The 45,427-nt window shown below is 60.1% G+C and carries 45 protein-coding genes and 1 pseudogene; 24 read left to right on the plus strand and 22 right to left on the minus strand.

Annotation, left to right across the window (positions count from 1 at the left end; all coding sequences use genetic code 11):
- Nucleotides 1-262 (plus strand): DUF488 domain-containing protein (locus FFS37_RS32980; RefSeq protein WP_137935114.1); only part of this gene is annotated, 262 nt, incomplete at its 5' end.
- 5 nt (nucleotides 263-267) lie between these two features.
- Here FFS37_RS32980 and FFS37_RS32985 read toward each other — a convergent pair.
- The 4 genes from FFS37_RS32985 to FFS37_RS33000 form a co-directional block, all read right to left on the minus strand.
- Entirely contained in the window at nucleotides 268-480 is a 213-nt protein-coding gene (locus FFS37_RS32985) for a hypothetical protein (RefSeq protein ID WP_137935115.1), read from the minus strand.
- A gap of 42 nt (nucleotides 481-522) precedes the next feature.
- Nucleotides 523-930 (minus strand): c-type cytochrome, encoded by a 408-nt coding sequence (locus tag FFS37_RS32990; protein WP_137935116.1) that lies wholly within the window; start codon nucleotides 928-930, stop codon nucleotides 523-525.
- A gap of 117 nt (nucleotides 931-1,047) precedes the next feature.
- Nucleotides 1,048-2,817 carry a GMC family oxidoreductase gene (locus FFS37_RS32995; protein ID WP_137935117.1) on the minus strand — a complete coding sequence of 590 codons (1,770 nt, stop codon included), beginning with the start codon at nucleotides 2,815-2,817 and terminating at the stop codon, nucleotides 1,048-1,050.
- Between the two features lie 23 nt (nucleotides 2,818-2,840).
- Nucleotides 2,841-3,584: a gluconate 2-dehydrogenase subunit 3 family protein gene (locus tag FFS37_RS33000; protein ID WP_171026519.1), complete on the minus strand. Its 744-nt coding sequence runs from the start codon at nucleotides 3,582-3,584 to the stop codon at nucleotides 2,841-2,843.
- A gap of 339 nt (nucleotides 3,585-3,923) precedes the next feature.
- On the opposite strand from FFS37_RS33000, the gene FFS37_RS33005 reads away from it, so the two are divergent.
- The 7 genes from FFS37_RS33005 to FFS37_RS33035 all read left to right on the plus strand — a co-directional run bounded on the left by FFS37_RS33005 (nucleotide 3,924) and on the right by FFS37_RS33035 (nucleotide 8,764).
- The gene (locus FFS37_RS33005; protein ID WP_137935119.1) at nucleotides 3,924-4,778 is read left to right on the plus strand and encodes a LysR family transcriptional regulator; all 855 of its coding nucleotides are present in this window, start codon (nucleotides 3,924-3,926) and stop codon (nucleotides 4,776-4,778) included.
- 463 nt (nucleotides 4,779-5,241) lie between these two features.
- Nucleotides 5,242-5,895, plus strand: a complete 654-nt coding sequence (locus tag FFS37_RS33010) for a BON domain-containing protein (RefSeq protein WP_137935120.1) — start codon at nucleotides 5,242-5,244, stop codon at nucleotides 5,893-5,895.
- 453 nt (nucleotides 5,896-6,348) lie between these two features.
- Nucleotides 6,349-6,639: a DUF6522 family protein gene (locus FFS37_RS33015; RefSeq protein WP_137935149.1), complete on the plus strand. Its 291-nt coding sequence runs from the start codon at nucleotides 6,349-6,351 to the stop codon at nucleotides 6,637-6,639.
- 62 nt (nucleotides 6,640-6,701) lie between these two features.
- Nucleotides 6,702-7,502, plus strand: a complete 801-nt coding sequence (locus FFS37_RS33020) for a succinate dehydrogenase iron-sulfur subunit (protein WP_408631467.1) — start codon at nucleotides 6,702-6,704, stop codon at nucleotides 7,500-7,502.
- A gap of 10 nt (nucleotides 7,503-7,512) precedes the next feature.
- Nucleotides 7,513-7,911 (plus strand): succinate dehydrogenase, cytochrome b556 subunit, encoded by a 399-nt coding sequence (sdhC, locus tag FFS37_RS33025; protein WP_210240507.1) that lies wholly within the window; start codon nucleotides 7,513-7,515, stop codon nucleotides 7,909-7,911.
- Nucleotides 7,912-7,915: 4 nt separating this feature from the next.
- On the plus strand, nucleotides 7,916-8,302 hold the full coding sequence (gene sdhD / locus FFS37_RS33030) for a succinate dehydrogenase, hydrophobic membrane anchor protein (RefSeq protein ID WP_137935122.1): 387 nt from the start codon (nucleotides 7,916-7,918) through the stop codon (nucleotides 8,300-8,302).
- Nucleotides 8,303-8,323: 21 nt separating this feature from the next.
- A complete protein-coding gene (locus FFS37_RS33035; RefSeq protein ID WP_137935123.1) occupies nucleotides 8,324-8,764 on the plus strand; it encodes a CBS domain-containing protein in 441 nt (146 codons plus the stop codon).
- A gap of 852 nt (nucleotides 8,765-9,616) precedes the next feature.
- On the opposite strand, the gene FFS37_RS33040 is transcribed toward FFS37_RS33035, so the two are convergent.
- Complete coding sequence (locus FFS37_RS33040) at nucleotides 9,617-9,916, minus strand: DUF1127 domain-containing protein (protein ID WP_137935124.1); 300 nt, start codon at nucleotides 9,914-9,916, stop codon at nucleotides 9,617-9,619.
- 528 nt (nucleotides 9,917-10,444) lie between these two features.
- Between FFS37_RS33040 and FFS37_RS33045 the strand changes: the two genes are divergently transcribed.
- Nucleotides 10,445-11,563 (plus strand): baeRF11 domain-containing protein, encoded by a 1,119-nt coding sequence (locus tag FFS37_RS33045; protein WP_137935125.1) that lies wholly within the window; start codon nucleotides 10,445-10,447, stop codon nucleotides 11,561-11,563.
- 246 nt (nucleotides 11,564-11,809) lie between these two features.
- On the plus strand, nucleotides 11,810-12,328 hold the full coding sequence (locus FFS37_RS33050) for a hypothetical protein (protein WP_137935126.1): 519 nt from the start codon (nucleotides 11,810-11,812) through the stop codon (nucleotides 12,326-12,328).
- Nucleotides 12,329-12,510: 182 nt separating this feature from the next.
- On the opposite strand, the gene FFS37_RS36315 is transcribed toward FFS37_RS33050, so the two are convergent.
- The 5 genes from FFS37_RS36315 to FFS37_RS33070 all read right to left on the minus strand — a co-directional run bounded on the left by FFS37_RS36315 (nucleotide 12,511) and on the right by FFS37_RS33070 (nucleotide 23,638).
- Complete coding sequence (locus FFS37_RS36315; protein WP_232375866.1) at nucleotides 12,511-16,461, minus strand: GH36-type glycosyl hydrolase domain-containing protein; 3,951 nt, start codon at nucleotides 16,459-16,461, stop codon at nucleotides 12,511-12,513.
- Between the two features lie 7 nt (nucleotides 16,462-16,468).
- Complete coding sequence (locus tag FFS37_RS36320) at nucleotides 16,469-20,464, minus strand: hypothetical protein (protein WP_232375867.1); 3,996 nt, start codon at nucleotides 20,462-20,464, stop codon at nucleotides 16,469-16,471.
- Nucleotides 20,465-20,604: 140 nt separating this feature from the next.
- Nucleotides 20,605-21,219, minus strand: coding sequence for a Tim44/TimA family putative adaptor protein (locus FFS37_RS33060; protein ID WP_137935127.1), 615 nt, complete (start codon nucleotides 21,217-21,219; stop codon nucleotides 20,605-20,607).
- 61 nt (nucleotides 21,220-21,280) lie between these two features.
- On the minus strand, nucleotides 21,281-22,873 hold the full coding sequence (gene ctaD / locus FFS37_RS33065) for a cytochrome c oxidase subunit I (RefSeq protein WP_137935128.1): 1,593 nt from the start codon (nucleotides 22,871-22,873) through the stop codon (nucleotides 21,281-21,283).
- Between the two features lie 102 nt (nucleotides 22,874-22,975).
- Nucleotides 22,976-23,638, minus strand: coding sequence for a 5-formyltetrahydrofolate cyclo-ligase (locus FFS37_RS33070; RefSeq protein WP_137935129.1), 663 nt, complete (start codon nucleotides 23,636-23,638; stop codon nucleotides 22,976-22,978).
- 131 nt (nucleotides 23,639-23,769) lie between these two features.
- Between FFS37_RS33070 and FFS37_RS33075 the strand changes: the two genes are divergently transcribed.
- Nucleotides 23,770-24,615, plus strand: a complete 846-nt coding sequence (locus FFS37_RS33075) for a LysR family transcriptional regulator (RefSeq protein WP_137935130.1) — start codon at nucleotides 23,770-23,772, stop codon at nucleotides 24,613-24,615.
- A gap of 87 nt (nucleotides 24,616-24,702) precedes the next feature.
- On the opposite strand, the gene FFS37_RS36540 is transcribed toward FFS37_RS33075, so the two are convergent.
- The 3 genes from FFS37_RS36540 to rnk form a co-directional block, all read right to left on the minus strand.
- Complete coding sequence (locus FFS37_RS36540; protein ID WP_269750973.1) at nucleotides 24,703-24,831, minus strand: hypothetical protein; 129 nt, start codon at nucleotides 24,829-24,831, stop codon at nucleotides 24,703-24,705.
- A 95-nt stretch (nucleotides 24,832-24,926) separates the two neighbouring features.
- Nucleotides 24,927-25,490 carry a nucleoside-diphosphate kinase gene (locus FFS37_RS33080; RefSeq protein WP_137935131.1) on the minus strand — a complete coding sequence of 188 codons (564 nt, stop codon included), beginning with the start codon at nucleotides 25,488-25,490 and terminating at the stop codon, nucleotides 24,927-24,929.
- Between the two features lie 161 nt (nucleotides 25,491-25,651).
- Nucleotides 25,652-26,128 carry a nucleoside diphosphate kinase regulator gene (rnk, locus tag FFS37_RS33085; protein WP_232375868.1) on the minus strand — a complete coding sequence of 159 codons (477 nt, stop codon included), beginning with the start codon at nucleotides 26,126-26,128 and terminating at the stop codon, nucleotides 25,652-25,654.
- Nucleotides 26,129-26,587: 459 nt separating this feature from the next.
- On the opposite strand from rnk, the gene FFS37_RS33090 reads away from it, so the two are divergent.
- Nucleotides 26,588-27,445, plus strand: coding sequence for a universal stress protein (locus FFS37_RS33090; RefSeq protein ID WP_137935132.1), 858 nt, complete (start codon nucleotides 26,588-26,590; stop codon nucleotides 27,443-27,445).
- 7 nt (nucleotides 27,446-27,452) lie between these two features.
- Here the strand turns inward: FFS37_RS33090 and mnhG are convergent, their stop codons facing one another.
- From mnhG to FFS37_RS33130, 9 genes are all read right to left on the minus strand, one after another.
- Nucleotides 27,453-27,842, minus strand: a complete 390-nt coding sequence (mnhG, locus tag FFS37_RS33095; protein ID WP_137935133.1) for a monovalent cation/H(+) antiporter subunit G — start codon at nucleotides 27,840-27,842, stop codon at nucleotides 27,453-27,455.
- The gene (locus tag FFS37_RS33100) at nucleotides 27,839-28,120 is read right to left on the minus strand and encodes a K+/H+ antiporter subunit F (protein WP_137935134.1); all 282 of its coding nucleotides are present in this window, start codon (nucleotides 28,118-28,120) and stop codon (nucleotides 27,839-27,841) included. The genes mnhG and FFS37_RS33100 overlap by 4 nt, the downstream gene beginning before the upstream one ends.
- Complete coding sequence (locus FFS37_RS33105; RefSeq protein WP_137935135.1) at nucleotides 28,117-28,602, minus strand: Na+/H+ antiporter subunit E; 486 nt, start codon at nucleotides 28,600-28,602, stop codon at nucleotides 28,117-28,119. Before FFS37_RS33105 ends, FFS37_RS33100 begins: the two co-directional genes overlap by 4 nt.
- Entirely contained in the window at nucleotides 28,599-30,239 is a 1,641-nt protein-coding gene (locus tag FFS37_RS33110; protein WP_137935136.1) for a monovalent cation/H+ antiporter subunit D, read from the minus strand. The genes FFS37_RS33105 and FFS37_RS33110 overlap by 4 nt, the downstream gene beginning before the upstream one ends.
- Nucleotides 30,239-30,580: a Na+/H+ antiporter subunit C gene (locus tag FFS37_RS33115; protein WP_137935137.1), complete on the minus strand. Its 342-nt coding sequence runs from the start codon at nucleotides 30,578-30,580 to the stop codon at nucleotides 30,239-30,241. The genes FFS37_RS33110 and FFS37_RS33115 overlap by 1 nt, the downstream gene beginning before the upstream one ends.
- A complete protein-coding gene (locus FFS37_RS33120) occupies nucleotides 30,580-33,498 on the minus strand; it encodes a monovalent cation/H+ antiporter subunit A (RefSeq protein ID WP_137935138.1) in 2,919 nt (972 codons plus the stop codon). The genes FFS37_RS33115 and FFS37_RS33120 overlap by 1 nt, the downstream gene beginning before the upstream one ends.
- Before the next feature lie 49 nt (nucleotides 33,499-33,547).
- Nucleotides 33,548-33,688: a hypothetical protein gene (locus FFS37_RS35915; RefSeq protein WP_171026520.1), complete on the minus strand. Its 141-nt coding sequence runs from the start codon at nucleotides 33,686-33,688 to the stop codon at nucleotides 33,548-33,550.
- Between the two features lie 128 nt (nucleotides 33,689-33,816).
- A complete protein-coding gene (locus tag FFS37_RS33125; protein WP_137935139.1) occupies nucleotides 33,817-34,023 on the minus strand; it encodes a hypothetical protein in 207 nt (68 codons plus the stop codon).
- Between the two features lie 91 nt (nucleotides 34,024-34,114).
- Entirely contained in the window at nucleotides 34,115-34,543 is a 429-nt protein-coding gene (locus FFS37_RS33130) for an XRE family transcriptional regulator (RefSeq protein WP_232375869.1), read from the minus strand.
- A gap of 194 nt (nucleotides 34,544-34,737) precedes the next feature.
- Between FFS37_RS33130 and FFS37_RS33135 the strand changes: the two genes are divergently transcribed.
- The 12 genes and pseudogenes from FFS37_RS33135 to FFS37_RS33190 form a co-directional block, all read left to right on the plus strand.
- Nucleotides 34,738-35,274: a hypothetical protein gene (locus tag FFS37_RS33135; protein ID WP_137935140.1), complete on the plus strand. Its 537-nt coding sequence runs from the start codon at nucleotides 34,738-34,740 to the stop codon at nucleotides 35,272-35,274.
- Entirely contained in the window at nucleotides 35,268-35,966 is a 699-nt protein-coding gene (locus FFS37_RS33140) for a CBS domain-containing protein (protein WP_232375870.1), read from the plus strand. Before FFS37_RS33135 ends, FFS37_RS33140 begins: the two co-directional genes overlap by 7 nt.
- Nucleotides 35,967-35,993: 27 nt before the next feature.
- Nucleotides 35,994-36,398 (plus strand): group III truncated hemoglobin, encoded by a 405-nt coding sequence (locus FFS37_RS33145; protein WP_171026521.1) that lies wholly within the window; start codon nucleotides 35,994-35,996, stop codon nucleotides 36,396-36,398.
- On the plus strand, nucleotides 36,395-36,733 hold the full coding sequence (gene fdxA, locus FFS37_RS33150) for a ferredoxin FdxA (protein WP_137935142.1): 339 nt from the start codon (nucleotides 36,395-36,397) through the stop codon (nucleotides 36,731-36,733). The genes FFS37_RS33145 and fdxA overlap by 4 nt, the downstream gene beginning before the upstream one ends.
- Nucleotides 36,734-36,738: 5 nt before the next feature.
- A complete protein-coding gene (locus FFS37_RS33155) occupies nucleotides 36,739-38,757 on the plus strand; it encodes a hydantoinase/oxoprolinase N-terminal domain-containing protein (RefSeq protein WP_137935143.1) in 2,019 nt (672 codons plus the stop codon).
- 553 nt (nucleotides 38,758-39,310) lie between these two features.
- Nucleotides 39,311-39,898: a GTP cyclohydrolase I FolE gene (folE, locus tag FFS37_RS33160; protein ID WP_210240509.1), complete on the plus strand. Its 588-nt coding sequence runs from the start codon at nucleotides 39,311-39,313 to the stop codon at nucleotides 39,896-39,898.
- Between the two features lie 61 nt (nucleotides 39,899-39,959).
- Nucleotides 39,960-40,640, plus strand: a complete 681-nt coding sequence (locus FFS37_RS33165; protein ID WP_137935144.1) for an RNA polymerase sigma factor — start codon at nucleotides 39,960-39,962, stop codon at nucleotides 40,638-40,640.
- Between the two features lie 116 nt (nucleotides 40,641-40,756).
- Nucleotides 40,757-41,281 carry a DUF4142 domain-containing protein gene (locus FFS37_RS33170; protein WP_137935145.1) on the plus strand — a complete coding sequence of 175 codons (525 nt, stop codon included), beginning with the start codon at nucleotides 40,757-40,759 and terminating at the stop codon, nucleotides 41,279-41,281.
- 11 nt (nucleotides 41,282-41,292) lie between these two features.
- On the plus strand, nucleotides 41,293-41,604 hold the full coding sequence (locus FFS37_RS33175; protein WP_137935146.1) for a cupredoxin domain-containing protein: 312 nt from the start codon (nucleotides 41,293-41,295) through the stop codon (nucleotides 41,602-41,604).
- 129 nt (nucleotides 41,605-41,733) lie between these two features.
- Complete coding sequence (locus tag FFS37_RS33180; protein ID WP_232375871.1) at nucleotides 41,734-42,405, plus strand: patatin-like phospholipase family protein; 672 nt, start codon at nucleotides 41,734-41,736, stop codon at nucleotides 42,403-42,405.
- 425 nt (nucleotides 42,406-42,830) lie between these two features.
- Nucleotides 42,831-44,678, plus strand: coding sequence for an assimilatory sulfite reductase (NADPH) flavoprotein subunit (locus FFS37_RS33185; protein ID WP_137935147.1), 1,848 nt, complete (start codon nucleotides 42,831-42,833; stop codon nucleotides 44,676-44,678).
- A 9-nt stretch (nucleotides 44,679-44,687) separates the two neighbouring features.
- Nucleotides 44,688-45,320: pseudogene (locus tag FFS37_RS33190) on the plus strand (sulfite reductase); the annotation flags it as partial.
- Between the last annotated feature and the right edge of the window lie 107 nt (nucleotides 45,321-45,427).

Below are 45,427 nucleotides of genomic sequence, written 5' to 3' on the forward strand. Positions count from 1 at the left end.
CAAGAAGACCGAAGCAGCGATCGACCATTGGATGAAGGAACTTGCGCCAAGCACCGAGCTTCGGAAATGGTTCGGACACGATCCAGCCCGATGGGAGGAATTTCGCCGGCGGTACGCAGCAGAAATTCACGAGCATCGCGATGACCTCGACCGCTTGCGTGGCCTGATACGGGAAGGCACGGTCACACTCGTCTACTCGGCTCACGACGAGGCGCACAACGATGCCATCGTTCTCAGGGAGATCTTGCTGACACATCGATAGACAGGTCATGTCCGGCCCGTCTCTGCGTCGCCGACAGCATCGAGAAGGTCGGAGAATTCGTTTCTAAGGATTGCCTCGTCGGCTGCGTCGGACACGAACACGAAGGTGTCGCCGCGATATCGCTCGATCCAGTGATGACCGGTGCCATGGCTGCGCAGGTAGTCACCGATCTGATGGATCGTGGAACGGCCAAGACCCTGGTGCAGGAGAAATTTCATCAATGTTGAGCTTTTGCAGGCGGGACAGGTCGCGCGCCTGGCTCAGGGGCCGACCTTTTGGCCCTGAGCATCGAACTGTTTGAGATAGGCGATCACGTCGGCGATCTCCTGGTCCTTGTTGAGACCGGCGAATGTCATCTTTGTGCCGGGCACCAGTTTGCGCGGCGCGTGCAGATAGGTCGCCAGCGTCGGTTCATCCCAGGTCAGACCCGAATTCTTGTTCGCCGTGGAATAACTGTAATCGGGATACACGCCGGCCGCTCGACCGACGACCCCATTCAAGACCGGACCTACTCCGTTCTTTGCGTCAGGGCCGACCTTGTGGCAGGCCATGCACCTCCTGAAGACGACAGCGCCGGCTTCGGCGTTGCCGGGGGACGAGTCCTGCGCATGGGCCGAGCCGACTGCAGTGAGAATTGCAGTCATCAATCCAAGCAAGGTCGATTTCATGGTTGCTTCTTTCAGTCAGCGGCGGGCCGGTTCCTGCCGAACCGGCCCCCCTGCAATATGGGGTTCGAAACACGCCCAGCCTGCCGGATCCGAACCGCGGATCCGGCAGGCGTTGCCTCAGGAGGGAACTAGTGGGCCGGGGTTCTTCAGATACTGGTTCTTGATCGCGTCCACCGCCCAGTAGGCAAGAGCGCCTACCGGTCCGGTCGGGTTCTTCCCGGCGTTCTGGGGAAACACGCAAGCGCCTGTGACGAACACGTTCGGAACATCCCAGACCTGAAGATATTTGTTCAGAACGCTGGTGTTCGGGTCGGCTCCGAAGACTGCCCCGCCTGTGTTGTGCGTGCTCTGATAAGGCACGATCGAATAGGGCACGGGGGGAATGCTCCGATCGACCTTGGTCGCACCCATCTCCTTGGCGATCTTTACGCAGATGTCAGCCTGGCCGTTCATCTGCTTTACCTCATTGTCCTGGAAGTCGAACGTCATCCTCATCAGTGGGCGGCCAAAGACGTCGGTGTAGGTCGGATCGAGGCTGAGATAGTTCTGTCGGTAGGCCATCACGGCGCCTTGATTGCCAACGCTGGCCGCGTGGTCATAATTGTCGACCACTGCCTTCTTCCATTCGGAGCCCCAACGCGGCGTGCCGTGCGGCGTTGGATGCGATTGGATAGGCCGGGCGCCCGAGTTGCTGCAACTGATGCCGCCGCCGCCGATGTAGCCAGCCTTCACGAAATCGTAGTTGTCGCCGTTGAAATCATCCATGGTCGTGCCGAGCGCGCCTGCGCCCATGAAGCGATTCAAGATGGTTTCCTTGTCGAAGAAGGCCGTAGCTCCGCCACCGCATTGATAGGCATAGTTGCGACCGACCACACCCCTTCCCGTTGCCGGGTCATAAGGCACGCCGATTCCCGAATGCAGCAGCAGGTTGACGTTACCGAGGGCATAGGCCGAGAGGATGATGAGGTCTGCAGGCTGTTCGAACTCCCGCCCGCGTGCGTCGAGATAGGTGACGCTGACCGCCTTCTTGCGGGTCGAGTCGAGATTGACCTTCAGCACGATCGAGTTGGTGCGCAGTTCGAAATGCGGGTTCTCCAACGCCAGTGGGATGACGGTGAAGTGCGGGCTCGCCTTGGCATTCGCCTCACAGCCGAAACGCTCGCAGAAGCCACAATAGTGACACTGGCCGAAGGCCACGCCATCGGGATTGACGTAATCCCGTGACGCGTTTGACGAAGGATTGGGGAAAGGGTGGTAGCCGAGATTGCGGGCCGCCTTCTCGAACATCACCATGCTCTGCGCGGCAATCATCGGCGGATTGGGGTACTCGTCCTTTCGCGATCCCTCGAAGATGTTGCCACCATCGATCTTTCGGCCATTAATATTGCCGGCCTTGCCGGAGGTGCCGCAGGTTTTTTCGAACTTGTCGTAATAGGGCTCGAGATCGTCATAGGTGATTGGCCAGTCCTGCAAATGCATGTCCGAAGGGATGATCTTTTCGCCATATTTGTCGACCGTGCGGGTGCGCGCCTGGTGGTCCCATTCGAGCCAGCGCCAGGTGACGCCGTTCCAGTGCACGCCGGCACCGCCGACGCCCTGGCCGGGCAGGAACGAGCCAAGCTGCCGCATCGGCAGCGCCGTTTGCGATTCACGGTTGCGGAAGGTGATGGTTTCCCGCCGCACATTCTGCATGAGATCGTAGCGGGCGGCGTAGCGCAGTTCGTCATGGATCTGCGGGTCGATGAAATCCGGATTGGTGTCACGAGGGCCTCCCCGTTCAAGGGCGACGATTTTCAGCTTCGTCGACGCGAGCTCCTTGGCGATGATGCCGCCTGTCCATCCAAGGCCGACAATCAGGACATCGACAGCGTTGAGTTTGGTGGCCATGTTATAGTCTCCTTTTCCGTCGGCTAGATGAGGTCCTGAATGCCTTTGGGTTCAGCCTTGTAGGGCCTGTTCCGGAACGGTTCGATCTTGTCCATGTACATGGCGTCGGCGCCTGGGAACCCGATCATCTTCCAGGCCGCCCTGTCCTTGTTCCCGCCATACATCGGGTCGGCGAAATAACCCTCGATCGTCAGCTGAAGCAGCAGTCCGAAGAAGGTCGCGGTGGGCACGGTTGGGAGCTCGATCTTCTCGCTCTCGAGATCGGACAGCACCGCGGCACGATCTTTTGCCGAAAGGCCGTCGAAAGTGCTCTTGTGGTTTTTCTGCACGAAGGCATTGACGTCGGCGATGCCGGCCCGGATCAGTTCCGATGGCGTCATCGGCAACTGATAGCCCTGCTCGGGCGTACCCTCGCCAAATGGTCCTTCCAGATACAGGCGGTCACCCTTGCCGTATCCACCTGCCATCTGCCGGTCGATGTAGGTCGCAACGCCAAGTTCCTTGGCGCCGGGGCCCGTTGAATCGCTTGGAAGGAGCGTATCGACTGCCGCTTCGATGAAGGCGGATTCGTCTACATTGAAGAATTCATAGCCAGAACCTCCAACATGAGGTGTGGTGGCAGCGGCCACGCGGTGATGTTTTGTATTTGCGGCGGTCGCAGCCATGATTTCGTCCGCCGATGCGGATCCGCCAAGCGGCAGAGTACTCGCTGCCGCTCCGGCAGCTCCGGCCGCGCCGAACAGCTTCAGAAAGTCGCGCCGCCCCACATCGCCTTGGCTCTTTTCTCTCGTCGACATGATTACTCCTATGACGCTGCAGGCAAAACGATGGGGACGATGGAGAGAGCTTGCGCTCGCTCCAACCGGCGCTGCGCAGCATCCAGCGCTAAGCTTGGTGGATTTCCCCGAAGCCTAGTGCTCGCGCTTGCTATCTAGCAAACGAATTTAATCGACAAATCAGTGCAGTTTTTATGATAGATGGGAGCGTTGATTGCCATCGGACCGCGATACCGCTCGCTCGGATGGCCGCGTCGAGAAATCCAGAGAGTTCATTTCTGAGGGCAATTTAATTGACAATTAAACGCAATTTTTATGTTATGATAGCCTATGGATGTCGAGTTCGCCCGCTCTTTTCTTGAGATTGTTTCCAGCGGAAGCTTCATTCGAGCTTCAAGGCGTTTGAATGTTGCTCAGACGACCGTGAGCGCGCGAATTCGCAGCCTCGAGCAACAACGAGGTCGACCGCTTTTCGTCCGAAACAAAGGCGGAGCTTCGCTCACTCCCGCCGGCGAGCAGTTTCTTCGTCACGCTCCGATGTTCGTCCAGCTATGGCAGCGCACGCTCCATCAGGTTGCTGTCCCGCCCGGCCGTCGTGCTGTTCTGACCGTCGGCAGCGAAGTCAGTCTTGCTCAACCTCTTCTGCTTGACTGGGTTCGATGGATGCGTCGATCCCTTCCGGATATCGCGCTTCGGGTACACGTCGATGTGCCGCAGGATTTGATCAATCAAGTCGCATCCGGGCTCGTCGACGTGGCAGTCATGTATGCGCCCCAGCATCGGCCCGGCCTGAAGATCGATCTGCTCATGGACGAAAAACTCGTTCTCGTGACAACCAACCCTGAAGCAAGCCTGGTGGACAGCGTAGAGTACGTGCACGTAGATTGGGGGCCGGATTTTACGCTTCATCATGGGATGAATTTCCCGGATGTCGCGCCAGACCTTTTGATGGATCTTGGCCCGCTTGCGCTCAATTATATTCTTTCGGCTGGCGGCTCCGGTTATTTCAGGATGAGCGTGGTCCAACCTCATATTGAGGCTGGTCAGCTTCATCTCGTGCCCGAAGCGCCGCAGTTTTCCTACCCGGTCTATGCGGTGCAATCTGCGAACGCTGATGAAACCGTATTGGGCCCTGCCTTGGCTGGACTGCATTCCATTTCAAATGGCAACGCCGAACCGGCATAATCCGCGTTTCCCCCGACATTGCTGGCTGCTTGAAGCGCTGTCCCTCTTGTCGATGCTGAAAGTCGTCCCGGCCGGAACATGAGATCGACTGTCGTTCCAGCCCCTCGCTCGCTGGCAATGCGGACCTCCCGCTTTGTCGAAAGGCCACTTTACGAACGAGGCGATCACCCCGCTCGGCCGGGCACGAAGACTTCATCGGAAACACATGGAAAATCAAAAAGGGAAGAGCCGCGTTGTGTCGGCATTCGAACCGAAAATGACTGCAAGATAATTGCGTTGAATTCATCATAAATTTCGTTTGCCTTGTTCTGAAGGAATGGCGAGGCTCTAGAAGCGGCGCATCGGCAATATCGGATGCCACTGTTGCCGGGTGCGAGAGCAGTAACGCCGTCCGTCTGCGTCAAGGCGATCTTTCTCGAGGCGTGCAGGTGCCGAGTGTTGATCCACTATAAGGAACTGTGACATGCGATTCGACAGAGATATTAAACAAGACTTAGAAAACGAACTTAAATGGGACCCCGACATCAATGCCACCGACGTCGGTGTCACCGTCAAAAAGGGCGTCGTCTCGCTTACGGGCTACGTCCCTTTCTATATGCAGAAGTACGAGGCGGAGAATGCGGCGAAGCGGGTCAAAGGTGTCCTCGGCATTGCCAACGACATTGAAGTTCAGCTTCCATCCAGCCATCAAAAGACAGATCCGGAACTCGCGCGGGCCGCAATCGAGGCGATCTCAATCGAGCTACCCGCTTCCCACGAGCGGTTCAAGGTCATCGCGAAAGATGGTTGGCTTACCCTGGAAGGCGACGCCGAATGGCAATATCAGCGCAATCAGGCTGAATCCGCCACGCGCAAACTGCACGGTGTCAAAGGCGTCATTAATCGCGTGGTGCTGAAGCCGCGCGTGGCACCTGTGGAGATCAAGGCGAAGATCGAAACCGCGTTCAAGCGAAGCGCCGAGCTCGACGCGCAGCAGATCAGCGTCACCGCCGATGGTGGCGAAGTGATCCTCGCCGGAGCCGTAAGCTCGTGGTCGGAAAAGCAGGAGGCCGAGCGAACCGCCTGGCGAGCGCCCGGCGTCGTCAGGGTCCACAACCATATCAACATTGTCGGCTAGATCATCGCCTTCGGAGAACGAGGATGTCACCAATCCTGCTGTTGTGTCGCAGTCGCATAGGTCAATCCGGTCGTCGCTTGAGGCCAATGCGTTGCGCACTGCCCGCCACTGCAAACTTTTCCGTCATTTGCGGCGAAGCGATGGCCTTCGTTCCAGAGCACTTCCGACCGTTAGACGCTGGCCGGTTCACATTCAGGCAACAGGATCCTTTTCGCCGGACCGGTGTTGCCGGCGCGGTCCGCCGGCGTCCGCTTTTGCAGCCCGGAGCGATATTGATTTCTTAAGTGAAGAAGGGAAGCGGGCACTGTCGCGTCATGGGTTGGAACTGCTGATGAATCGCGATAGCCGACGCTGGTTCGAGTCTGACGTGGGACCGCCCAGCTGTCTCCTGCCGATACTGATCGGCGCACTACAAATGGCAGCCCGTGAAGGGCCGCCGCACAGTGATTGATGATGGCGACGATCAAATTCGAAGACGATGAAGTGCAGGTCGATGCCGCGATCATTGGCATGGGGCTCGGTGTTGACCCTTCGGTTGTCCAGCCTCTCATTCGGGAAGGCAAGATAGCGAGCAGGCATGAGCGCGGAGAAGGTGCAGATGCCGGGCGCTTACGGCTGACATTCTTTTTAGGCAATCGTCGGTTCCAGGTCATTGTCGACGACGCCGGACGGATCATCCGGCGATCTGCCGTCGATTTTGGCGATCGCGCTCTGCCCAGGGCTCTTCGAAGGCCAAGCGGATGACCGAGGATAAAAGAAGCCCCTTTCTCATCGAATCCTCGGACCAACTCCCCCGAGTGACGGTGTTGAAACGGTTTCCGCTGCCTAGGAAACTCGGCGTCGGTAAAGAATCTCGAATAGGAAAAGGGAAACGCTGGCCTTTGCCTGCGACGGCCGCAGCGCGTGTAAAGACATTCGAGATTTACCGCTACGATCCCGACTCCGGCGACAATCCGGTCATAGACATCTTTGAAATCGATCTCGACGACTGCGGCCCGATGGTTCTGGACGCCCTCATATGGATCAAGAACAAGGTCGACCCGACCCTGACGTTCCGCCGCTCATGCCGGGAAGGCGTGTGCGGCTCGTGTGCGATGAACATCGACGGTACGAACTGGCTGGCCTGCACAAGATACATAGCCGAAACGGACGGGTCAGCGACGATCTATCCCTTGAGCAATCTGAGGATCATCAAGGATCTGGTTCCAGATCTCACACATATGTTTGCCCAATACAGCCTCATCGAGCCCTGGCTCCACTCCAAGGCGCCTGCGCCGGAACGGGAGCGCCTTCAGTCTCCGGCCGAAAGAGCTGAGCTTGACGGCTACTATGAGTGCATTCTCTGCTTCTGCTGCACGTCGGGGTGCCCCAGTCATTGGTGGAATGGCGATCGCTTCCTCGGCCCTGCCGCGCTGCTGCATGCCTACCGCTGGCTCATTGACAGCCGCGACGAGGCGACTGGCGAGCGGCTCGATGATCTGGAGGATCCTTTCCGGCTCTACCGATGCCACACGATTCTCAACTGTACGCGCACCTGCCCCAAGGGACTGAATCCTGGAAAGGCAATCGCCGAGATCAAGAAAATGATTGTCGAGCGGACAGGCTGAGGGGAAAGAAGTGAAGACTATTGCCAGCCGCAGGCGGCCGCTCTCGCCCAACATTCAGATCTACCGACCGCAGCTTACCTCGGTTCTCTCGATCGTCAATCGCGTCACCGGCGTTGTCCTGAGCGCCTTTGCGGTGTTCCTGGTGATCTGGCTCTCTGCCGCCGCCACCGGCCCGCAAGCATTCGCCACGGTTCAAAGCGTCATAGGATCCTGGATCGGACAGTTCTTAATGATTGGAGGCGTGTTTTCCTTCTTCATGCATCTCTGCGGCGGGATCCGGCATTTGTTTTGGGACGCGGGATATGGTTTTCACCTTCGCACGATCTATGCCTCCGGCTGGGCAGTGGTAATAGCCAGCTTTTTGCTCACCGGAGCAACATGGGCGCTCAGCACCTACATGGCAGGGTAGAAAGTTGCACAAGCGGCATACGCGCTCACCATTAAGCCGCGCGACTGGGCTTGGCTCGGCCAGCAAAGGCGTCGGGCATTGGTGGGCCGAGCGCATGACGGCTATTGCGCTGATCCCGCTGACAGTATGGTTCCTGGCGTCTGTGATCACCCTCACTGGCAGGGACCATGCTGGTGTCGTCACCTGGCTCAGGACGCCGTCCGCTACGATCTGTATGGTGCTGCTGCTAGTGGCGCTGTTTTATCACATGGCCCTAGGACTTCAGGTTGTAATCGAGGACTACGTTCATTCCGGAGCGAGATTTCCGGTGTTGATAGCGATTCGCTTGGGCTGCTTCGCGCTGGCCGTAACGGGCATTGTCGTCACGTTGCGTATCTCCTTGGGCGGCTGATGGAGGGGAAAGGACGAACAAATGCTCGTTGATAGAGTCGTGCCCATTGCCCACAAGAGGCTTGCCACTATTGGATATGATGCGCCCTTGCTTGAAGCAGCGCGACTGCTTGGCGGCTCATCGGACCTGGTCGTTGTCTGCGGCCCCGATGGACTTTTGAAGGGCGTGATTACGAAAACGGACATCGTAAGGCAGGTCGGCCGATGCCAAGGTTCAACCTGCCAGATCGCGGTATCGTCGGTTATGACCGAAGATGTCGTCATCTGCCGGCCGACGGACTGGTTGCACGACGTCTGGTCGATCATGAAGGAGCGCCGGCTGAAAAACATTCCCGTCACCGATGCGGAGTCTCGACCGATCGGAGTGCTCAACGCGCGAGATGCGCTTGAGGCCCTCATGCTGGAGGTGGAACAAGAAGAGACGCTTTTGCGCGATTATGTGATGTGTGTTGGCTATCGCTGATAGTGGCGGCCGAGACCGAGTAGCTTTGATGCCATCATCGAATAGTCTGCGGGCAGTTTGATCCGTCGCTCGCGTCAGTCTAGCGTAACCACGAGTTCATCCAGGCGCTCGTCGCCGGTCAACTCGACCCAGAGCGGACGCTGAACGAGCACGATCCCATCCAGCTGTGCCGAAGCCACCCGGCGGGAGAACCCATTCAGGTTTTCGCCCTTTTTTCGCAGGCGGGCAGAATGGCGACGAAGAGTGACCTCGAAACCTGGCCAACTGCTCGGAATACAAGGGATGGAGAGACAACTCCCTCAAACCGCACCCCCAGGATGCTTTCGAATTTGCCGACCGAGGTGAGTCGAAGTCGCATGAGATGTAGTTCGGAACACGAGACACGATCTGCGCCGATAGACAATTTGCGCGTGGCATCACGACGATTCTGGGCCGCCTTACGGCTTCCCTTCCGTGGCCGCACAGAGGTCACCGCTTGAGTCACGACGCCTTTGCTCCGCGTAACTCCCACCGGACATCGAGAGGATAGCCACAGTGGCCCACATAGCGGCAAACACCGGCATGATAGAAAAAAGAAAGCCCGTCCCCAGCGGGTCACGCCTTCTGTCACCTGCGTAAGGAATTTCAGGCAGCGGCGAAGGACTGTCCAATATTTGTCCCTCATCCCATACGGCAATGCAGACGTCATACGGCGGTTCGCTCCTCCGGCGGAACTCTAAACGACGCTTTGGTTCGACCATGGAGGGAAACAGGTCGGGAAAGTCTGCGGAGGAGATCATAGGTCGGTGTTCTCTGTTGATCGATTCGCGTAAATGGCCTGGCGATGAGGTCTCTGGCGCAGGTCAGTGGTCGTCATGCTGCCTCCCGTAGCGGGTTGCTTCTGCATTCCGGTGCCGCGACAAGCGTTCGCAGACACGCCGTCTCGGCGTATTGAGAGCTCAACCCGTCAATCACTTGCGGAATTTCGCTGCGCAAGATGCCAATGTCTGCAAGCATTCTGTCGTCCAAGCGTTCAAGCTGATTGATCGCCTTGCGCCGCTGTCTACCCTCGAAAGGCGCAAGAACCAGCCGATGCAGAAATCCCGGCTTTTTCTGCTGCGCTGGATCGGACAGGATACGGCTCTGCACTTGTGTTCTCAGGTGATCGGACATGTCGCTCTCCATTGTCGAAAATACTGTTGGCGCGGAATTGGCGCTCGCCGCATCCAGGTGGGCGGAACGGCGCGAACGGCTACTGAGGTTCGACAAGCCGAGGATCCGGTCTGGATTGCCCGAAAGTCATTCCCCAGTCGGCGACTAAGTGCCGTCCTGTTCATTTGATCGGTGAGGGATCAGAAAGCATGCCCCGAGGCGGTAACAGACGCGAGCGTCGGCCCGCTCGGGGCTACGAGCGGTTCAGTAGCGAGCCTGCGAAAAGCAGGAACCTCCTATGATGACTGAACGAGACCATTACTCCGATATAGTCCTTGAATATGATCTTTCAATCCGAAGCCGCCCTGTTGCGACATTTCGACACGAAATGCTGTGCGGGTATTTTGATAATCGAATCCACAATTCTCCATAATTCTTTCGAGCGTGCGACATAAAGCTCGGCCAGTTCGGATGGATCCTAAAAATAGATGTGAACACCTATATCAAAGGGACTGGTTTCTAACCGAACGCCCTTCAGGAGAATGATGCATGCTGTACGTTGACACGCCTACGTCTAGAGAATTCGGTGATCTCAATCAGGTCCGATCGGATGCTTGCGTCTCGATTTATCTACACACCACTCCGCTTACTCGTGAGATCAGGAAAAGCCGGATTAATCTTGGCAATCTGGTAAAGAACGCCATCAGCCAGCTAGAAGCGGCGGGCTTCGACAAGCGACGCATATGGCCATTGCAGGAACAGTTCGACCATCTTCTGGTCGATGACGCGTTCTGGTTACGTCAGGCACGCAGCCTGGCAATCCTCGCAACGCCCGACCTCATCCGAACCTATCGTCTGGCCAACAAATTGATCGATATGGTCGAAGTTTCTGACCGCTTCCATCTCAAGCCCCTGATGCGTGCGATCACGTTTCCGCATGCCGCCCATGTTTTGGCTATTTCGGAAAATGCGGTGAGATTGATCGAGGTCTCTTCAGATCTGCCTGCCGCCGAAATCAGGGTTTCCAATCTGCCGAAGGATGCCGCCAGCGCCGTTGGCAAATCAACTATCAACGATCGCACGGCCAGTGGGCGCATTCAGGGTTCCGAGGGGCAGAAGGTTCGCCTCGCGCAATACATTCGCAAGGTTGATGCCGCGTTGAGACCTGTTCTCATGCACTCGGAAATCCCAGTGATTCTGGCAGCGACCCAGCCGGTGGAATCCTTGTTCCGTTCCCTGAGCGCCATCCCCGCACTTCCCGAAACCATTTCAGGAAGCCCGGACCGTTTGAGTGAGGCTGAACTGGCAAGTGCGGCAAGACCAGTCCTCGACGTCCACTACAAAAACGTGATCGCTAGCTTCCATCGCAGTTTCGAGCAACGCGCAAGCCAGAATCGAACAACCACGGATGTGTCCGACGCGGCGCGGGCGGCTACATTTGGTGGCGTAGAGCATTTGCTGGTTAATATCGATACCGTCGTCGATGGTTTCGTCGATGAGGAAACGGGTGCTGTGACTTTCAACACGAAGGGCGATGCTGCCAACTACGGCGTGGTCGATGAGATCGCCAGGCGCGCGTTGTGTTCGGGGGCTCGAATCCTGGGCGTTCGGCGCGAAGAGATCCCTGACGGCAAGGAATTGGCTGCGATTTTACGCTATCCCATGTAACCATGATGAAGTACGCATGTCTATCGTTCCTCCCGTTTCAAACGGATCGGACCTACAAATCCGTCTTCATCTGACGGCGAACTGGCCTGGGGTCACAGTCGTGACGACCGGATCGCCCCCGCTTTGCCGGAAAGCGTGAAGGCGGGTCCCATCTGCAAACAGGCCAGATAGGCGCTCGCTCGCAAAAGTCCAATGTCAACGCAGATGTCGATGCGCGTTCTTGCTCGGATCGGTTGGAGAAATTCAATGTTCAATACAGATTTCTGTCAGCGAACCACCAAGGATTATACTTTCCTCGAAATCATCCAGGAGCGGTCTTTCGGAATCGATGATCTGATGAGTCGATCCTTCGTCGGAGGCCAGAGTGATGTACCGAGACGATATTTCGTCAACTGTGGTAACCCTGGCGGCCGAATGATCTTTAGCATCGACAACGGACCGACAGAAGCGCGCATTGTCGCGGGTGAGGACATGCGCGGACTGGTCGGTATGATGGTCTTTTTGATCACTCATCCGCGCGGACTGGCCATGTCAGGCGTCACGAAGGGGGTCAGCTTCACCTTGCCGCGCCACAATGGCGTCATGAAGAAGATCAATGTGATCAACGGTTGTCCATCAACTGAGGCGGCAAGACCAGCTTTCTATCAGCAGGGAAGGCCGGTGAGATCATTCCACAGAAAGCCTTACAAATTCTTCGCCGCCTGGACCACGTCGAGCGTACAGGAGAGTCGAAGCCAACGGCTATCGACTTCCTGGCGGCCATAAGCGGGATAAGGAGCGATCCCGCGCAATCTCCCCACCGGCAAGTCGCGCCGGTCTGACGATAGCGTATGGTCACAGGAGTTGTTCCCATGTCTACTTGCCACTCCTCCCATATTGCCCGTCACGTCGATAACATCGCGCTTCAGGATGCAGAATTTCGCGCGATCGGAGGCTCCTCGCTCGCGTCAGCCTAGCGTAATCAGGAGTTCGTGAACGCGCCCGTCGTCGATCAACTCGACCCGGAGGGGACGCTGAGCGAGCAATATCCCATCCAGTTGTGCCGAGGCCACCCCGCGGGAGAACCCATTCGGGTTGTCTACCTTTATTCGCACGCGGGCAGAACGGCGACGGAGAGTGACCTCGAACCCTGGCCAACCGTTCGGGATGCAGGGGTCGAGATGCAGAAACGATCCCTCAAACCGCACCCCCAGGATGCTTTCGAGTCCGGCGCGGTGCATCCAGCCAGCCGAGCCGGTGTACCAAGTCCAGCCGCCATGCCCGATCTGACCGGGCGCTGAATAGATGTCGGCGGCAACCACATAGGGTTCCACCTTGTAGTGTCGGAGTTCGGCCCGCGTGCGGGCGTGGTTGATCGGGTTGAGCTGAGCGAACAAGCCGGCCGCTTTGTCGCCTTGGCCGAGGAGGGCGAAGGCGATGACCGACCACGCTGCGGCATGGGTGTACTGGCCGCCATTCTCACGGATGCCGGGTGGATAGCCCTTGATGTATCCCGGATCGTGCGCCATGTGGTTGAAAGGCGGCGTGAACAACAGCGCCAGACTGTTGTCCTCATCGATCAGTTCGCGTTCGACGGCAACCATGGCTTGGGCCGCGCGCTGAGGCTCGGCGGCGCCGGAAATTACTGCCCAGGATTGCGCGATAGAGTCGATGCGGCATTCATCGTTCGTCGCCGAGCCAATCACGGTGCCGTCGTCGAACCAGGCGCGCCGGTACCAGTCGCCGTCCCATGCTTGGTGTTCGAGCGACTCCCTCAGCGCCGCGGCGTGCGCGCGCCAGGCGTCGGCGCGTGCCGCATCATGACGTGTATCAGCCACCCCAGCAAAGGCGGTCAGGGTCGTATGCATAAACCAAGCCAGCCAGACGCTTTCGCCCTGACCGCCTTCACCCACCCGGTTCATCCCATCGCTCCAGTCGCCACCGCCGATCAGCGGAATACCGTGGCTGCCTACCGCGAGGCTCGCGTCCAGTGCCAGAGCGCAATGCTCATAAAGGCTAGCAGTTCGCACCGAGATAGCAGGTGAGAAGAAATTGTCGCGCTCGTCAGCCGTCAGATTTGGCCCCTCCAGGAAAGGGACGAGTTCATCTAGGAGCGCGGCGTCGCCAGAGACCTCAATGTACTGCGCGACAGCATAAGCGAGCCACGCCTTGTCGTCGGAAATCCGCGTGCGTACGCCCTGGCCGGAATGCGGCAGCCACCAGTGTTGAACATCGCCCTCTGCAAACTGGCGGCCCGCGGCACGAATCAGATGTTCCCGTGTAAGCGAGGGACGGATTGCCGCCAGCGCCATGCCGTCTTGAATCTGGTCGCGGAATCCGTACGCCCCACTCGCCTGATAGAAGGCGGACCGGGCCCAGATGCGACACGCGATTGTCTGATAGAGAAGCCAACCGTTCAGCATGATGTCCATCGACCGATCGGGCGTTTTGACCTGCACCGCGCCGAGAATGTCCTCCCAATGCGCACGCACCTCGTTCAGCACCGCGTCTAGATCGGCCCGACGATACCGCGTGATCAGTTCCGCAGCCTCTCCGGGGCCAGCGGTGTCGCCGAGGAAAAGGACGATTTCGGTTTCGTCTCCTGGAGCGAGCTCGATGATGGTTTGCAAAACGCCGCAAGGGTCGAGGCCGGCGCCGACCGCTCCCGAAAGGCGGACGCCGGCTGCCAGGCCGGCCGGGTCAGCAAGGCCGCCGTTGCGGCCGATGAACTCTCGACGATCGGCCGTCCAGCTTGTTTGACGCCCACCCAGGTCGAGGAAGGCGACCCGAGACCCGAAGGCGGTGCTCCATGGGTTCCGTGCGAAAAGCGCGCCGGACCCAGGATCAATCTCCGTCGAAACGAACGGAGCGGATGAGGCGCGGGAGACGCCGAGTACCCATTCGACATAAGCCGTGACGGACAGCCGGCGACGGCGGCTGGTGGTGTTGCGGAGTTTGAGGCGCGATATCTTGATCGCATCAGTCAAGGGTACATAAACCAGCAGCTCCGACGCGATGCCGTGCGCCTCATGCTCGAACCGGCTGTATCCCCAACCATGCCGGGCTACGAAGGCGCTTGCGTCATCACGGATCGAGGATGCGGTCGGAGACCACAATTCGTCCGTATCCTCATCGCGCAGATAAACCGCTTCGCCCGATCGATCGGCGACTGGATCGTTTGACCACGGCGTCAACTGGTGTTCGCGGCTGTTGACCGACCAGGTGAAGCCGCATCCCTCGGCGGACACTTGAAAACCAAAAGCAGGATTGGCGACAACGTTAATCCAAGGTGCAGGGGTCGACTGACCGGCGCCAAGGACCGTCACGTACTCCTTACCATCATCGGCGAAGCCGCCGAGGCCGTTGAAATATTCAAGCTGCAGGCGCGGCGTCGCAACCGGTTGCAGTGGGCGCCGGGCGCGAGACCTTCGGGCCGGCGGGACCCAGTCGCCGGCATCGGAAATGCGGTTGAGCTGTTCGGCTAACCCGCCATGCTCGGCGACGAGCGCGATCCGCGCGATCGATCCAAGCAGCGCGGCGGTCTCCGTTGGGATCAAATCGGTTCGGAGGACGAACACACGCCCGGCGGAGGCGTCCTGCGAAATATCCGACGAGAGCCCACCGTGGCTGGTCCGCACCAAGGCCTCGAGGGCGTTTTGCAGATCTTGAATGTAAGAGGAGGCGCGCTCGTTGATGATGACAAGGTCCACCGCGAGCCGTTGATGCCGCCAATACTCCATCGCCTGAAGAAGTTGATGCGCGATCCGCATATCGTCCGCATTGGCAATACGCAGGAGGATAATAGGCAGATCCCCGGATATGCCTTGTGCCCAAAGCCCGGGTTGTGCGCCTGCGCCGCGAAGGATTGTCTCCGGCGAGGAGCGCATCGCGGACGTGGCGTAAAGGAGATGGCCCGCCAAGCGCTGAAACAAGGTCGCATCGGCCCGTTTGATCCCGAGGTGGTGAAGTTGCACCTGCGCCTTCGTCCAGGCGAGCGTCGCGGCGCGGTCGAATGCGCTGATGTCGTTCGTCTTGTCGATCAGGTCAAGGACCCCCATCCGTGTTTCCGCGACCACTGTCCAGTATGCAATGCGAACCGTCGCACCAGGAGCGAGGCGCACGCGACGCCGCAGGGCGAAGATGGGATCGAGGACCGATCCTGTCGATCCGGACAGGAGCCGACCGTCGATCACGGCGGCAGGGTTGCGAACGCCTCGTCCTCGGCCGAGGAAGCGGCTTCGGTCAGTTTCAAATTCTGGCTTTCCTACACTCGCGCCCTCAACCACCGAATGATGCGCAGCCCAGATTTCAGGTTCGTCCGGCGAGCGCCGCCGCCGCGTGGCCAGGATGGCCCCCGGACGCGTATCGTACTCGGTCTGGACGAAAAGTTTCGCGAAGGCTGGATGGGCGGTATCGGTGGCCGGGGGTGCCATGACCACCTCGGCGTAGGATGTGACCTCGATGTCTCGCGAGCGACTGCCGGAATTGGTGACGGTCACACGGCGTACCTCAGCGTCGTCCCCCGCTGAAACAACAACTTCGAGGATGGTGCTCAACTCGCCGTCGCGCCGCGAAAAAGATGCACGATCCGCGCTGAAAGTGACCGCGTAATGATCCGGCTCAACGCCGGTCGGGGCGATCCCTGCAGACCAGACTTCATCGCTCTCGATGTCCCTGAAATAAATGTAGGATCCCCAATCATCGCAGGTGGCATCCTCCCGCCAGCGTGTAACAGCCAGTGACCCGAAACGGCTGTATCCGGAGCCGGCGGCTGTCAGCATGACGCTGTAACGGCCGTTGGAGAGCAGGTGCGTTGCCGGCGTCGCGGCATGAGGATCGACGCGCCGCGAAGCCTCGGGCAGATCAAATTCCCGGATCTTCGCTACGGACGTCCCCTCGCTGGCCCAAGGCGACTGCACAGCGACCTCAATGTCGGCCGGGAAGGTCGCCTTTTGCGATAGCGACGTAGCTTGCGAGCCGCGCCTCCGACGCCAGCAGATCGTAGCAGCTCTCATCCCTTACGCCTTCGGTGACCAGGAAGCCAATCGAGAGCAACATGCGTTGGCGGTCGAGCAAGAAATCGAATTCCATCGCCATCGCCAATGTTCTGGCTGTTTCACCAATGGCGGAGAGCCGTGCCGACATCTCGGCGGCGGTTGGTCCCGAACCGTCCAGGTCGCGTTCATGACTGGCGATTGAGTTACGGACGGCGCGCGCCCAAAAGAGCATGTCAGAGCTGGCGTTATCGGCCCGTTCGAGGGCTAGCGCCTGAGTGATGTCGATCAAGGTTTCGGCGGATGTCGCCAACCCAGAAAGACGGTCAGTCATCTCTTGAGAGACGACCAGGGGGCGATGCAGGTCAGTCGTGAGAAGCGCGGTGGCGTCATCAAGCTGGCGCCAGGTGACGGTATCGGTGCGGCGACTATCTCGCAGCGCGTTGACCTCGTCGGCCATGATACCGAGAGCGTCATCGATCCCTTTCAAACGTGTCGCCGCATCGAGGTCGCCCCAATCCTTGCATGCGTTGGCGAGCGCGATGAGATGTCCGGCAAGATTGCCGCTGTCGACGGACGAGACATATCGGGGATCGAGCGGATGAAGATCGCGGGTGTCGTACCAATTATAAAAATGCCCCCGAAAGCGGGCGAGGCGTCCCATTGTCGAAAGCGTCGCCTCCAGACGCTCGACCGTGTCGGTGACACCAAGCCAACCAAAATCATGCGCACTCGCCGCCGATAGCAGGTAGAGACCGATATTGGTCGGCGATGTGCGATGGGCGACGACTGGGGCGGGATCTTCCTGGAAATTGTCCGGCGGAAGATTGTGATCGTCTACCGAAACGAAGGTCTCGAAGAACCGCCATGTCCGCCGCGCGATCAGCCGCAAGGCGCGAGCCTCCGCCGCGGTCGGCGCCTGCATCGCCTCCTTGGCCGAAGTCAGGCTCGCCCACCTGGCGATTGCGGGAGAGGCGATCCACAAAATCGCAAACGGGACGGCAAGGAGCCACGTCTGGTTTCCTGAAAGCAAGGCTACGATCGGCGCGACCACGCCGATCAGCACTGCGCCCGCCATCCAGCGATAGTAAGCCGACGTCGTAGGCTCGCGACCGATTTTGGCCTGCGCTGACGGGGTCCATTCGAGAAGGTCGCGCCGCGTGATAAACAGTCGGACCAGGGTGCTGGTGATGGCATCGCCCATCAGCCACGCCTGGTGCGCCAGCAAGGTGATTATCAGCAGCGACTGAAGCAGCGCGAGACGAAAGTCCGACATCACGGTTTTAAAGTGAATGCGCTGGCTGAGACCAGCATGACGCGGCGCAATCCCCGCCAGAGCTGGCACGAAACTGGGCAGCACGAGCGTGGCCACGACAAAGATCGTCCAGATTACCGCGGCGTCGAAAGGCAGCAGCCATCCAGCCATGAGCGCGAGCAGACACGTGATCGGGGAAAGTGTGCGTCGCAGATTGTCGACCATCTTCCAACGGCCGCTGGCAGGCATGGCCGCAGACTGCGTGCGGCCCCCTCCCAGGAGACCGGACCACCCTAATATCCACGGCAGCAATTGCCAGTCTCCGCGCGCCCAACGATGATACCGGAGTGAGGCAACATCGTAGCGGGCGGGGTAGGCTTCGACGACCTCGATGTCGGAGGCCAGAGCGGAGCGGGCGAATACGCCTTCGAAGAGGTCATGGCTGAGCAGGATCGAATCGGGCGAACGGCCCTTGAGTGCGACTTCGAAGGCGTCGACCGCATAGATGCCCTTGCCTGCGTAGGACCCTTCCTCAAGCAAGTCTTGATAGACGTCAGCTACAGCTGTTGAATATGGGTCGATCCCGTTCATGCTGGAGAACACGCGCTGGTAGACCGATCCCTCGTCCGCCGTCGGCAGCGCGGTGGCAACGCGAGGCTGCAGCACGGCATGGCCCTCCACGACGCGGCCAGTGGCGACGTCGTGGCGTGGCTGGTTCAGCGGGTGCGCCATCTTGCCGATCATGCGCCGGATCGAATCACGCCGAAGTCTCGTATCCGCGTCCAGAGTGATGACATAGCGCACGCTCTCCGGAACATGGGGCGGACGGCCATCAAGGCTTAGGAAAGTGGTATCGGAAGCACCGCGCAACAATTGGTTCAGTTCACGCAGCTTGCCGCGTTTGCGCTCCCAGCCAATCCATCTGCGTTGGCTCTCATTCCATACGCGCCGACGATGGAGCAGCAGGAACCGATCGCCGCCAGGCGCACGTCCATGGCGCCGGTTCAGGCGCGCAATCCCTTCGATGGCAACTTGAAGCTGTTCCTGGTCACCTTCGACGGTCTCGGTCGCCGCGTCGGTCCAGTCCGACAGCAACGCAAATTGAACATCACCAGCGACGCTGGCGAGACAGTGGATTTCCAACCGTTCGATCTGGGCGGCGACAGCCTCGCGGGTCGTCAGCAAGGTCGGCACAACCACGAGCGTGCGAAGACGTTTGGGCACGCCATCGCGAAGTTCGAGACCCGGCAGTTGGGTCGGACCGAAACGGTGGGTCAGCTCCTGGTTCAGGAGCGCGACCGCTGCGTCCAGGGCTGGGATGGCCCCGAGTGTTCCCAGTATTCCCAACCATATCCAGCCCGGACTGGCTTGAGCATGGACGATGATCGGCATCGCTAGCAGGAGCGCGGCCACGATCGCGCCCGCGCCGATATACCCTCCAATGCCAAGCGTGCGATAAAACCGTCCGAATAGCAGTTGAGGCCTTGGGCGAAATCCGATTTCCGCTTCGAACTCCACACGACCGCCTGCGCAAAGATAATAGCCAGGATCGGTCTGGCGTTCGTCTGATTCCAAGGCTTCGGGCTCGGCCTGAGCCCCGGTCAAAACCGCTCGGTGGGCGATTTCCAGTTCACTAAGGCCAGATCCGCGGGCGAGTTCCTCGACGGCCGTGCGGTACAGATTGCGTGTGGCGAAGTCCATCTCCGCAAAGCTGCAACCATCCGCCAACACGGCGTCGATGAGGGTGACGCGTTCGAAGATTTCCGTCCAATCGACGTCGGACATGCGGCGCATGCTGGTAATGATATTTCGGACGGTAACGTTGGCCGAAATCTGCTTTTCTTGTTCGTCATTAACAGCTGTGTCCACGGTCTTCCCCTGCGCTGCCAGCCGTTTGTCGAGACGTATGAACAATGACGTGACGGAGGGACCTTCATCGCGTAGCCGGTGCACGAGCTGAAGAAGGAAGGCGTCGGAGAGCGCCCCCTGTTCGAGGTCGACCTCGACAGACTTGGGCAGCTCGGCCGCATGGCCGCCATCCGACAGAAGCCTGTCGGCAAGATCGTCCGCTCTGCGGCGCTCCTCACGGCTATAGACGATACGCGCTGCGATCCGTCTGAGGTTCTCTATAAGAATAACCCTGAGCGTAATCGCCGATGCCCAGAGTTCGCCGATCAAAAGTGGCTGTATGGTCTGATAGGCGTGCATGTAGTCGCACCACGCGTCGACATCGAACCGGCTGTCCGTGTGAGCGATGAACGCCCAAGCTATCCCGAAGACACGCGGGTAACCCGCGAACGGGCCGTCGGCGAGCGTGGGGAGTTGTCGGTAGTAGCGAGGTGGCAGGTCCAATCTGACTTGTCGGATTTGTCGTTCCACTTGATGAAAGTTATCGATCAACCACTCCGCAGCAGGGGTGATGGCGGCTCCGTCGCTGACCGCCTCACAAATGGAGCGATAAGCTGTGATCAGGCTTGCTTCATTGTCCGTGAGCCGGTTCAGCAGCGAATGCCCGTTCGGTTTGTCCTGCTTGATATGCTGGGCGGCCGCCAAGCTGCGGGCATGCTCTTGCAGTCGTTCGACGCTGAACAATATTTCGCGAATAGCGTTCGTATCGTTCCAGGGTGAAGGCGTCGGCGCCGAACCGAAGACTCGACGAAGCAGGGAGGCCATCAACATGTCTCCACGGTACCTGTAGCGAAGATGTGTTCCAAAACGTCATCGCCGCTGGCCCACCTGCGCTGATTTAAGCGCACGCGGCGAAGTCCACATAGCCGAGCGTCACACTTCGGCGGGTTAAGAGACGCAAGCCGTTATCCGCCTTCCGTGGCGATCAACATCCATTTGCGCTTCCTTGACTGTGTGTCACTGGCGAACGTCCACTCATCGATCACCTCAATGATCTGCTGGGGATCGCCGGCGACGATCGCATCCTTAGCCGAGCGTGTAACGCTGACCATCTCGGAAACGAAACGAACAGCAATCTCAGCGGTATCATCCTCCTCGACAGCGCTGACGACCGTCGCTTTGCTCGTGCCAATGAACGTCACCTCCAGTATTTCTTCCCGATCCCGACGTTCGGCTATCGCTCGCTCGAAGGTGTCGAGCACTTCCGGTCCGACGTGGCGTTTCAATATTTGGATATCGCTGTCCGCATAGGCCAGCACGATAACTTCATAAGCAGCCTTGGCGCCGGCCAGGAAGGCGGCGGGATCGATTTCCCGGATCACATCCAAGGGCGCTGCGCAGGAGGTAGTGTCTTGGATATTGCCGGCCCGTTGACCCGTCGGCGCATCTTCTCGTTTGGCCTTGTCTTCACCTGGGCGCGGCTGGCGTCGGCCCCAACTGCCCAGTATTGCCCAAGCCCAATAGACCGCGATGATCGCCACGAGCAGTATATGGTTGTTTGGATCTGTGGTCTCGTTCATGTCGTTCTCCCGACAAAATGTCGAAGTGACAGCAGGCGCCGATTCGGAACAGGAGGCCAAGCTAGAGAATACGCGGCAGCCTGTCCCACTGATGGAAGGGCGGCGGCGATGACAGTTGCCATTCGAGCGTGGTCGCCCCGTCGCCCCATGGATTGGCGCCGGCCTGGCGTCTGCGGCTGAAAGCTTCCGCCACCGTGATGAAGAAGACGACAAGTCCAGCCGTTGAAATGTAGGACCCGATCGACGACACGAAATTCCAGCCAGCGAAGGCGTCGGGGTAGTCCGCGTAGCGTCTCGGCATGCCAGCCATACCGAGGAAATGCTGCGGGAAGAAGACCAGGTTGACGCCGATGAACATCAGCCAGAAATGCAGCTTGCCCAGCGTTTCGCTGTACATGTAACCAGTCATCTTCGGAAACCAGTAGTAGAAGCCGGCGAAGATGGCGAAGACGGCACCCAAAGACAGTACATAGTGGAAGTGGGCGATCACAAAATAGGTGTCATGCAACGAGCGGTCGAGGCCGGGGCCCGCGACCATGATCCCGGTGACGCCGCCGATAGTGAAGAGCAGGACGAAGCCGAGAGCCCAGAGCATCGGCGTCTTGAACTCGATTGATCCTCCCCACATGGTCGCCAGCCACGAAAACACCTTTACGCCGGTTGGAACGGCGATGACCATCGACGCGAAGGCGAAGTAACGCTGGGTGTCGGCGGACAGGCCGACCGTATACATATGATGCGCCCAGACAACAAAGCCGATCACGCCGATCGCCACCATCGCATAGGCCATGCCGAGATAGCCAAAGATCGGCTTCTTGGCGAAGGTCGAGATGACGTGGCTGATGATGCCGAAACCAGGCAGGATCATGATGTAGACTTCGGGATGACCGAAGAACCAGAACAGATGCTGGTAGAGGATCGGATCGCCGCCGCTTTCGGGCACAAAGAAAGTGGTGCCGAAATTGCGGTCCGTGAGCAGCATCGTGATCGCGCCGGCAAGCACGGGCAGCGACATGAGAAGCATGAAGGCGGTGACCAGCATCGACCAGGCAAACAGAGGCATCTTGTGCATCGTCATGCCGGGTGCTCGCATGTTGAAAATGGTCGTAATGAAGTTGATCGCACCGAGGATCGATGACGCTCCTGCAAGGTGGATCGACAAGATGACGAGGTCGACGGCAGGGCCGGGCTGGCCTGAGGTCGACAGTGGCGGATAGAGCGTCCAGCCGCCGCCATGGCCGAGCGTGCCGGGCGCTCCTGGAACGAACATCGAGGTGATGAAGAGGATAAACGCCATCACCAGGAGCCAGAACGAGATATTGTTCATGCGCGGAAAGGCCATGTCAGGCGCGCCGATCATGATCGGCACCATCCAGTTGCCGAACCCCCCTATCAACGCCGGCATGAGGACGAAGAAGATCATGACCAGCCCATGGGCACTGACGACGACGTTGTAGACAGCGGGATCGGCGAATATCTGCAGTCCCGGTTCCTGAAGCTCCATCCGGATCAGCACCGAGAGCGCGGTGCCGAGTACTCCTGCCATGATCGAGAAGATCAGATAGAGCGTCCCTATGTCCTTGTGGTTGGTGGAGAACAGCCACCGGACGAGAAACCGGGGCCTGTGATCATCCAAGGTGGCCGGACTAGACATGATGTGCCTCCTGCTTTTCACTGCTGGCAGGCAAGACGGCCACAACGACGGACGGCATCTGCGATCCGCCGTCACGAGGGATCAGGCCTTGCCTGCAATCATTCATTCGTCCGTGACGATCACATCCATCGGAATGTCGTGCGGCTGGGGATAGATGGTCTGGATCCTGCTGTCGGCGTAACCGACGCCGACGACGTAGGGTCGTGTCGACATCGCTGCCAACGTCCTGTCAAAGAAGCCGCCGCCATAACCCAAGCGGTAGTTAGCCTGGTCGAAACCGACGACGGGTGCGATGACCACATCCGGTTGGACAGCAGGTCCGTGAGAAGGGACAAGAATATTCCAGACGCCGCGTTCGAGCGGGTCTCCCGGCCCCCAGATACGAAACTCCAGCGGCCAGCCCTTTTTAATGACGACCGGCAGGGCGATCCGTCCGCCGCGCTCGATCACCTTTATTGCCCAGTTGCGCAGATCGGGCTCACCGCGGAATGGCCAGTAGCCGCTGACGATCCGCCCGCTCACCCGGCCCACAGCCAAGTCAAGGGCGGAAGCGATGCGTAAAGACCTCGCACCGCGTTCCTCAGCGTCAACCGCGAGACGCTCGTCGATCAGGCGCTTGCGCTCCCCCTTGCGCCATCGACAGACGTCGGGCCATGCGTCCTGGACGGCGGGCTCAGTGCCGTACCCGAGGACAAGCTCATGCATGAAGCATGGCGGAGAAACGTATTCTCTCGTCTCCGGGTGAACATCCTCCTGGTCAGACATCGCACGCTCCATATCCTTTGCAGCGGAAACCCGCATCGCCTTGGCCTGGACGTTGCGCTGCATAAAACAGGAAGGCAAACGGAATTAAATGCTGTATTGATGCAAGATTATTGCACTAACTAGGAGCAGTGATGGACATCGACCGCGCTCGCACGTTTTTGGAAATCGTCCATTCCGGCAGCTTTCTGAGGGCCGCCGACCGACTCCACGTCACCCAGACTACGGTAAGCGCGCGGATACGCACGCTGGAGGAAGAGCTCGGACGTCAGCTCTTCATCCGGAATCGCAATGGCGCACAGTTGACGCCGGCGGGTCGGGAGTTCGAACGGTTTGCCCAGTCATTCGTCCAGATATGGGAGCGCGCCCGCCACCAACTCGCCATCCCATCGGGACGAACAAGCGTCGTTGCCTTGGGCGGAGAGCTCAGCCTGTGGAACCCGCTCCTGCTCGATTGGCTGGTTTGGATGAAGAAGGCCAAGCCTGAAATCGCCATCCAAGCCCAAGTCGGCGTACCCGACCAGCTCCTCGAGCAGCTCAGGACCGGCGTTCTGGACATTGCAGTGCTCTATGCGCCGAAGCTGCTGCCGGGTTTCAGGGTAGAGCTTCTCGTCGAGGAGCAGCTCGTGCTGGTTCGGACCACGGACAAAGAGGGGGAGCCGGTCGGCTCCAAGGACTATGTCTATGTCGACTGGGGGCCGCTGTTTGCGGCCCAGCATGGTGCCAGTTCCTCTGCCTTCGGCGAGCCGGGATTGATGGTCGGCCTTGGCCCGCTTGGGCTGAGCTACATCCTGCGCGCCGGCGGAATGGGCTATTTCCGCAGGGGCGCAGCAGCTCCCCATATCGAGGCGGGGTTACTGGAGGTGGTAGAAGGCGCGCCGGAATTCACCTATCCGGCCTATGCCGTCTATCCGGAAGCAAGCGAGGCGCGAGCGGACGTGCAGGAGGCGCTACGTGGATTGAAGCAAGTTGTGAAATGATCGTCGCTCCGGGCGCGAAGCCACGGTTCGCGTTAATGGAAGGATCGCAAAGACTGCAATGACAAGCCGGTCGGCTTCGTCGGTCATCTACATTTCGATCAAAGCGTAGGCCAGGCCAAAGATTCCGGTCATTAGAACGGCGAAGAACGCCCAGCCTTTCAACGCGGCTCGCACATCTTCAGGCTTAGCACCTTTCTGGTTGTCGTAATCATCCATATTCATATCCTAGTTTGTTGGCCTCACTTGGTACAGGCAAGGGCTGAGGGAGCACTTGTCTATCCGCCTTCACGGCCTTCGGGATGTTCGAGCTTTCAGGCGGCTGACGGACCCGGGTCGTCGAATCCGGTGTCGAAAGCCGCTATGACTTGCTTCGCCGCTTTGTCTTGCGCGTCATCGGAACGATGGACGACGCGCAGAATCGGTCCGTCCGGTCGCCACGAACCCGGCGCAGCACCCCCCGCCAGCTTCAGTCTCTCGCGCCTTGCAGCTTCTGGCTGATAGACCACTTCATGCACAGTCAGCGTTTCAAGGCCGCCGTCTGTTGTTGGAATGGACATGGACTGACCTTCGGCCAGACCCAGCAGCGCCAGGCCGCGCGGATTGGTGATCGGCAAAAGCATGCCGACCAGACCGCGCATCTCGTCATGGGCGACGATGCGGGTTTCGGCAGGGCCGTCGTTCACCCGATAGGCCACGCGGGTGCTAAGTGTCACGACGTTTGCCGGGATGTCTTCCCGAAACACGACAACTGCGCTCGAAATCTTCCGTTGAAGGATAGCCGAGAAGGCATCGCCGCGCGCAGGTCGGCGCTCCTGCATCACTTCAAGAATCGTGTAGTCCTTGGTGGTCAGTTGGCAACTATCGATGGTGGACATGGCGCATCTCCAGCCGGCCCTGTGCAAGGGATCCGGCGTCAAGCAATTGATCGGGTGTGGAAAGCTACCCCTGTGCCGGGCCAGGATAGGCCGGCGCAGGGGTCACACTCCCGCGATGAGGCTGCCCGCGTGATTGAGGAGACGGATGGAAACGCCCATGTCTAGACGCCCGCGGCAATTGTCGAAGACGCTGGCGCGCGCCGATCGGCTACATCGCCTTCCGGAGCGGGTTGGCTTACATCAAGCACCAACAATTCATGCCGACGCCCGTCCCGGGCAGTCCACATGATCGACTGCCCAGCCGAGAGGCCGATCAGGGCCGTGCCAATCGGCGTGAGGATCGAAACCTTGCCTTCGGAGATGTCCGCATCGCCAGGGAAAACCAGCGTCACCGTTTTCCGATCGCCGGTGTCGGGCTTGAATGTCACAATCGAGCCCATCCGGACGGTGCCGGCGGAGACCCAGCCATCGGCGACGATGCGCGCGCGCTCAAGTTCGGCGAACAGCTCATCTGCCGCCTCCGGATTTCGGGCGGCAACGGTGTTCGCGAGGGCCGACAAACGTGCGTGGTCCGACTGTGAGATGCGGATGTTCGGCTTGCGCCGGGTTTTCTTGTTGTCTTGCATTTGAATACTCATGTTCTGCCTCGCGTCCGGGACCCGCCGAGGGGTCGTCAACGGTTGTCAGTGCGACGGAAATTTATTGCTGAATGCGCCCATGCTGCAGGGACTGATGCGACCCTCGCTTCACATGTCGATTTACATGTTCACCCCTCGGCTCGGGGCGCGCATGGCAGCCGAGCCGGGGGTTACGATCCCGCTATGGGGCAAACCCGGAAAAGAAAATCGCGGCGGATTTTGGCGACGGTGCTCATACACCTATAGTTGGGGAAGCAATTTGCGAAGTCAAGGCGCACGGCGCCTGGCTCAGCGTCAAGAGAAGCCGATCGAGCATTTCCAGCGGCCCTTGCAGCACAGTGGAGCCGCCGCCTAGGATGCCCCTTCGAGTAAGCGATAGCATCGTCAACTAGATCATTAGCCAAAGTCCGCTGAACTATAGGCGGTTATGATCTCAGGGACGAGGAACAAGGAGCTGCCATGAAAATCCTTGCGGCGACAGATTTTTCCACCCGTTCACAACGTGCACTGCGGCGAGCCGGCCTCCTGGCGCGGGACGTCAGCGCCGAACTCACGCTCGTCCATGTCGTCGACGATGACCAACCCTCAGATATACTCAAGCTCGAAACACGGGAGGCACAGAAATATCTTGAAGAACAAATAGCCTCGATCCCCGAACTGCAGGGACTTCAGTGTGAGTCCGCGGTTGTCGCGGGCGATCCGTTCGACGGCATTTTGAGGGCGGCCGAGGCGCATGCGATCGATCTCATTGTCATGGGCGCGCACCGCAAGCAGTTGCTCCGCGATATTTTTGTCGGGACAACCATCGAGCGTGTGATCCGAACCGGACCATGCCCGGTGCTCATGGTGAATGCTGAGGTAGAACATTCATACAAAAAGGTGATGGCCGCTGTGGATATGTCCGAGCCATCCGCGCGCGCAATCAGGAGGGCGAGGGAAACTGGGCTGATAGGCGACGCTAGTCTTTCGCTGGTCCATGGTTTCGACGCGTTCGCCAAGGGAAAAATGTCAAATGCTGGGATAGGCAAGGACGAGATAGCGCACTACGTGGCGGCAGAACGTTTGCAGGCTAGCAGGGAACTGGTCGCGTTTCTGGAAGCGAACGACTTTGGCGTCGACAACTGGTCGCTGCGTATCAAGGAAGCAGGCCCCGTCGAAGCGATCGTGGAGGCGATCAAGGAGGTAGCGCCCGATCTTCTGGTGATCGGAACGCATGGCCGTTCGGGCCTCATCAAGGTACTTCTGGGAAGCGTGACAGAAAGCATTCTGCGATCTGTCGACGTGGATGTTTTCGCGGTGCCGCCGATCCGAAGTTGATCGAGGCTTAGGCGCCAGATGATCGTCGTTGTTTGTCTTGGGATTCCGCGGCCACCTCGAATGGCGGGACGCCATCGTTGCCCTCGCTGCGGTCCCGGTAAAGCGCCGCGCGCGCCAGGAGCATAAGCGAGACTGGTGTCGTGACCGTCACGAACAGTGCGATCAGTATCTCGTGTAGGACAGGTTTCGACTGAAGCACGGAATGAAAGATGATCGAGGCGATCAGAACACCGCCCGTGCCCCAGGTGGTCCCTAGCGTCGGCGCATGGATACGTTCGTAAAAACTTCTGAACCGCAGGAGCCCGACCGACCCGAGCAGGGTCAGCGCCGATCCCAGGATCAGGAAGAACCCCGTGAGCAGAGCCGCCCAGACCGGCAGGTCGGCGAGAGGGGTCATTCTATTACCTCGCCGCGCATAAGGAATTTCGCCAGCGCCACGGTCGAGACAAAGCCAAGCAGCGCGATCACCAGGGCAGCCTCGAAATAGACCGTGCTGCCGGCACGGATGCCGAAGGTCAGCAGGAGAAGCATGGCGCCGACATAGAGCGCATCGAAGCTCAGGATCCGGTCCTGCGCGCGCGGCCCCCGGACGAGGCGCAGCAGAGAGCACGCCATGCCGGCGACCAGCAGCAATTGAGCGATGGTGACGGACCAGACGATTATGAGGCCGCTCATTCGAAAATCTCCATCAACCGCCGTTCATAGCGCTGCTTGATCAGGTCGATCCACGCCTGCTGGTCGATCAGGTCGAGAACATGGATCCGAAGCCTGCCGCTGCCGGCATGATATTCGACCCAGGCGGTGCCGGGCGTGCTGGTAATGATGCAGGCGAGTACGGCCAACCCAGTCCGGTCGCGCAGTTCGAGCGGGATCATCACGAAGCCGGATGTTCGCGTATGCTGCCCGCCTTGCAGGATGATCCCCGCCACGGCGATGTTGGAGCGAAGAATGTCCGCCAGGACGGTCAGGACCAATTGCGGGATCATGTCCCAGCGTCGTATTTTTGGTTTGGCGGGTTGAAGCGCTGCCATCGCCAAGGACGCTGCAAGAGCGATTACGCCGCCGAGAATAACCTGGCCGATGGACAGCCCATTGAGCAGTATCCACATGACGAGGAGCGAAGCTGTCAGGAGCGGATAAGGCAGAAGGGCGCTCATTTGTCCCTCGGCGCGTTGGGGCCTGGTATCGGCTGGGTGGACAGAACATCTCGCAAATAGTCTGCTGGCGAATGCAGGGACTGGGCGGTCGCCTCCATGTAGCGCATCACTTGTCCCCCCTGGACCGTCATCAACAGGCAGAGCGTCAGGAGGAAGGCTACTGGCGCGATCTCCAGGAGCAGCACGCGGGGTACGGTGCCTTCGATCGGCGCCCAGAAAATCTGGATGCCAGCGCGCATCATGGCGATCAGGGCGCAGAGGCCGGACAGGATCAGCAACGCGACCAGGATCCATGTCGAGCCCGCGATTACGCCGCCGCCCGCCACAGGATCGGGGCGCACCATCGCGGTCAGCAGCGCGAACTTTCCGACAAATCCCGAAAGCGGTGGCAGGCCCGCGAGCAAGAGGCCGCATGCCGCGAAACAGATGCCGAGAACGGCCAGCGTGCCGGGGATGGCAACGCCGACTTCCTCCTGCTCTGGCACTTGCTCCTCCATGTCATCGCCATAGGCTTCCATGGTCACCGATAGAACATGCGCGGCTGGGTCCTGCACCCGCTCGACGAGCTCGATCAGGAGAAAGAACGCGCCGATCGTCAGGGTTGAACTGACCATGTAGAAGAGGGCTCCGGCAGTGACTCTCGCATCGGCCATGCCGATCGCGGCCAGCAGTGTGCCGGATGAGACGAGGATGCTGAAGCCGGCGAGCCGGCCCACTGCCTGCGACGCCACCACGCCGATAGCGCCGAAGGCGATGGTGGCCATGCCGCCGAACAGCAGCCACGAGTCGCCAAAGCCCGCTGTGGCGCCGGCGTCCACGCCAAACAGCAACAGGGAAAGCCTCAGCAGGATATAGATGCCGACTTTGGTCATGATCACGAAGATGGCGGCGACCGGGGCCGCTGCCGCCGAATAAGCGGCCGGCAACCAGAAGCTCAGCGGCCACATGCCCGCCTTGACCAGGAAGGCGATAGCGAGGACGGCGGCGCCGGCTTCGAGCAGCATTCGATCCTGCGCCGGCACCGCCGGGATTCGCTGCGCAAGATCTGCCATGTTTAGTGTACCGGTCACGCCGTAGATCAGGCTGACCCCAATCAGAAACAGCGACGAAGCCGCCAGATTGACTGCAATGTAGTGCAGGCCCGCCTTGATGCGGAGCGGTCCAGAGCCGTGCAGAGCGAGACCATAGGATGCAGCCAGAAGCACCTCGAAGAAGACGAACAGGTTGAACAGGTCGCCGGTGAGGAACGCCCCGTTCAGACCCATCAGCAGAAGCTGGAAAAGCGTATGGAAATGCGGACCTGCCTTGTGCCAGCGTGCTAGCGAGAAGGCCAGGGAAGCGAGCGCCAGTACGCTGGTCAGGACCAGCATCAGGGCGGACAGCCTGTCGAGCACGAGCACGATCCCGAACGGCGCCGGCCAATTGCCGAGCAGATAGACGTCGGTGGTTGCTGACGAAGCAGTGGCATTGTCGACCGAGTGAAGCAGAGCTATGGCGATGACCATCAGCGCAAGCGCCGTGACGATGCTGATCACTGCCTTGACGACATGGCGACGCTCGTCCAGGAGCAGCAGAACGGCCCCTGTCGCGAGCGGCAGGACGATCGGCATCATCATGAGATGATTTGCCGTTTCCATCAATTGGGCTCCCTGCCGTCGACATGGTCGCTGCCCGTCAGGCCGCGCGATACGAGCAGCACCACGAGGAACAGGGCAGTTGTCGCGAAGCCGATGACGATCGCAGTCAAAACAAGCGCCTGCGGGATGGGGTCGGCGTAGTCCGCAGGATTGACCACGGCGCCGGATTGGAGAACGGGCGGCGTATTCACCCTAAGTCTGCCCATCGAGAAGATGAACAGGTTGACACCATAGCCGATGAGCGACAGGCCGATGATGACCTGAAAGGTCCGCGGCCGCAGCAATAGCCAAACGCCAGACCCCGTCAGCACGCCCATCCCGATGGCGAGGATAAGCTCCACTACGCGATTTCCTCGTTGCTTTGCGCGGCGGTGCGGGATGCGCGCAGTCGGCGGATGGACTGGTGGGCGAGAGCGATCAGCATCAGCACGGTCGCACCGAGAACGAGCGAAAAGACGCCGAGATCGAAAAGGGTCGCGGTAGCCGCCGGCACGGAACCGATCAGTGGCAATTCGACATAGCGGGAATACGAGGTCAGGAAGGGGTATCCGAACAGCCAGGAGGCCGCCCCGACGAGAGCCGCCAGGAGAAGGCCGAAGCCGATCCAGTTCACCGGCAGGACCCGCAACCTGTCTTCAACCCAGCGTGTGCCCGCCGCCAGATATTGCAAAATGAAGGCGGCGGCCAATGCGATTCCGGCGACAAAGCCGCCGCCGGGGAGATCGTGGCCGCGCATGAACAGATAGGCGGCGAATACGATGATGACGGGGAACAGCCATTGCATGATCACCGCGGGGATCAGCAAATAGTCGCTCACCGTATCGCCCGCCTCGCGGTCGGGCCTGGCTTCGTCAAATGCCCTCTGGACGCGTTGCTGTTCAGGGGACTCCACATTGTCGGGCGCCGGCCGGAACCGGCGCAGCAGGGCGAACACCGTCAACGCGACGATGCCGAGAACCGTGATCTCGCCGAACGTGTCGAAACCCCGGAAGTCCACCAGGATGACGTTGACGACGTTTTTGCCGCCTCCTTCCGAATAGGCCTTCTTCAGGAAGAAGTCGGCGATGGTGACGGGCGGGGTCCGTGTCGTTACCGCATACGCTACAATCGTCATGCCGGTTCCGCACGCCACCGCAATGCCCAGATCGCGGTAGCGACGTAGTTTTGCTGCCGTCGTGGCCAGGCCGGGGGCGACGTCTGCCGATCGCTTGGGCAACCAGCGCAATCCTAGAAGGATGAGAACCGTGGTCACCACCTCCACGAGCAGTTGAGTGAGCGCGAGGTCCGGCGCCGAAAACCAGACGAAGGTGATGCAGGTGACAAGTCCGGCTCCGCCGAGCAGGACAAGGGCGAACAGCCGGTGGAACTTGGCTTGCCACGCGGCACCAAGGGCGCACACGACGCCGACCGCCCAGATGCCGGCGAAGGTGACGTCGACGCCTTGGACTGTCAGCCGACCGGGATCGAAACCTAGCCTGTAGAGTGGCCAAGCGGCGGCGATGAAGGCCACGACGACCAGCAAGCGAAGTTGTGGTTGGAGCCGACGCGTTCCGAGATGGCTTTCCAGGAAGCGGGCACCTCTCCACGAGACCGCCACCAACACGCGCTCGAAGACGCGCTGGCCCCTGAGGCGGCGGAAGTAGGGTGGCCCGTCCTCGCAGCGAGCAAGATAGTCCTTCAGCAGCAGATAAAGGATTGCGCCACCGGCGAGCGCCAACACGCTCATGAACAGCGGAATTGTGAACCCGTGCCAGATGGCCAGACTGTACTGTGGCGTCGCGGATCCCAGGACGGAGGTGACGGCGGTGTGGAGGAACGGGCCGATGGTCAGGCCGGGAACGATCCCAACCAGGAGGCAGGCGAGGACAAGAAGTTGGATCGGAAACCGCATGAAAAACGGCGGTTCGTGAGGTTCGCGAGGCAGATCGGCCGGCAGCAATCCGAAAAACACGCTGTGGATGAACCGTGCCGAGTAGGCAACTGCGAAAGCGCTGCCCAGGACTGCTGCATAGGGCGCGGCGGTATCGAGGATGGAATCGGCGTGCGTTTCGATCGCCTCCGCGAAGAACATTTCCTTGGAGAGAAATCCATTCAGGAGGGGGACGCCAGCCATGGCCGCGCTTGCGACCATGGCGAGCGTCGCGGTGTAGGGCATGAAGCGGAAAAGTCCGCCCAGCCGCTGCATGTCGCGCGTTCCGGTCTCATGGTCGATGATGCCGGCGGCCATGAACAACGAGGCTTTGAACGTGGCGTGGTTCATCATGTGGAAGATGGCGGCGACGGCCCCCAGGGGGCTGCCGAGGCTGAGCAGAAGTGTAATCAGACCGAGATGGCTGATGGTCGAGTAGGCGAGTAAACCCTTTATGTCCCGCTGGAAGATCGCAAAATAAGCTCCCAAAACGAAAGACATCATGCCGGCGAAGCCGACGATCCAGAACCATTCGTATGTCCCCGCAAGCACCGGCCACAGGCGCGCCAACAGGAACACGCCGGCCTTCACCATGGTCGCTGAGTGCAGGTAGGCCGAGACCGGGGTCGGTGCGGCCATGGCGTTGGGCAGCCAGAAGTGGAACGGAAACTGCGCGCTCTTCGTGAACGCCCCGAGGAGCACAAGAACCAGGATGGGCACATAGAGATCGTGGGAGCGGATAAGGTCGCCCGACGCCAAAACACGATCGAGGTCGTAGCTTCCAACGATATGTCCGATCAGCAGGAAGCCAGCCAACAGACCGAGGCCGCCGATGCCGGTAATCGTCAGCGCCATGCGGGCGCCGTCGCGGGCACTGGCGTTGTGGTGCCAATAGCCAATCAGCAGGAAGGAAAAGATGCTGGTCAGTTCCCAGAATACGACCAGCAGGATCAAGTTTCCGGAAATAACGACCCCGAGCATCGATCCCATGAACGCAAGAAAGAACGAAAAAAATCTGGGAACCGGATCTTCCGGCGACATGTAGTAGCGCGCGTAAATGACGACGAGGAAGCCGATGCCGCTTATGAGCATGGCGAACAGCCAGGCAAATCCGTCCATTCGCAAAGTGAAATCAAGGCCAAGCGTCGGAAGCCATTCGACATCGCTGCGCACCACGCCTCGATCGAGGACGGACCGATAAAACATGACCGCCAGACCCAGACAGATAAACGCCACTGCGCCGGTGAGAATCGCTGCGGCATTACGGGCGTTTGTCGGGAGTATGATGGCGGCAAGGCTGCCTGCGAAAGGCAGGACGATCATCAGAATCAGCGATGCGTCGTCTGTCATCTATTGCTGCCCAAAGTCATCGGAGACAACCATTGCTTGGCTCCGCCCATTATGGTTCTCCGATGACATTGGGCAAGGCATTGATTGGTGGGGTTCCCAGAACACCCTTCGCGCCGCGCGATGACCACTCAGTTGGAGGCAGGAGCAGCTTGGCGAGCTCGCTGACAACGATCAAGGATTCGAGTGCCATCGCCCCGCTTCCTACCGTGCAGGGGAGCCCTCGCTGCCGACTCTCAAGAAAGGGTGGCGTTCGGCTGCTTCCGGCATGCCGTCAGCGGCACCTGTCGCCAGATGCTATCCGGTCCGTTTGACGCGGGCCTAGCGGCGGCGGGCGCCAAGCAAAGTGGCTATCACCAGTTCTCGTCCGACCCTGTTTATCCCGGTCCCGCCCGGTCTTTCTTCCGCCAGTCCGAGAAAGACAAGGCGTTCGGCCAAGGCTTTCGATAGAGATGGGTAAGGTCCGCGGTTCATTCGTTTGAGTGCCGTTTGCTCGTCCTCGGTGAGATTGTCCCAGATAACCGTCATGAAGGAGTTCCTTGCTTGCGCCTGCGGAGCAAGCGGGATCTGAACTGCCTACCAGCAGACTGTGAGCGTCGATCCATCGGGCTCCGAAGACCTATGGAACGGCGTCCGTTCCGACGATGCCGCCTTCATTTTCGAGGACGCCGATTCGTCTGACTTCCGAGCGGTTGAGTTTCAGGCGAACGCCGACACCGCCGCCGTTCTCCGCGATGAAAACGGCGCCGGCGTTTTCAAGCGCGGTTTGCAGCGTGTCGCAGATATCCTGGTCGGGAAGGTTGATCCGGCGCTCGAATTCCTCGATGACCAACGCATCCACGCCTGAATTGCCGGCGAGCTTATCACGGGTCCATTCGACCAGCGCGCGAGCGGCACGACATTGAGCACCAGTGATCATCATAAAATCTCCTGCTACCGCTTTCGGGGCCGAAATCACCGCTTGCTGACAGCCAGTACACTCGGGGGTGCGATGGCTTCGGCCCATCAGGAATGCATATCGAATCCGAAAAGGGAAGGGCTGCGCCACGCGCCGCAATCGAAATTATAATGCAAATTAATTGTGCTAAAGCGGCAATAAATTTCGTTTGTCCTGCAGATAAGGATGAGTGAAGTTCGTGCGTAGCGAAATTGACACATTGGGTGCCAGCCAGCAGGTCTCAACGCCAGGGGAGCTCTTGGCGTTATCGCGCGGAAGGGACCTTGGGCTCGGCGATGATCATAATGGACAGGCTTGAACACGATTTCGGTAGAATCCTTTCCGGCAGGGACATTCAGCGTCATGTGGTAGGGCGGATGGTATCTGCCAGCCGCCACGACGTAGATGGCCGCATCCCAATCGCTCCCGCGGACAATGTTCTCAAAAGACGGCTGCGTGGGGAACTGCTCCTGCAAGCACAGACCAGGCTGCCGATCACCTATGCAAGACTGGCCGAGAGCATGGTTGGTTCAGACGGAACAGTCGTGATCCGGCATGCACTCGAACAACTGATGGACGACGATGCGGACGAAGGCCTGCCATTGCTTGCGGCTGTTGCCGTGAAGGCGCTCGAGCCCGGTTTGCCCGCTCCCTGGTTCTTCCGGAAAGCCGAGGATATGGGGCTGTTCGCTGGCGATCCGACCAATCTGGAAGCCTATGCTTTCCATGCGAGGGAGTTCTATCGCGCGATCCACCTCCATACTGGCAACGGGCAAGGCTCTGGAACGACCTTGCCGCCGGTTCCGCCGCCTGCAGACAGGCGAAGGAGAACGAAATGCTGATCGCCAAGGACGTCATGACGTCACCGGTCATCGCGGTAGGGCCTGACAGTACGGTGGATGAGGTCGCCGATATTCTCCTGTCGCACGGGATCAGCGCTGTGCCCGTGATTGATCGAGGTGCGCTGCTGGGCATCGTCAGTGAAGGAGACCTGATCCGCCGGGCAGAGATCGGTACAGCGCCGCAGGTGCGTTCCTGGTGGCTTCATTTATTCACCAACAACGCGGCTCTTGCGGAAGGCTATGTCAAGTCTCATTCCGAGCATGTGACCGACGTCATGACAAAGCAGGTTGCGACTGTGGTCGAGAGTACGTCAGTCGTCGAGATAGCAACCCTGCTTGAACACAATCGGATCAAGCGTGTTCCGGTGCTTCGCGACGGACAGGTGGTGGGGATCGTCAGTCGTGCCAATCTGGTGCGGGCTTTGGTCGTTGCCAGGAAAGGTTGGCGCGCTCCGGTCTCGCATGACGACAGCAGCATCAGGCTGGAGATTATTGAAGCCTTGCGATCCGAATCATGGCCGTCGACCGGAAGGTCTGACGTGACCGTGACCAACGGCGTAGTTACGTTCTGGGGAGCTTACCTGTCCGAGCAGGAGCGCAAAGCCTCGCTCATCCTGGCTGAAAACATCGCTGGCGTGCGTGCTGTCGATGATCACCGCATTGCCCTCGATATGACCTCCGGCGTGGTCTGAAGGGCGGGATGAGCGCTGGACCAGAGCATGCCCTTGATACAGACAGCCCCGATTTCCGACGAGCAGATTCGACAACTCGTCGACTCCTTCTACGACGAGATCCGCGCCGACGCGGATCTCGAGCCGATTTTCGAGCGCGTCGTTGCCGGCGACTGGGAAACGCATCTGGCGAAGATGTACGATTTCTGGTCCTCGGCCATGCTGACCACCGGGCCCTGCAAGGCAAGTTTCGCCGCGGTCCGCAAGCACATGGGTGGGTTGGAGGCCGATCTGCTCGACCGGTGCCTTGCCTTGTTTGGCGACAGTTGCGACGAAGTGCTGGATAGCGAGACTGCGGGGCTCTGTTGGCTGAAGGCGGCCCACCTCGTCGAAAGCCTGAAGCTGACCTTGTTCTATCGTCCCGGCCCGGCATGGCTGAGACATGCCGCATGACGTTCGTGGTCACCGACAATTGCATCAGATGCAAATACATGGACTGCGTGGAAGTCTGCCCCGTGGACTGTTTCTATGAAGGCGAGAACATGCTCGTCATCCATCCCGATGAATGCATCGACTGCGGCGTCTGCGAACCCGAATGCTCCGCGAAGGCCATTTTTCCCGGCACCGCGCCTGGTCTCGACGATTGGCTCGCGCTGAATGCTGAGTACGCGCCTGTGTGGCCTAATATTGCGATCAGGCGTGATCCGCCCGCCGACGCGAAGGCGTTCGACGGCGAAGCAAACAAGCTCGCGAAATATTTCTCGCCGGAACCTGGGCTGGGTGACTGATCAAAATGAACGCATATGCGCACCAGCCGTCACCTCTGTATCTGGGCATCGATACCGGCGGCACGTACACCGATGCCGTGCTGTGGTCGGAATCGAAAGGCATCGTGGCCAAGGCCAAATCGCTGACCACGCGGCACGATCTTGCCGAGGGCATCGCCGGCGCCGTCGACGCTGTTTTATCCGAGGCTGCAATCGAACCCGGCGCCATCAAGCTCGTCTCGATGTCGACCACGCTCGCAACCAACGCCCTTGTCGAAGGGCAGGGCGGACGGGTCGCGCTGGTGATGATCGGCTTCGCTGAAGCCGATCTTCCCCGGGACGGATTGTCAAAAGCCCTCGGCTCCGATCCCGTGATCTTCTGCCCGGGCGGACACGACGTCCATGGTGATCCGCGTCAGCTGGTGCTGGACGCTCTCGCGGCCGCATTGCCGTCTCTTGCCGAAACGGTCTCAGGCGTCGCCGTGGCCTCCTATTTTGCGGTTCGCAATCCCGAACATGAGATCGCGGTGCGTGACGTCATCCGCGAGCGCACCGGGCTTCCGGTGACCTGTTCGCACGAACTGTCGTCGAAACTCGGCGGCCCGCGTCGGGCGCTGACCACGCTTCTCAATGCGCGACTGATCTCGATGATCGATCGCCTTGTCGACGCCACCGAGGGCTTTCTGACAAGACGCGGGATCGTCGCTCCGCTCATGGTCGTGCGCGGCGACGGCGCGCTTATCACCGCTGAATTCGCTCGCGCCCGGCCCATCGAGACCATCCTGTCAGGACCAGCGGCAAGCCTGGTGGGGGCGCGGTACATGACTGGCATTGATGACGCAGTGGTGTCCGACATCGGCGGCACGACCACTGACATCGCCGTTTTGGACGGCGGCCGCCTGCGACTCGATCCGGAAGGCGCTACCGTCGGCGGAATGCGAACCATGGTGGAAGCCGTCGCCATGCGCACCTTTGGCCTCGGTGGAGATTCGGAAGTCTCGCTCCATGAGCGGTCGCTGACTTCGACGATCGTCCTAGGCCCCCGTCGGCTCGTGCCGCTAGCGCTTGCCGCGGTGAAGCACGACGATGCCATATACAAAGGCCTCAAGCGGCAATTGCTCAGCCCTAACACCAGCCGGCTGGACGGCCGCTTTGCATTGCGCACAGGAGTGCCCGAGCGTCTGGCTGCGGGCCTAACAGTTACCGAGGCGCGGCTCTATGCTGACATTTCGGCAATTCCCGCCGCGCTTGATCGGCTGCTCGTATCGACGTCACAGGTCGCGACACTCAATCGCCTGGTCGCGCGCGGTCTGGTGCATATCGCGGGCTTCACGCCATCCGATGCGGCCCATGTGCTCGGTCGGCAGGACAACTGGGATCCTGTCGCGGCTCGACTGGGCGCCGAATTGTTCGCACGCAAGCGCGACGGCCAGGGGCATCGTGTCTCCAAAGGCGCAGAAGCATTTTCCGAGATGGTCCTCACCGCCGTCACCCGGCGTTCTGCCGAAGCCATTCTTGAAACAGTCTTTGCCGAGGACGGGCTGGATGGCGGCGTCTCTGTTGCCAATCCGCTGGTTCAGCGGGCGGTTGGCCGACGAGGCGGCATGGCGCAGCTGTCGATCGCACTCGACCGGCCGGTGATCGGCCTCGGCGCTTCGGCATCGCTTCACTACGCGGGGCTGCCGTCGATCATCGGCAATACGTGCAAGATCGCCGAACATGCCGACGTCGCCAATGCGCTAGGCGCGGTGGTCGGGCAGGTACGGATGTCGGCGGAAGCCCGCGTCAGCCAGCCGGAGATCGGGCTTTTTCGTCTCAATTCCGGCCTGCGGCTGGACGACTTTGACACAGAGGACGAAGCAATGGCCGCCGCCGAAGCCCACATTCGCGCCTTGGCGGCAGGTCTCGCCGAGCGCGCCGGGACCGATCAGGCACGGATCGAGATCTCACGGGACATAAGGGTTGCCACAATCGAGGGCGAGCGCAGTTTCGTCGAAGCCATCGTCGTCGCGACAGCCACCGGGCGGCCGCGGATCGCGTCTTGACGTGGACCAGGGCCGCGCCGCGCGTCACGCGCACCGGAGCGCTTGCCGGTACGAAGACCAATGCAGGCCTGGTGCCGGAAACAGCGGACCATGCAGCCAATTACGACTCAGCACGCCAGCGGTGCGCCGCAGTGGGTACATGTGCCGTCGACCGCCAGCATATCGTCGCCGACGCGTACCAGGACCACCAGCCAACGGGCGGCATGGGCATTATCGCGATTGCCACGATGAACACATCAAGAGCGAGGTCGGGGTCGGTTTCCACGGACTGTTGCGATACCATCTTGGTTCTCCTTCACGATCCCGACGGCGTACGTTGACCATGCGCCGGACATGAAATTGGATGCAGCGCTTTTCGAAAAGTTCCCGTGGTTCGCCACAGGTGGGAACCTTCCTCCCGGTGTCGTGCCCGTCGGGAACCAATCCTCGCCAGACGCATCCAATGGTTTCAAGCGTGGAACTGGAGAGACCGATGGACCTGCATACGCAAATTCTGGACGGCACCGAAGACTGCATGACCACCGCCGCCCGGGGAAGTTCAGCCGGAAACGGCATGTCGACGGTAGCCGACCGCGTCCGCCCAACGCGCTTCGATGCGGAGGCTGCGGTCAGGACGCTGATCTCTTGGGCCGGCGACGATCCGGCGCGACCCGGGCTTGTCGATACTCCTTCACGTGTCGTTCGTGCTTATGAAGAGTGGTTTGCCGGCTATCGGCAAGATCCTGTGAGGCTGCTCGAACGGACGTTCGATGAGATCGGCGGCTATGATCAGGCGGTCGAACTACACGACATAGCGTTTCATTCTTTCTGCGAACACCACATGGCGGCAATCCACGGCAAGGCGTACATCGCCTACATGCCCGTCAACCGCGTGGTGGGCATCTCCAAATTGGCAAGGGTTGTCGAGGCTTGCGCCCGCCGCTTGCAGATACAGGAGCGGCTCACGGATGATATCGCTTGCGCCATCGAGGATGCCCTGCAGCCGGGTGGAGTGGCCGTCGTGCTTGTAGCCGAGCATGGCTGCATGGCATCGCGCGGCGTCCACGCGCACGGCACCCGCATGGTCACCAAACGCATGCTCGGCGTTTTCGACACGAACGTCGATCTGAGGCGCGAATTCCTGTCGTCGATTCCGGTGTGATGAATTTTCCTCGGGAACCTTTGTTGTCGAGGTCCATCTATTGAAGGCAAGGAGACCGCTCATGTCGGATGCTCGACGAGACGCGACCGAAATCATCGCTGCTTCAGGCGACCTGGAATTGGCACAGCGCGCCATGGCGCGCGACGGCGCTGCCTTCCGCACCATCATCAAGACGCATAACCAGCGGCTTTACCGCATCGCGCGCGGCGTGGTGCGCAATGACAGCGAGGCCGAGGACATCGTCCAGGAGGCCTATGTCAGGGCCTTTGCCCATCTCGAGAGTTTTCGCGGCGATGCCTCGCTCGGCACATGGCTGTCGCGCATCGTCATCAACGAAGCGCTCGGCCGGTTGCGTAAAAGACGGCGAACGGTGGCGATGCCCGAGAACCTCCAGGCCGAGATTATCCAGTTTCCCCTCAACCCCAGCGACGATCCGGAGCGGACGATGGCGCAACGGCAGATCCTCCAACTGGTGGAACGCGCAACTGACAGCCTTCCAGACGTCTACCGGATGGTGTTCGTGGCGCGGGTGATCGAGGGCCTGAGCATTGAAGAGACTTCAGAACTGCTCGGCGTGCGGCCACAAACCGTCAAGACCCGGCTGCATCGCGCCCGCGCCCTACTGCGCAAGGCGCTGGATGACCAGATCGGGCCAGTGCTGCTCGACGCCTTCCCCTTTGCCGGTCGGCGCTGCGAGCGGCTTACAGTTGCCGTGATGAAGCGGCTCGGCCTGGAAGGCTGACCCTCGTTAGATTCAGTTGATTTTTGGCGGGAACGTTTGCCGCAACCCAGCATCCAATGACTGTCAACTGAGAACGATGCCCGATGCGATTTGCGCATCCGGGCGAAGGAGATGTCATGCTTATTCGTCACACCGCCGCCCTTGCCGCCTTGCTGCTGCTTGGCACTGCCCCGCTCGCGCAAGCCGCCGACAAACCAACCGATCCGCAGATCGCCCACATCGCCTATACAGCCGGCGTGATCGATGTCGAGGCGGCCAAGCAAGCGCTCAAGAAGTCGAAGAACAAGGAGGTGCTCGCCTTCGCCAAGGACATGGTTCGCGACCATGAGGCGGTGAATGTTCAGGCGCTCGACCTGGTCAAGAAACTCAAGGTGACGCCGGAAGACAACGCCACCAGCAAGGCGCTCACCAAAGCCGCTACGGAGGAGCGGGCCAAGCTCGCCAAGCTCAAGGGCGCGGCCTTCGACAAGGCTTATGTCGACAATGAGGTGGCCTACCATAAGCAGGTCGACGTCGCTCTCGAAACGCTGCTCATCCCGTCAGCCAATAATGCCGAACTGAAGAGCCTGCTGGAGACCGGCCTGAAGATATTCCAGGGTCATGAGCAGCACGCCGAACACGTCGCCAGTATGCTGAAATGAGGCCGGCGCTGATGGTGCCGAAACGTCATCTTTGGATTGCACTGGCGCTGACAGTCATTGCCGCGCCGGTGAAGGCCGAAACCATCCAGGTCACCATCGACAAGCTGGTGTTCTCGCCAGCGACGGTCGAGGCGAAGGTTGGCGACACGATCGAGTGGGTGAACAAGGACATGTTCGCCCACACGGCCACCGTCAAGGGCGGTTGGGAGGTGATGATCCCGCCGAAGAAGTCCGCAAGCCTGACATTGAAGGCCGCGGGAGCGGTCGACTATTTCTGCCGCTTCCACCCCAACATGAAGGGCCACATCGCGGTGGCGCCGTAGCTGGAGCGTGGGATCGCGGCAGGCGCCGCGATCCCACAATTGGGGAGGTGCGTCCTGCCCAAGTCGGTTGCACAACCAAAGACCGCGTTTGTCTTTGCGGGCGGCGGCTTCGGCGCCGTTCAGGTTGGCATGCTGCGCTCGCTCGCGCGCCGCGGCATTGCAGCGGATATGGTTGTCGGTTCGAGCGTTGGCGCACTGAACGGGGTCCACTATGCCGGCGATCCCACGATTGAAGGAATCCGACGGCTGGAGACGATCTGGCGTGGATTGCGCCGGCGCGACGTCTTTCCGCTAACACGGAAAACCATGATCGGGTTCATGTACCGTCGCGATTTTCTGGTGACATCGGACGGGCTGCGCCAACTCGTCGATCGGAACTTGCCTTACCTCAATCGGGAAGACGCACCGATCCCGATACACATCGTGACGACTGATATTCTAACAGGTCGAACAGTTGTATTGTCGAAAGGCTCGGCCGCGCAGGCCATTATCGCCAGCGCCGCTATTCCGGCGGCCTTCGCCCCGGTGCAGCATGGCGATCTTTATCTTGCCGATGGCGCTGTATCGAGCAACACGCCAGTCAAGGTGGCGGTAGCGCAAGGTGCACGGCGTCTGATCGTTCTACCCACCGGGCTACGCTTGTGCCCTCGACAAGCCGCCTGTGGGCGCTGTCGCGAATGCGCTGCATGCGTTGACGCTGCTTGTCGCGCTGCAATTGTGGAGCGAACTGGAGGGATTGGTCGGCAACACCAATTTTTTCGTCCTGCCGCCAATCTGCCCTCTGGTCGGGTCGCCCTATGACTTCTCCCAGACAAGCGATTTGATCGAGAGGGCCGCAACCAGCACCGAGGCTTGGATCGCCGCGGGCGGTCGCGACCGACCGGGTGTCCTTGCGCAGCTAAGCACGCACAAACACGCAAGTTAGGTGCGGGCGCTATCTGAACACAGCAAAAAACTGGAGTCGGTCAGAAGCATTTTTCGTCCACGGAAGGCACCGTTTTTAGAAGGAACGATACGTGATCGAAGAAACCACAGGATGGGCGTTTCAACAGTCATTTGCTGCAGAATTCTTGCATCAAACTAGCAATATCATTCGTTTGTCTTGGCCAAAACTCGAATGCAATGGTCGCGCCTGGCAGCCGGCAGGGCATCTCGGATGCGAGCTCCGTCAGGCTCCCTAATTTGGCAAAAAGCACGGCCATGACTGTGCCGAAGGAAGCGATCAGATGACTGCATTCGAGTTTCCAGGCCCAGGCTTTACGGCCGAGCAATGGGAACGGATTAATGCCCTGACGATCTCGCTGAAGCCCGGACAGGGGCTCTGGATCAGCGGTTATTTCGCCGGGATCGATCACGGCGCGCGTTCACTGCTCGGAGACATTGCTTCTCCCTCTCCATCTGATCACTCTGTGTCGGTCGCGCCGCGAGCGATTTCCTCGAGGTCGCTGACGATCATTTTCGGCGGTGAGACCGGCAACAGTTCCGGTCTCGCTAGGACACTTGGCGAAGTCGTCCGCAGGCAAGGACTTGAGCCAATCCTAGTTGACATGGCTGACTACAAGCTGCGCAAGCTCAAGGACGAGCAGGACATTTTGATCGTCACAAGTACCCACGGCGAGGGCGATCCACCGCTTTCAGGCATGAGCTTCTTCGAATTCGTCGAGAGCCGAAAGGCGCCGCGCCTCGAAGGCGTGCGCTATGGCGTGCTTGCGCTCGGCGATTCCACCTATGAACGCTATTGCGAAGCGGGCAAGCGTCTCGATCGGCGACTGGCCGAACTCGGTGCGGTGCGACTGCAGGACCGGGTCGATTGCGACGTTGATTATGAAGATCAGGCTGCCGGGTGGATCGCAGCTGCCGTCGCCAAGCTCGCGCCGGCCGCATCGGGACCAGACTTGCAAAATAGGGCGGCTGGCCCTGCGAGCGTGTCTTCCGCGGCCGTGGTCGAAGCGCCGACATTCGACAAGCACACGCCATTCCCGGCAGCCATCATCGACAATCTTGTCCTCACCGGACGCGGATCGAGCAAGGAAACCCGACACATTGAACTGTCTCTGGCTGGCTCGGGACTTGCATTCGAACCCGGTGACGCACTTGGTGTCATGGCGCGCAACGATCCGGCCTTGGTCGAAATGCTGTTGGATAAGCTGTCCCTGGGCGCCGATGCAAACTTGTCCGGCAGGGGGTTCACGACCACGCTCGATGTCGCGCTGGCCGAGCACCTGGAAATCACCGTCGCCACGCCGCGCTTCCTCGACCAATGGGCAGAGCTCACAGGCGCAAGCAAGCTTCAGGAGCTGCGTGGCGAGCACCAGTTTCAGGCTCGCGCCACGTTTCTGCGTAGCCATCAGGTCATCGACATCGTCCGCGAATTCCCGGTTCCAGGGATCGATGCGCAAACCTTTGCCGCAGGACTGAGACCTTTGCAGCCACGACTCTATTCGATCGCATCGAGTCCTTCCGCCTTGCCCGACGAAGCGCATCTGACGATCGCCACCGTGCGCTATGATCTGCACGGTCAGCCGCGTGCCGGCGTCGCTTCTGGCCACTTCGCCGAACGTGGCGCACCGGACACGACGATACCGGTCTATATCCAGGCCAACCCGCATTTCCGTCTGCCGGACGGTGACGTTCCCATCATCATGATCGGGGCAGGCACCGGCGTCGCACCTTACCGCGCATTCCTGCAGGAGCGCGAAGCGCAAGGAGCCGCGGGTAAATCCTGGCTCGTTTTCGGCGAACGCAATTTCAGCAGCGATTTCCTCTACCAGACCGAGTGGCAGGGTTTTCTGAAGGATGGTGTGCTCAGCCGGATGAACGTCGCTTTCTCCCGCGACAGCGCCACCAAGACCTATGTCCAGCACCGCCTCATTGAGCACGCACGCGATGTCTACGCCTGGTTGGAGGAGGGCGCGCATGTTTACGTCTGCGGCGATGGCACGCATCTCGCCCCCGACGTGCACGCTGCTCTTGTTGGTGTGGTGCAACAGCAACGGGCATGCGGCAAGGCCGCCGCCAACGACTATATCGGCGGCCTGCAGCGCGATCACCGCTACCAGATCGATGTCTATTGAGGTTCGCGCATGACAGTGCACCAGTTAAATACGGACCGTAGCCGAGACCTCTCGCAGCCGCTGGAAAAACTCGGCCCCGACGAGAGGATGAAGGCGAACAGCGATCAGTTGCGTGGCACCATAGCGGCGGGCCTCGTCGAAGAGCTAACGGCCGCCGTGCCCGGTGATGACATCAAGCTGATGAAGTTCCACGGCCTCTACCAGCAGGACGACCGCGATATCCGCGACGAACGCCGTCGGCAAAAGCTTGAGCCGGCCTACACCTTCATGGCTCGGATCCGCCTGCCAGGCGGTGTCTGCAGTCCCAGCCAATGGCTGAAGCTGGACGAGCTTGGGCGCGCCTATGCAGGCGAGACGCTGCGGTTGACAACGCGTCAAACGTTCCAGCTGCATCGCGTCAAGAAGCAGAACTTGCGCTCGACCATGCAGGGTTTGCGCGACGTGCTTCTGGACACCAAGGCAGCCTGCGGCGACGATTCCCGTGGCGTCATGTGTTCGGTCAATCCTCAGCTCTCCACATTGCACGCCCAGGTCTACGCGCTAGCCAAGCGCACCAGCGATCACGCCATTCCCAAGACAGAGGCTTATCGGGAGATCTGGTATGGCGAAGAGCGCACGGAGGTTTCAGGGCCGGAAGAACCGCTTGTCTTATGACTTTCCGTCGTTTCGAGGCCAAAGTGGGTTGCCGCCTGCGGGCCTTCACCACCCGCAGGCGGCGGGAGGGGTGGGATCGATGAACCGCCGGTCGT

The sequence above is a fragment of the Mesorhizobium comanense genome (assembly GCF_005503535.1).
GTDB classification, from domain to species: domain Bacteria; phylum Pseudomonadota; class Alphaproteobacteria; order Rhizobiales; family Rhizobiaceae; genus Mesorhizobium; species Mesorhizobium comanense.

What these genes read in the sequence shown, in the direction of transcription:
- FFS37_RS32985 (WP_137935115.1), bottom strand. Translation starts at nt 480, where the DNA reads ATGAAATTTCTCCTGCACCAGGGTCTTGGCCGTTCCACGATCCATCAG.
- FFS37_RS32990 (WP_137935116.1), bottom strand. Translation starts at nt 930, where the DNA reads ATGAAATCGACCTTGCTTGGATTGATGACTGCAATTCTCACTGCAGTC.
- FFS37_RS32995 (WP_137935117.1), bottom strand. Translation starts at nt 2,817, where the DNA reads ATGGCCACCAAACTCAACGCTGTCGATGTCCTGATTGTCGGCCTTGGA.
- FFS37_RS33005 (WP_137935119.1), top strand. Translation starts at nt 3,924, where the DNA reads ATGGATGTCGAGTTCGCCCGCTCTTTTCTTGAGATTGTTTCCAGCGGA.
- FFS37_RS33010 (WP_137935120.1), top strand. Translation starts at nt 5,242, where the DNA reads ATGCGATTCGACAGAGATATTAAACAAGACTTAGAAAACGAACTTAAA.
- FFS37_RS33015 (WP_137935149.1), top strand. Translation starts at nt 6,349, where the DNA reads ATGGCGACGATCAAATTCGAAGACGATGAAGTGCAGGTCGATGCCGCG.
- FFS37_RS33035 (WP_137935123.1), top strand. Translation starts at nt 8,324, where the DNA reads ATGCTCGTTGATAGAGTCGTGCCCATTGCCCACAAGAGGCTTGCCACT.
- FFS37_RS33040 (WP_137935124.1), bottom strand. Translation starts at nt 9,916, where the DNA reads ATGTCCGATCACCTGAGAACACAAGTGCAGAGCCGTATCCTGTCCGAT.
- FFS37_RS33045 (WP_137935125.1), top strand. Translation starts at nt 10,445, where the DNA reads ATGCTGTACGTTGACACGCCTACGTCTAGAGAATTCGGTGATCTCAAT.
- FFS37_RS33050 (WP_137935126.1), top strand. Translation starts at nt 11,810, where the DNA reads ATGTTCAATACAGATTTCTGTCAGCGAACCACCAAGGATTATACTTTC.
- FFS37_RS36320 (WP_232375867.1), bottom strand. Translation starts at nt 20,464, where the DNA reads ATGGCCTCCCTGCTTCGTCGAGTCTTCGGTTCGGCGCCGACGCCTTCA.
- FFS37_RS33060 (WP_137935127.1), bottom strand. Translation starts at nt 21,219, where the DNA reads ATGAACGAGACCACAGATCCAAACAACCATATACTGCTCGTGGCGATC.
- ctaD (WP_137935128.1), bottom strand. Translation starts at nt 22,873, where the DNA reads ATGTCTAGTCCGGCCACCTTGGATGATCACAGGCCCCGGTTTCTCGTC.
- FFS37_RS33070 (WP_137935129.1), bottom strand. Translation starts at nt 23,638, where the DNA reads ATGTCTGACCAGGAGGATGTTCACCCGGAGACGAGAGAATACGTTTCT.
- FFS37_RS33075 (WP_137935130.1), top strand. Translation starts at nt 23,770, where the DNA reads ATGGACATCGACCGCGCTCGCACGTTTTTGGAAATCGTCCATTCCGGC.
- FFS37_RS36540 (WP_269750973.1), bottom strand. Translation starts at nt 24,831, where the DNA reads ATGGATGATTACGACAACCAGAAAGGTGCTAAGCCTGAAGATGTGCGA.
- FFS37_RS33080 (WP_137935131.1), bottom strand. Translation starts at nt 25,490, where the DNA reads ATGTCCACCATCGATAGTTGCCAACTGACCACCAAGGACTACACGATT.
- rnk (WP_232375868.1), bottom strand. Translation starts at nt 26,128, where the DNA reads ATGAGTATTCAAATGCAAGACAACAAGAAAACCCGGCGCAAGCCGAAC.
- FFS37_RS33090 (WP_137935132.1), top strand. Translation starts at nt 26,588, where the DNA reads ATGAAAATCCTTGCGGCGACAGATTTTTCCACCCGTTCACAACGTGCA.
- mnhG (WP_137935133.1), bottom strand. Translation starts at nt 27,842, where the DNA reads ATGACCCCTCTCGCCGACCTGCCGGTCTGGGCGGCTCTGCTCACGGGG.
- FFS37_RS33100 (WP_137935134.1), bottom strand. Translation starts at nt 28,120, where the DNA reads ATGAGCGGCCTCATAATCGTCTGGTCCGTCACCATCGCTCAATTGCTG.
- FFS37_RS33105 (WP_137935135.1), bottom strand. Translation starts at nt 28,602, where the DNA reads ATGAGCGCCCTTCTGCCTTATCCGCTCCTGACAGCTTCGCTCCTCGTC.
- FFS37_RS33110 (WP_137935136.1), bottom strand. Translation starts at nt 30,239, where the DNA reads ATGGAAACGGCAAATCATCTCATGATGATGCCGATCGTCCTGCCGCTC.
- FFS37_RS33120 (WP_137935138.1), bottom strand. Translation starts at nt 33,498, where the DNA reads ATGACAGACGACGCATCGCTGATTCTGATGATCGTCCTGCCTTTCGCA.
- FFS37_RS35915 (WP_171026520.1), bottom strand. Translation starts at nt 33,688, where the DNA reads ATGGCACTCGAATCCTTGATCGTTGTCAGCGAGCTCGCCAAGCTGCTC.
- FFS37_RS33125 (WP_137935139.1), bottom strand. Translation starts at nt 34,023, where the DNA reads ATGACGGTTATCTGGGACAATCTCACCGAGGACGAGCAAACGGCACTC.
- FFS37_RS33135 (WP_137935140.1), top strand. Translation starts at nt 34,738, where the DNA reads ATGGACAGGCTTGAACACGATTTCGGTAGAATCCTTTCCGGCAGGGAC.
- FFS37_RS33140 (WP_232375870.1), top strand. Translation starts at nt 35,268, where the DNA reads ATGCTGATCGCCAAGGACGTCATGACGTCACCGGTCATCGCGGTAGGG.
- FFS37_RS33145 (WP_171026521.1), top strand. Translation starts at nt 35,994, where the DNA reads ATGCCCTTGATACAGACAGCCCCGATTTCCGACGAGCAGATTCGACAA.
- fdxA (WP_137935142.1), top strand. Translation starts at nt 36,395, where the DNA reads ATGACGTTCGTGGTCACCGACAATTGCATCAGATGCAAATACATGGAC.
- FFS37_RS33155 (WP_137935143.1), top strand. Translation starts at nt 36,739, where the DNA reads ATGAACGCATATGCGCACCAGCCGTCACCTCTGTATCTGGGCATCGAT.
- folE (WP_210240509.1), top strand. Translation starts at nt 39,311, where the DNA reads ATGTCGACGGTAGCCGACCGCGTCCGCCCAACGCGCTTCGATGCGGAG.
- FFS37_RS33165 (WP_137935144.1), top strand. Translation starts at nt 39,960, where the DNA reads ATGTCGGATGCTCGACGAGACGCGACCGAAATCATCGCTGCTTCAGGC.
- FFS37_RS33170 (WP_137935145.1), top strand. Translation starts at nt 40,757, where the DNA reads ATGCTTATTCGTCACACCGCCGCCCTTGCCGCCTTGCTGCTGCTTGGC.
- FFS37_RS33175 (WP_137935146.1), top strand. Translation starts at nt 41,293, where the DNA reads ATGGTGCCGAAACGTCATCTTTGGATTGCACTGGCGCTGACAGTCATT.
- FFS37_RS33180 (WP_232375871.1), top strand. Translation starts at nt 41,734, where the DNA reads ATGCTGCGCTCGCTCGCGCGCCGCGGCATTGCAGCGGATATGGTTGTC.
- FFS37_RS33185 (WP_137935147.1), top strand. Translation starts at nt 42,831, where the DNA reads ATGACTGCATTCGAGTTTCCAGGCCCAGGCTTTACGGCCGAGCAATGG.